Annotated in this window: 57 protein-coding genes, 1 tRNA gene and 1 pseudogene (1 of these 59 only partly in view); 32 read left to right on the top strand and 27 right to left on the bottom strand. The window is 68.0% G+C overall.

Translation table 11 applies throughout. The features are described from left to right. Positions 1–589: the 5' end (the start) of a wax ester/triacylglycerol synthase domain-containing protein gene (locus H0B43_RS08345; protein WP_185728347.1), read on the bottom strand. It extends 866 nt beyond the left edge of the window; only the first 589 of its 1,455 coding nucleotides appear in the window; its start codon is at positions 587–589; the stop codon falls past the left edge of the window. Between the two features lie 169 nt (positions 590–758). Between H0B43_RS08345 and H0B43_RS08340 the strand changes: the two genes are divergently transcribed. Continuing rightward, positions 759–1,253, top strand: a complete 495-nt coding sequence (locus H0B43_RS08340; RefSeq protein WP_185728348.1) for a DUF2505 domain-containing protein — start codon at positions 759–761, stop codon at positions 1,251–1,253. Positions 1,254–1,256: 3 nt separating this feature from the next. Here H0B43_RS08340 and soxR read toward each other — a convergent pair whose 3' ends face one another. Beyond that, on the bottom strand, positions 1,257–1,736 hold the full coding sequence (gene soxR, locus H0B43_RS08335; protein ID WP_312033868.1) for a redox-sensitive transcriptional activator SoxR: 480 nt from the start codon (positions 1,734–1,736) through the stop codon (positions 1,257–1,259). Between the two features lie 42 nt (positions 1,737–1,778). Continuing rightward, the gene (locus H0B43_RS08330; RefSeq protein WP_185728349.1) at positions 1,779–2,309 is read right to left on the bottom strand and encodes an FABP family protein; all 531 of its coding nucleotides are present in this window, start codon (positions 2,307–2,309) and stop codon (positions 1,779–1,781) included. 107 nt (positions 2,310–2,416) lie between these two features. Between H0B43_RS08330 and arcA the strand changes: the two genes are divergently transcribed. Beyond that, positions 2,417–3,634 (top strand): arginine deiminase, encoded by a 1,218-nt coding sequence (arcA, locus tag H0B43_RS08325; protein ID WP_185728350.1) that lies wholly within the window; start codon positions 2,417–2,419, stop codon positions 3,632–3,634. Between the two features lie 66 nt (positions 3,635–3,700). On the opposite strand, the gene arsC is transcribed toward arcA, so the two are convergent. Then, positions 3,701–4,057, bottom strand: coding sequence for an arsenate reductase (glutaredoxin) (gene arsC / locus H0B43_RS08320; protein ID WP_185728351.1), 357 nt, complete (start codon positions 4,055–4,057; stop codon positions 3,701–3,703). 88 nt (positions 4,058–4,145) lie between these two features. Between arsC and H0B43_RS08315 the strand changes: the two genes are divergently transcribed. From H0B43_RS08315 to H0B43_RS08300, 4 genes are all read left to right on the top strand, one after another. Then, a complete protein-coding gene (locus H0B43_RS08315; RefSeq protein ID WP_185728352.1) occupies positions 4,146–4,829 on the top strand; it encodes an NAD(P)H-binding protein in 684 nt (227 codons plus the stop codon). Positions 4,830–4,887: 58 nt separating this feature from the next. Next, positions 4,888–5,262 carry a GntR family transcriptional regulator gene (locus H0B43_RS08310; RefSeq protein ID WP_185728353.1) on the top strand — a complete coding sequence of 125 codons (375 nt, stop codon included), beginning with the start codon at positions 4,888–4,890 and terminating at the stop codon, positions 5,260–5,262. A gap of 64 nt (positions 5,263–5,326) precedes the next feature. Next, complete coding sequence (locus H0B43_RS08305) at positions 5,327–5,758, top strand: DoxX family protein (RefSeq protein WP_185728354.1); 432 nt, start codon at positions 5,327–5,329, stop codon at positions 5,756–5,758. 84 nt (positions 5,759–5,842) lie between these two features. Continuing rightward, positions 5,843–7,480, top strand: coding sequence for a BCCT family transporter (locus H0B43_RS08300; RefSeq protein ID WP_185728355.1), 1,638 nt, complete (start codon positions 5,843–5,845; stop codon positions 7,478–7,480). Positions 7,481–7,546: 66 nt separating this feature from the next. Here H0B43_RS08300 and H0B43_RS08295 read toward each other — a convergent pair whose 3' ends face one another. Further along, entirely contained in the window at positions 7,547–9,100 is a 1,554-nt protein-coding gene (locus H0B43_RS08295) for a dolichyl-phosphate-mannose--protein mannosyltransferase (protein WP_185730061.1), read from the bottom strand. A 29-nt stretch (positions 9,101–9,129) separates the two neighbouring features. Between H0B43_RS08295 and rsmI the strand changes: the two genes are divergently transcribed. Then, positions 9,130–9,960 carry a 16S rRNA (cytidine(1402)-2'-O)-methyltransferase gene (gene rsmI, locus H0B43_RS08290; RefSeq protein WP_185728356.1) on the top strand — a complete coding sequence of 277 codons (831 nt, stop codon included), beginning with the start codon at positions 9,130–9,132 and terminating at the stop codon, positions 9,958–9,960. A 15-nt stretch (positions 9,961–9,975) separates the two neighbouring features. Here the strand turns inward: rsmI and H0B43_RS08285 are convergent, their stop codons facing one another. From H0B43_RS08285 to H0B43_RS08275, 3 genes are all read right to left on the bottom strand, one after another. Next, complete coding sequence (locus H0B43_RS08285; RefSeq protein WP_185728357.1) at positions 9,976–11,151, bottom strand: DUF2786 domain-containing protein; 1,176 nt, start codon at positions 11,149–11,151, stop codon at positions 9,976–9,978. A 108-nt stretch (positions 11,152–11,259) separates the two neighbouring features. Beyond that, positions 11,260–12,819 carry a methionine--tRNA ligase gene (metG, locus tag H0B43_RS08280; protein WP_185728358.1) on the bottom strand — a complete coding sequence of 520 codons (1,560 nt, stop codon included), beginning with the start codon at positions 12,817–12,819 and terminating at the stop codon, positions 11,260–11,262. A 40-nt stretch (positions 12,820–12,859) separates the two neighbouring features. Further along, positions 12,860–13,726: an SDR family oxidoreductase gene (locus H0B43_RS08275; protein WP_397517482.1), complete on the bottom strand. Its 867-nt coding sequence runs from the start codon at positions 13,724–13,726 to the stop codon at positions 12,860–12,862. 75 nt (positions 13,727–13,801) lie between these two features. Here H0B43_RS08275 and H0B43_RS08270 point away from each other — a divergent pair, with 75 nt between their 5' ends. Continuing rightward, entirely contained in the window at positions 13,802–14,644 is an 843-nt protein-coding gene (locus H0B43_RS08270) for a TatD family hydrolase (protein ID WP_185728360.1), read from the top strand. A gap of 138 nt (positions 14,645–14,782) precedes the next feature. Next, on the top strand, positions 14,783–15,223 hold the full coding sequence (locus tag H0B43_RS08265; RefSeq protein ID WP_185728361.1) for a DoxX family protein: 441 nt from the start codon (positions 14,783–14,785) through the stop codon (positions 15,221–15,223). 50 nt (positions 15,224–15,273) lie between these two features. Here the strand turns inward: H0B43_RS08265 and H0B43_RS08260 are convergent, their stop codons facing one another. Then, positions 15,274–16,044, bottom strand: a complete 771-nt coding sequence (locus H0B43_RS08260; protein WP_185728362.1) for an amino acid ABC transporter ATP-binding protein — start codon at positions 16,042–16,044, stop codon at positions 15,274–15,276. Beyond that, positions 16,041–17,510 carry an amino acid ABC transporter substrate-binding protein/permease gene (locus tag H0B43_RS08255; protein WP_397517483.1) on the bottom strand — a complete coding sequence of 490 codons (1,470 nt, stop codon included), beginning with the start codon at positions 17,508–17,510 and terminating at the stop codon, positions 16,041–16,043. The genes H0B43_RS08260 and H0B43_RS08255 overlap by 4 nt, the downstream gene beginning before the upstream one ends. 241 nt (positions 17,511–17,751) lie before the next feature. On the opposite strand from H0B43_RS08255, the gene H0B43_RS42455 reads away from it, so the two are divergent. From H0B43_RS42455 to H0B43_RS08235, 4 genes are all read left to right on the top strand, one after another. Then, positions 17,752–18,867 (top strand): resuscitation-promoting factor, encoded by a 1,116-nt coding sequence (locus H0B43_RS42455; RefSeq protein WP_185728364.1) that lies wholly within the window; start codon positions 17,752–17,754, stop codon positions 18,865–18,867. Between the two features lie 22 nt (positions 18,868–18,889). Continuing rightward, entirely contained in the window at positions 18,890–20,017 is a 1,128-nt protein-coding gene (locus H0B43_RS08245; protein ID WP_185728365.1) for a resuscitation-promoting factor, read from the top strand. Between the two features lie 10 nt (positions 20,018–20,027). Continuing rightward, positions 20,028–20,918, top strand: a complete 891-nt coding sequence (gene rsmA, locus H0B43_RS08240) for a 16S rRNA (adenine(1518)-N(6)/adenine(1519)-N(6))-dimethyltransferase RsmA (protein ID WP_185728366.1) — start codon at positions 20,028–20,030, stop codon at positions 20,916–20,918. A 200-nt stretch (positions 20,919–21,118) separates the two neighbouring features. Then, positions 21,119–21,322, top strand: coding sequence for a cold-shock protein (locus tag H0B43_RS08235; RefSeq protein ID WP_005255446.1), 204 nt, complete (start codon positions 21,119–21,121; stop codon positions 21,320–21,322). Positions 21,323–21,712: 390 nt separating this feature from the next. On the opposite strand, the gene H0B43_RS08230 is transcribed toward H0B43_RS08235, so the two are convergent. After that, positions 21,713–22,681: a YafY family protein gene (locus H0B43_RS08230; protein ID WP_185728367.1), complete on the bottom strand. Its 969-nt coding sequence runs from the start codon at positions 22,679–22,681 to the stop codon at positions 21,713–21,715. A 226-nt stretch (positions 22,682–22,907) separates the two neighbouring features. Here H0B43_RS08230 and H0B43_RS08225 point away from each other — a divergent pair, with 226 nt between their 5' ends. The 9 genes from H0B43_RS08225 (at position 22,908) to H0B43_RS08185 (ending at position 30,983) form a co-directional block, all read left to right on the top strand. Beyond that, positions 22,908–23,750 carry a YdcF family protein gene (locus H0B43_RS08225; protein WP_185730062.1) on the top strand — a complete coding sequence of 281 codons (843 nt, stop codon included), beginning with the start codon at positions 22,908–22,910 and terminating at the stop codon, positions 23,748–23,750. Positions 23,751–23,837: 87 nt separating this feature from the next. Then, on the top strand, positions 23,838–24,140 hold the full coding sequence (locus H0B43_RS08220; RefSeq protein ID WP_185728368.1) for an urease subunit gamma: 303 nt from the start codon (positions 23,838–23,840) through the stop codon (positions 24,138–24,140). Between the two features lie 8 nt (positions 24,141–24,148). After that, positions 24,149–24,463, top strand: a complete 315-nt coding sequence (locus H0B43_RS08215) for an urease subunit beta (RefSeq protein ID WP_185728369.1) — start codon at positions 24,149–24,151, stop codon at positions 24,461–24,463. Further along, entirely contained in the window at positions 24,460–26,181 is a 1,722-nt protein-coding gene (locus tag H0B43_RS08210) for an urease subunit alpha (RefSeq protein ID WP_185728370.1), read from the top strand. The genes H0B43_RS08215 and H0B43_RS08210 overlap by 4 nt, the downstream gene beginning before the upstream one ends. Continuing rightward, a complete protein-coding gene (locus tag H0B43_RS08205) occupies positions 26,181–26,813 on the top strand; it encodes an urease accessory protein UreF (RefSeq protein ID WP_185728371.1) in 633 nt (210 codons plus the stop codon). The genes H0B43_RS08210 and H0B43_RS08205 overlap by 1 nt, the downstream gene beginning before the upstream one ends. A gap of 34 nt (positions 26,814–26,847) precedes the next feature. Further along, positions 26,848–27,534: an urease accessory protein UreG gene (ureG, locus tag H0B43_RS08200; RefSeq protein WP_185728372.1), complete on the top strand. Its 687-nt coding sequence runs from the start codon at positions 26,848–26,850 to the stop codon at positions 27,532–27,534. Positions 27,535–27,536: 2 nt separating this feature from the next. Further along, a complete protein-coding gene (locus H0B43_RS08195; protein ID WP_185730063.1) occupies positions 27,537–28,190 on the top strand; it encodes an urease accessory protein UreD in 654 nt (217 codons plus the stop codon). Positions 28,191–28,263: 73 nt separating this feature from the next. Further along, a complete protein-coding gene (locus H0B43_RS08190; RefSeq protein WP_185728373.1) occupies positions 28,264–29,199 on the top strand; it encodes a 4-(cytidine 5'-diphospho)-2-C-methyl-D-erythritol kinase in 936 nt (311 codons plus the stop codon). Then, positions 29,199–30,983, top strand: a complete 1,785-nt coding sequence (locus H0B43_RS08185) for an ABC-F family ATP-binding cassette domain-containing protein (protein ID WP_185728374.1) — start codon at positions 29,199–29,201, stop codon at positions 30,981–30,983. The genes H0B43_RS08190 and H0B43_RS08185 overlap by 1 nt, the downstream gene beginning before the upstream one ends. Before the next feature lie 7 nt (positions 30,984–30,990). Here H0B43_RS08185 and H0B43_RS08180 read toward each other — a convergent pair. After that, a pseudogene (locus H0B43_RS08180) lies at positions 30,991–31,886 on the bottom strand (acetyl-CoA acetyltransferase); the annotation flags it as partial. Between the two features lie 407 nt (positions 31,887–32,293). Between H0B43_RS08180 and H0B43_RS08175 the strand changes: the two are divergent. Genes H0B43_RS08175 through H0B43_RS08165 form a run of 3 tightly spaced genes read left to right on the top strand, consistent with a single transcriptional unit; the run spans position 32,294 to position 33,936 of the window. Next, the gene (locus H0B43_RS08175) at positions 32,294–32,770 is read left to right on the top strand and encodes a nuclear transport factor 2 family protein (RefSeq protein WP_141466865.1); all 477 of its coding nucleotides are present in this window, start codon (positions 32,294–32,296) and stop codon (positions 32,768–32,770) included. Between the two features lie 47 nt (positions 32,771–32,817). Further along, entirely contained in the window at positions 32,818–33,231 is a 414-nt protein-coding gene (locus H0B43_RS08170) for a glyoxalase/bleomycin resistance/extradiol dioxygenase family protein (RefSeq protein ID WP_185728375.1), read from the top strand. Positions 33,232–33,258: 27 nt separating this feature from the next. Then, positions 33,259–33,936 carry a pyridoxal 5'-phosphate synthase gene (locus tag H0B43_RS08165; RefSeq protein WP_185728376.1) on the top strand — a complete coding sequence of 226 codons (678 nt, stop codon included), beginning with the start codon at positions 33,259–33,261 and terminating at the stop codon, positions 33,934–33,936. A 5-nt stretch (positions 33,937–33,941) separates the two neighbouring features. Here H0B43_RS08165 and H0B43_RS08160 read toward each other — a convergent pair whose 3' ends face one another. Both H0B43_RS08160 and H0B43_RS08155 read right to left on the bottom strand, forming a co-directional pair. Continuing rightward, positions 33,942–34,427 carry a hypothetical protein gene (locus H0B43_RS08160; protein WP_185728377.1) on the bottom strand — a complete coding sequence of 162 codons (486 nt, stop codon included), beginning with the start codon at positions 34,425–34,427 and terminating at the stop codon, positions 33,942–33,944. A gap of 350 nt (positions 34,428–34,777) precedes the next feature. After that, on the bottom strand, positions 34,778–36,481 hold the full coding sequence (locus H0B43_RS08155; protein WP_185728378.1) for a peptide chain release factor 3: 1,704 nt from the start codon (positions 36,479–36,481) through the stop codon (positions 34,778–34,780). 212 nt (positions 36,482–36,693) lie between these two features. Here H0B43_RS08155 and H0B43_RS08150 point away from each other — a divergent pair, with 212 nt between their 5' ends. Next, the gene (locus H0B43_RS08150; protein WP_185728379.1) at positions 36,694–38,325 is read left to right on the top strand and encodes a fatty acyl-AMP ligase; all 1,632 of its coding nucleotides are present in this window, start codon (positions 36,694–36,696) and stop codon (positions 38,323–38,325) included. A gap of 66 nt (positions 38,326–38,391) precedes the next feature. Here H0B43_RS08150 and pth read toward each other — a convergent pair whose 3' ends face one another. Both pth and H0B43_RS08140 read right to left on the bottom strand, forming a co-directional pair. Next, positions 38,392–38,964, bottom strand: a complete 573-nt coding sequence (gene pth, locus H0B43_RS08145; RefSeq protein WP_185728380.1) for an aminoacyl-tRNA hydrolase — start codon at positions 38,962–38,964, stop codon at positions 38,392–38,394. Positions 38,965–39,068: 104 nt separating this feature from the next. Further along, complete coding sequence (locus H0B43_RS08140; RefSeq protein WP_185728381.1) at positions 39,069–39,695, bottom strand: 50S ribosomal protein L25/general stress protein Ctc; 627 nt, start codon at positions 39,693–39,695, stop codon at positions 39,069–39,071. Between the two features lie 295 nt (positions 39,696–39,990). On the opposite strand from H0B43_RS08140, the gene H0B43_RS08135 reads away from it, so the two are divergent. Next, on the top strand, positions 39,991–41,193 hold the full coding sequence (locus H0B43_RS08135; protein ID WP_185728382.1) for a GAF domain-containing protein: 1,203 nt from the start codon (positions 39,991–39,993) through the stop codon (positions 41,191–41,193). A gap of 6 nt (positions 41,194–41,199) precedes the next feature. Here the strand turns inward: H0B43_RS08135 and H0B43_RS08130 are convergent, their stop codons facing one another. The 3 genes from H0B43_RS08130 to H0B43_RS08120 form a co-directional block, all read right to left on the bottom strand. Further along, positions 41,200–42,672: an FAD-dependent oxidoreductase gene (locus H0B43_RS08130; protein ID WP_185728383.1), complete on the bottom strand. Its 1,473-nt coding sequence runs from the start codon at positions 42,670–42,672 to the stop codon at positions 41,200–41,202. A 123-nt stretch (positions 42,673–42,795) separates the two neighbouring features. Further along, complete coding sequence (locus H0B43_RS08125; RefSeq protein WP_185728384.1) at positions 42,796–43,200, bottom strand: PPOX class F420-dependent oxidoreductase; 405 nt, start codon at positions 43,198–43,200, stop codon at positions 42,796–42,798. A 40-nt stretch (positions 43,201–43,240) separates the two neighbouring features. Beyond that, a complete protein-coding gene (locus tag H0B43_RS08120; protein WP_185728385.1) occupies positions 43,241–44,416 on the bottom strand; it encodes an aminotransferase class V-fold PLP-dependent enzyme in 1,176 nt (391 codons plus the stop codon). 145 nt (positions 44,417–44,561) lie between these two features. Here H0B43_RS08120 and egtA point away from each other — a divergent pair, with 145 nt between their 5' ends. The 5 genes from egtA to H0B43_RS08095 all read left to right on the top strand — a co-directional run bounded on the left by egtA (position 44,562) and on the right by H0B43_RS08095 (position 49,208). Further along, positions 44,562–45,776, top strand: a complete 1,215-nt coding sequence (egtA, locus tag H0B43_RS08115) for an ergothioneine biosynthesis glutamate--cysteine ligase EgtA (RefSeq protein WP_185728386.1) — start codon at positions 44,562–44,564, stop codon at positions 45,774–45,776. After that, a complete protein-coding gene (egtB, locus tag H0B43_RS08110) occupies positions 45,776–47,080 on the top strand; it encodes an ergothioneine biosynthesis protein EgtB (RefSeq protein WP_185728387.1) in 1,305 nt (434 codons plus the stop codon). Before egtA ends, egtB begins: the two co-directional genes overlap by 1 nt. 1 nt (position 47,081) lies before the next feature. Beyond that, positions 47,082–47,825, top strand: coding sequence for an ergothioneine biosynthesis protein EgtC (egtC, locus tag H0B43_RS08105; RefSeq protein ID WP_185728388.1), 744 nt, complete (start codon positions 47,082–47,084; stop codon positions 47,823–47,825). Continuing rightward, positions 47,825–48,799 (top strand): L-histidine N(alpha)-methyltransferase, encoded by a 975-nt coding sequence (gene egtD, locus H0B43_RS08100; protein ID WP_185728389.1) that lies wholly within the window; start codon positions 47,825–47,827, stop codon positions 48,797–48,799. Before egtC ends, egtD begins: the two co-directional genes overlap by 1 nt. 73 nt (positions 48,800–48,872) lie before the next feature. After that, positions 48,873–49,208 carry a hypothetical protein gene (locus tag H0B43_RS08095; RefSeq protein ID WP_185728390.1) on the top strand — a complete coding sequence of 112 codons (336 nt, stop codon included), beginning with the start codon at positions 48,873–48,875 and terminating at the stop codon, positions 49,206–49,208. 45 nt (positions 49,209–49,253) lie between these two features. Here the strand turns inward: H0B43_RS08095 and H0B43_RS08090 are convergent, their stop codons facing one another. The 8 genes from H0B43_RS08090 to H0B43_RS08055 form a co-directional block, all read right to left on the bottom strand. Continuing rightward, the gene (locus H0B43_RS08090) at positions 49,254–49,847 is read right to left on the bottom strand and encodes a TetR/AcrR family transcriptional regulator (protein WP_185728391.1); all 594 of its coding nucleotides are present in this window, start codon (positions 49,845–49,847) and stop codon (positions 49,254–49,256) included. Next, positions 49,844–51,064: a cytochrome P450 gene (locus H0B43_RS08085; protein ID WP_185728392.1), complete on the bottom strand. Its 1,221-nt coding sequence runs from the start codon at positions 51,062–51,064 to the stop codon at positions 49,844–49,846. The genes H0B43_RS08090 and H0B43_RS08085 overlap by 4 nt, the downstream gene beginning before the upstream one ends. A gap of 52 nt (positions 51,065–51,116) precedes the next feature. Then, complete coding sequence (locus H0B43_RS08080; RefSeq protein WP_185728393.1) at positions 51,117–51,503, bottom strand: hypothetical protein; 387 nt, start codon at positions 51,501–51,503, stop codon at positions 51,117–51,119. 43 nt (positions 51,504–51,546) lie between these two features. Continuing rightward, positions 51,547–52,110, bottom strand: a complete 564-nt coding sequence (locus tag H0B43_RS08075; protein WP_213015101.1) for a hypothetical protein — start codon at positions 52,108–52,110, stop codon at positions 51,547–51,549. A gap of 265 nt (positions 52,111–52,375) precedes the next feature. Then, positions 52,376–53,011 carry a DUF2461 domain-containing protein gene (locus H0B43_RS08070; RefSeq protein WP_185728395.1) on the bottom strand — a complete coding sequence of 212 codons (636 nt, stop codon included), beginning with the start codon at positions 53,009–53,011 and terminating at the stop codon, positions 52,376–52,378. A 67-nt stretch (positions 53,012–53,078) separates the two neighbouring features. Next, positions 53,079–54,059 (bottom strand): ribose-phosphate diphosphokinase, encoded by a 981-nt coding sequence (locus tag H0B43_RS08065; RefSeq protein WP_005568652.1) that lies wholly within the window; start codon positions 54,057–54,059, stop codon positions 53,079–53,081. After that, positions 54,056–55,558 (bottom strand): bifunctional UDP-N-acetylglucosamine diphosphorylase/glucosamine-1-phosphate N-acetyltransferase GlmU, encoded by a 1,503-nt coding sequence (gene glmU / locus H0B43_RS08060; RefSeq protein ID WP_185728396.1) that lies wholly within the window; start codon positions 55,556–55,558, stop codon positions 54,056–54,058. Before glmU ends, H0B43_RS08065 begins: the two co-directional genes overlap by 4 nt. A gap of 75 nt (positions 55,559–55,633) precedes the next feature. After that, positions 55,634–55,704 (bottom strand) — tRNA-Gln (locus H0B43_RS08055). Positions 55,705–55,906: the final 202 nt, after the last annotated feature.

Here is a 55,906-nt window from a genome sequence, read left to right as displayed (position 1 = left end):
TCTGTTCCGGCAGCGGCGCGGGCCGATCCGGTTTGTCCGGTGACGGTTCGGGGCGCCTGCTGTGCAGCAGCGTCATCAACTGGATGCCGCCGAGACCGTCCGTGATGCTGTGGTGCGTCTTCACCACGTATACCGCGCGGCCGTCCTCGAGCCCCTCGATGAGCATCGCGCTCCACGGCGGCCGGGCGCGGTCGAACGGCTCGGTGGCCATGTGCCTGCACATCCGCAGCGCGTGGTCGAACGTCGCCGGCTCCGGCAGTCGCACCCGCGACAGGTGATAGTCGAGATCGAACTCGGGGTCGACCGACCACATCGGATTGCCGAGCCGCAAAGTCGGTTCCACCACCCGCATCCGGATGCGCGGCACCATGTGCGACGCCCATTCGTGGGCGCGCACCAGCCGCTCCCAGTCCGGTGGTTTGTCGAGGACGTCGACCGCGACGATCGGCGAGCGCAGCTTCGGCTGCACCTCCTCCATCCGCCACATCCCCGTCTCGAAATCGGACATCGTGCGGTCCGCTCCCCAGGCGACGTCGGAGAAGTCCACGTCGACGGCACTCGGTGGAATCAGAGGTTCGCCGTCGGCCATGCCCACCCTCATTCGGTTGCTCGAGTTGCCCTCAGCTGCTGCTTTTCCAGTGTGGACCCGCCCCGCAGATCCCGTCCGTGGTTCCGGCGGATTCGCGCTCCGCCCCCGTGCGTGGCCGGCGAGTCCCTGGACTCCTCCGCCACTCACGGAGTTGTCGTAGGCTGCCGTCATGGCGAAAAGCTTCGACTACTCCGAAGAGGTCGCGTACCCGATCGACCGGGTGCACGCGGCAGTGACGGATCCGGCGTTCTGGCAGCACCGGTTCGAAGAGGCGCCGGACAAACTCACCCTCGACGACAGCCGCGGCCCCGGCACGCTCACGGCGACGATGCGCGACACCATCGGCGCGTCCTCCCTCCCCGGGCTGGTGCGCAAGGTCGTCACGGGCGAACTGAAGGTCGAGCGTGCCGACGCATGGGGTGCCCTCGACGGCGACCGTGCCGACGGCAGGATCACCGGCAGCTCCACCGGCATCCCGGTGCAGATCGAGGGCACGTCGGTGCTCCGTGCCTCCGGCGACGTCACCGTGCTGGGACTCGCCGGATCGGTGCAGGTCAAGATTCCGCTGGTCGGGGGACAGATCGAATCCCTGATCAGGAAGCTCGTCGGCGACATGGTCGGGCAGGACCGCGACGCGATCGAGAAGTGGCTCGGCGACAGCTGACGCTCACGAGCCCGGCGCCGGGCTGTCGAGTGCGACGTCCAACGTGCGGGCACCCGGCCCCGCCGTCCCGAGCCGGTCGTGGGAGTTGACGATCGCGCAACTGCCCAGCGACAGACACCCGCAGCCGATGCAGCCGGTCAGGTTGTCGCGGAGCCGGATCAACTGCTCGATCCGCTGATCCAGATCCGCGTGCCACCGCGTCGAGAGCTTCTCCCAGTCCTTGCGGTTCGGGGTACGGCCCTCAGGCAGGGTCGCGAGAGCGTCCCGGATCTCGGCGAGCGGAATCCCGACGCGCTGGGCGATGCGGATGAACGCCACCCGCCGCAGGGTGTCCCTCCGGTAGCGCCGCTGGTTGCCGGACGTCCGCCTGCTGGTGATCAGCCCCTCGCGCTCGTAGAAGTGCAACGCCGACACCGCCACGCCGCTGCGCTCCGACAGCTGCCCGGGCGTCAGTTCCTTCGCTCTCCACTCGGGCATCTCCACGACAGGCAACCTTTCACCGGGTTACCTCAACAATACTCGAGGTCAGTCGCGGCGGAGATGTCCGTGGAGGTGGTGGGTGAGCGGCGTCAGGTCGTGCGCCATCCACAGGTCGTAGGTGAGGTCGCCGCCGCGCACCGAAAACTGTCGCCGGATGCTGTGCACCGGTTTGGCGTCCGGCGACGCACCCAGCGACGCCATCGACAGCTCGATGATTCCCTCCCGGATCTGACCGCGGTGGATCTCCGCGAAACCCGTGGGCTGGGCGACGAGCAGTTCCGCCTCGTCCTCGGCCACGAGCCGCAGATAGCCGGACTCCGTGTGCAGCGGCCGGCCGCTGCCGAGCTCCCACGTCCGAGACCGGTACGCCAGGAACGGTTTACCGGTCGGGTCGAATTCGATTTCCTCCGTGTACGCGAAATCGTCGATCGTCGGGTAGGCGCCCTCGCCCTCGCCGCGCCAGTGACCGGCGAACGGGGCCAGGGCGTCCGGTACGAAGGGGAGTAGCGGTGCGTCCGCAGAAGAACTCGCCGTCGCGTCCGAGTGCGCCGGCGAGAGAGTCGAGTTCTCGTCCATGAGATACCTCCGCCGTTTCACCCTACCCGCCCCGGGAGCCGAGGGACACGTTCGGCGGGGGAGTGTTTGAGCGTGCCTGCCGGGCCCGGCGGCATTACCGTCTAGACATGAACGCGTCCGGTTCTGCGCCGTTGGGGGCAAACTCCGAAGTCGGGCAGCTTCGTGCGGTCCTCCTGCACCGGCCCGGGGACGAACTGAAGCGACTGACGCCCCGCAACAACGACCAACTGCTCTTCGACGGACTGCCGTGGGTCGATCGCGCGCAGGAGGAGCACGACGCGTTCGCGGACCTGCTGCGTAGCCGCGGCGTCGAGGTCCTGCTGCTGTCCGACCTGCTCTCCGAGACACTCGGTGCCAGCGGCGCCGCCCGCATCCACGGTATCGGCGCGGCCGTGGACCCGCGCAAACTCGGGCACACCCTGGCGCAGGAACTGGCCGCCCACCTCCGCAGCGTCCCCGCGCCCGAACTGTCCACCATCCTTACCGCGGGCATGACCTTCGACGAACTCCCCGTCGCCGCCAACACGGCGTCGCTGGTCCGCCGGATGCACCACGGCGGCGACTTCGTCATCGACCCGCTGCCCAACCTGCTGTTCACCCGGGACTCGTCGTTCTGGATCGGCCCCCGTGTCGCCATCACGTCGCTGGCGCTGCCCGCCCGAGTCCGCGAAACGTCCCTCACCGACATCATCTACGCCCACCACCCGCGTTTCCGCGGGGCCCGGCGCGCCTACGAATCCCACACGGCCCCCGTCGAGGGCGGTGACGTCCTGCTCCTCGCACCCGGCGTCGTCGCCGTCGGAGTGGGCGAGCGCACCACCCCCGCCGGCGCCGAGGCGTTGGCGCGCAGCGTCTTCGAGGACGAACTCGCGCACACGGTGCTGGTGGTGCCCATCGCGCAGGCCCGGGCGTCCATGCACCTCGACACCGTGTGCACGATGGTCGATCACGACGCCGTCGTGATGTACCCGGTCATCCAGGACACGCTGTCGGCGTTCACGATTCACCGCGAGGACAAGGGCGTGTCGATCCGCGGAGCCGATCCGTTCCTCGACGCCGCCGCCGAGGCCATGGGCATCGGCAAACTGCGCGTCATCGACACCGGACTCGACAACGTCACCGCAGAGCGCGAACAGTGGGACGACGGAAACAACACACTCGCGCTCGCACCCGGCGTCGTCGTGGCGTACGAACGGAACGTGGAGACCAACGCCCGGCTCGAGGCGTCGGGCATCGAAGTGTTGCGCATCGCGGGTTCCGAACTCGGCTCCGGCCGCGGCGGTCCCCGCTGCATGTCCTGTCCGGTGGCGCGGGACCCGCTGTAGGCGCTTCGCGCCCGTGCGCCTTTCTGGTCGTGGGAGCAACCAGAAGGGCGCACGAGCCCGGAGGGCCTAGAGGATGTCGCTGACCTTCGTCGCCGGGCGGGCGAGGACGGTGCCCTTGTCCGTCACGACGATCGGCCGCTCGATGAGGATGGGATTGTCCACCATGGCTTCCAGCAGTTCGTCCTCGGACGCCTGCGCGAGCCCCAGTTCCTTGTAGACGGCCTCCTTCTTCCGGATCGCCTCGCTCGGCTTCAGCCCGGCGTCGTCGAGAAGTTTGCGCAATCCGTCCCGCGAGGGCGGAGTCTCGAGGTACTTCACGACGGTCGGTTCGATGCCCGCGTCCCGGATCAGTCCGAGGACGGTGCGGGACGTGCTGCAGCGCTGGTTGTGGTAGATGGTCGCGGTGTTCGCCATATCGGCCATTCTGCCCCGTGGGAACAAAGCCGCCCGCACGGAGCGCTATACCAGAGGTAGTAAGTCGTGAACAGTCGACGAATAAGGGAGATCGATCATGGCCGAGCACATTGACGCGACTCCGCGCCGCATCGTGATCGCGGGTGGACACGGGAAGGTCGCCCGTCACCTCATCAAGATCCTCACCGCGCGTGGAGACCGTGCGGTCGCGTTGATCCGTAACCCCGACCACGAGCACGCGGTGGCGGCGCTCGGCGCCGAACCGGTGGTGATCGATCTGGAGACGGCGAGCGCGGACGACGTGGCGAAGACGCTCGTGGGTGCGGACGCCGCGGTGTTCGCCGCCGGCGCCGGTCCGGGCAGCGGCGTCGCCCGCAAGGACACGGTCGACCGCGGCGCAGCGGTCCTCCTCGCCGACGCCGCTGAGAAGGCGGGTACGCGCCGATTCGTACAGATCAGCTCGTTCGGTGCGGGTGAGCCGATTCCCGAGGGCACCGACGAGGTGTTCGCCGCCTACCTCGTCGCGAAGACGGCCGCTGAGGAAGACCTGCGCGCCCGCACCGACCTCGACTGGACGATCATCCGTCCGGGCAGTCTGATCGACGACGACCCGACGGGCCACGTCACCCTCGCCGCGCCTCCTCTCGAACACGGCACCGTCCCGCGCGCCGACGTCGCCGCGGTCGTCGCGGCGCTCCTGGATCACCCGAACACGGTGAAGAAGACGCTCATGCTCACGTCCGGTCCCACGCCGATCGACGAGGCCGTCGCCGCGGTGTAACCATTGCGGCGCCGCAACCGCGCAACTACGGTCTGATACAACGCCTGGAACAACGGAGGTGGCGCCGGCCGTGTACATCGACATCGATCCGGATTCGTCGACCGCCCCGTTCGACCAGTTGCGTTTGCAGATCATCGAGCAGGTCCGCAGCGGGCAGTTGATCGCGGGAACGAAGATCCCCACGGTCCGGGCGCTCGCCGTCGAGGTCGGTCTCGCTCCGAACACGGTCGCGAAGGCATACCGGGAACTCGGCGAGCAGGGTGTCATCGAAACCCGGGGCAAGCAGGGCACGTTCATCGCGAGCGGCGGTGACCCCATTCGCGCCGGGGCCGAGAAGGCCGCCACCGGCTACGTGCAGGAACTGCGGAAGCTGGGGGTGTCCGACGAGCAAATCCTCGGCTTCGTGCAATCCGCTCTCCGCGGCGCCGACTGAGGGCGGCGCCGAAGTCAGAAGGTGTGACCCCATCAAGTGTGACCCAGAAAGGTAGCCGCTCGGTATGGCTTCTGCACTCTTCCGCGACCTCGCACTGCTGATCGCACGAATCGGGCTCGGCGTGGTCTTCGTCGCGCACGGCTGGCAGAAGTTCTTCGACTACGGGGTGAAGGCCACCCAGGCGTCGTTCGCCGACATGGGTGTTCCGCTGCCGGACATTTCGGCTGTTGCGGCCGCCACTATCGAACTTGCGGGTGGATTTGCTCTCATCGTGGGCGTGGCCACACCGATCGCGGGAATCCTGCTGTTCCTCGACATGCTGGGCGCGCTGATTCTGGTGCATGCGGACAAGGGCGTCTTCGTCACGAACGGCGGGTACGAACTCGTCGTCGCGCTCGGCGTCGGGTCGCTACTCCTCGCTGTGATCGGCGCCGGACGGCTCAGCATCGACGGGCTTCTAGGAAGAGGCTCGGGATGGGGGAAACCCCCAGCTTAACGACGCCGCGCGCCGGGTCTCGATTCGGTGTGCGGTGGTGGGCTAGCTTGCTTTTACCACCGAAAATGACCAACGTAGTTGTTCATGGCAACGAATACTGATCTGCCTGATCAAGATTCCGGGAGCGCTGACCCGGCGGTCGGCGGAGGGCTCAAACGGGTCGGTGTGCGCACCGATTACGTCGTGTTCTCCGTCGCCGCCGCAGCGGTCTCGGCAATCGTCGTCTGGGGGCTTCTGGCCCCCGACAATCTCGACACCACGACCGGTAAGGCGCTCGATTGGCTGGTCACCGACATGGGCTGGTTGTTCGTCCTGTCGGCGTCCGGGTTCGTCCTCTTTTCACTGTGGCTCGCGTTCAGCAAGTTCGGTCACATTCCGCTCGGCAAGGACGGCGAGAAGCCCGAATTCCGCACGGTGAGTTGGATCGCGATGATGTTCAGCGCCGGAATGGGCATCGGACTGATGTTCTTCGGGGTCGCCGAACCGCTCGCGCATTACGTGACACCTCCGCCGGGTTCGAGCGGTGGCATCGGAACTGCCATGGCCACCACCATGTTCCACTGGAGCCTGCACCCCTGGGCGATGTACGCGGTGGTCGGACTGTCGATCGCGTACGGCTCGTACCGCAAGGGCCGCAAGCAGCTGTTCAGCTCCGCGTTCATCCCGCTGCTCGGCCGCCGCGCGGAGGGGCCGATCGGCAAGTTCATCGACGTGCTCGCGATCTTCGCGACACTCTTCGGCACCGCCGCATCGCTGGGCCTCGGCGCTCTGCAGATCGGTTCCGGCTTCCAGGTCGTCGGATGGATGTCACAGGTCAGTACGTTCCTGCTGGTCGCCATCGTCGCCCTGCTGACGCTGGCCTTCGTCGCGTCCGCCGTGTCGGGCGTCGCAAAAGGTATCCAGTGGCTGTCGAACACCAACATGGTGCTCGCCGTCGTCCTGGCTCTGTTCGTGTTCGTGGTGGGCCCGACGGTCCTGATCCTCAACCTGCTGCCGACGACGATCGGCGCGTACGCCGCGCAACTCGCGCAGATGTCGGCCCGGACCGGAGCGTCGTCCGATCCGGCGACCGGTGAATGGCTGTCGTCGTGGACCATCTTCTACTGGGCGTGGTGGATCTCCTGGACCCCCTTCGTCGGCATGTTCCTGGCACGCATCAGCCGCGGCCGGACGGTCCGCCAGTTCGTGATCGGCGTGATCGTGGTGCCGAGCGCGGTGAGTCTCGTGTGGTTCGCGATCTTCGGTGGCGCGGGAATCGCCCAGCAGCGCGACGGAATCGACCTCGCCGGGCAGGACACCCAGGAGGGGCAGCTGTTCGGGATGCTCGACCACCTGCCGCTCACCGGAATCTCCACCGTCCTGGTGATGATCCTCGTCGGGATCTTCTTCGTCTCCGGCGCCGACGCGGCGTCGATGGTGATGGGCACCCTGTCGCAGCGTGGGTCGCTGGAACCGCAGCGCTGGGTCGTCGTGTTCTGGGGTGTGCTGACCGGTGGCGTGGCCGCGCTCATCCTGTGGACCGGTGGTGACACCGCACTCGACGGACTGCAGACGATGACGATCATCGCCGCGGCACCGTTCGTCCTCGTGATGATCGGGTTGTGCTTCTCGCTCTACAAGGACCTGTCCCGCGACCAGCTCATCGTCGACGGCCGGGAAATGCGGAAGGAGATGCGGAGAGTGGCGGCGAAGCGTCGTCGCGACCGGATCTCGTCCCGTTAGAGGAACAGTCCGCGAGCCGCTCGGGTCCCACGGGACCCGGGCGGCTCGACTCGTGCGGCGGGATCGTCACCGCCAGCTGGGAAGCCACAGTTGGTGCTGCCACGTCTCCGGGGTGATGGGGACGGCCGTGAGGATCGGCCACAGCCAGATGAAGTTGGCCACCACCAGACCCACGTACAGGCAGACGGCGAGCAGACCGGTGGTTCGGCGCTCGAACGACGCCTTCGCGCTGCCCAGGACGTCGCCGAGGACCAGCGCGAAACCCATCACCATGAATGGCGCCAGCGCCACCGCATAGAAGTAGTACATCTGACGGTCCAGGGTGGTCAGCCACGGCAGGAACGCCGCACCGTACGCGGTGAGGACGGCGGCGTAGCGCCAGTCCTTCCGCACCACCGACTGCCACAGCGCCCACCCCAGCATCGGCAGCGCCAGCCACCACATGGCCGGTGTGCCGATGAGCATGACTGCCTTGACGCAACTCGACGCCCCACAACCGGTGACGTGATCACCCTCGGCGAAGTAGTACAGCATAGGGCGCAGGCCCATCGGCCACGTCCACGGCTTCGACTCCCACGGGTGATGGTTGCCCGCCGAATTGGTGAGACCCGAGTGGAAATCGAGGACGTTGCCGCTGTAGTACCACAGCGACCGCAGCGCCCCCGGCACGAACGACCAGGTGCCGTCCGTTCCGATCTCGTTGCCGACGGCATGCCGGTCCACGCCGGTCTCGCTGGCGAACCATGCCCAATAGCTGGCGAGGTACACGAACAGCGGCACGACGACGAGCGCGTAGAGCGCGGGTCCGACGTCGCGAACCCCGGCGCCCAGCCACGGGCGACGCACCCCGTAGGCGCGCCGCGCCGACACGTCGAATGCGACGCTGAGAAGCCCGAAGAACACGATGAAGTAGACGCCCGACCATTTGGTTCCGCACGCCAGACCCAGCATGATCCCGGCACCGAACCGCCACCAGCGCACCCCGAGCCGCGGACCCCAGTCGCTGTCGCCGATCCGACCCTCGTCGTACACACGGGCCATCCGCTCGCGGACCTGGTCGCGATCCACGATCAGGCAACCGAGGGCGGCCACGGCGAACAACGCCAGGAAGATGTCGAGCATGCCCAGCCTGGACGAGACGAACGTGACTCCGTCCGCCACCAGCAAGATGCCCGCGAGACCGCCGATCAGCGTCGACCGGGTGAGCCGGCGAACGATCCGGATCACCAGCAGGATCATGATCGTCCCGGCCACGGCGGACGCGAACCGCCAGCCCCAGCCGTTGTACCCGAAGATCGCTTCGCCCATCGCGATCAACTGCTTGCCGACCGGAGGATGCACCACCAGCCCGTAGCCGGGATTGTCCTCGAGCCAGCCGCCGGTGAGGACCTGCCAGCCCTGCGGAGCGTAATGCTTCTCGTCGAACACCGGGGTGCCCGCGTCGGTCGGGTAACCGAGCATCGTGAACCGGGTGATCGCCGCGATCGCCGTGACGAACAACGTCACTACCCAGCCGCGGGCGCGGTCGACGGGACCGAAGTCGGGAGGCGGCACGAGCGGTGCCGGACCGATCACGGACGGCTGTCGTGCGGAGGGCGTCGGTCGCTCGTCCGTCAGCATCGTCACGCCGCAATCGTAGGCTGTGGGTCATGACTGGTCGCCTAGTGCTCGCCGCAACACCGATGGGGGACGTGGGTGACGCCTCGCCGCGGCTGCGTACGGCGCTGGAAACAGCGGACGTCGTCGCAGCCGAGGACACCCGCCGCACCAAGGCCCTCGCCTCCGCGCTCGACGTGACGATTACCGGGAAGGTCGTCAGCTTCTACGACCAGGTCGAGACGGCCCGGCTGCCCGCGCTCGTCGCCGACGTCGCGTCCGGCAAGACCGTTCTCCTCGTCACCGACGCCGGTATGCCGTCCGTGAGCGACCCCGGGTACCGGCTGGTGTCCGCGTGCGTGGCCGAGGATCTGGCGGTGACCTGCCTTCCCGGACCGTCGGCGGTGACGACGGCACTCGCCCTGTCCGGGCTGCCCGTCGAGCGGTTCTGCTTCGACGGCTTCCCGCCCCGGAAACAGGGGCAGCGCAAGACGTGGCTGCAGGCGTTGGTAGCCGAGCAGCGCGCCTGCGTGTTCTTCGAGGCGCCGCACCGGCTCGCCGACTGCCTGGCGGACGCGGCCGAAGTGCTCGGCGGCACCCGGCGCGCCGCCGTCTGCCGGGAACTGACCAAGACGTACGAGGAGGTCCGCCGCGGCACCCTCGCCGAACTCGCCGAGTGGGCCGCCGAAGGTGTCCGCGGCGAGATCACGGTGGTCGTGGAGGGTGCCACTCTCGTCGCGTCCGACCCCGCCGATCTGGTCGACGAGGTGGAGCGACTCGTCGCGGACGGCACCCGGCTCAAGGATGCGTGCGCGCTCGTCGCCACCACCGGCGTCTCGAAGCGGGAACTCTACGAAACGGTGCTGGCGTCCCGGAAGGACTAGGCGCCCTCGCGAGCGCTACCGCCGGAGGGCACGATCCCCGGGAGCCAGCGAGGCGTCGTCGGCGGCCGCCTGCCCCGCGTACCAGCCGTTCGCGTCGACGGACCGGCCACGCGCCTTCTTGGTGCGCGGAAACAGGCGGTCGAATTCGGCGTCGACGGCCTCGGACTTGGTGGCCAGAATCGGAAGGAGGTCCGAGACGGGAATCGACGCCTCGTCGGCGGCCTCGGCGGTGGCCCTGCTGTCGGCGTCGCGCAGCCGCTGACCGATACGACTGGCGAAGCCGGCGAGGAAACCCTTTCGGAACGACGTGGTCCGTGAACCGCCGCGACTGTCGGCGTCGGCGAATTGCATTGCGCGCGTGGCCTGCACCAGCAGCGACGTGAACAGCATGTCGACCTGCTGGAGGTCGAGTGGGGTTCCGACCACGGTCGCGATGGCGAGGGAACTGAACCACACCGTGCGCACCCTGTTGGAATCGCCGATCTCGGTGAGCAGGTGCACCTTCTCCTTGACGTACGGATTCTCCAAATGGATCCGCCGACTGTGCACCGCCGTGTTGCCGGTGCCGCTCTGGGTGTGGAGGAGGGCGGCGTTGATCGCGTAGCGTGTCATCAACTCCTGCGCCTTCGCCGTGAATATCTCCGCCTCCTCCGCGAAATCGGTGGCCTCCGCCTTGGCGAGGAGACCGCGAATCCGGTTGAGTACCTTCGCGTCGGCCTCGGTCTCGCCCTGCATCGCGGTCACCGGGTCGGCGACACGCACGACCGGCCACGTCGATGGTGGGGGAGTGAGCACTGTCCAGCCGGGCAGATTCGTCCACGTCGACGACAGGTCGGTGAGCTGGTAGACGGAGTGGTATGGGTCCTCGAACAACAATCCGGCGGCCAGCGCCCGCACGTCCGGACCGTCGACCGGAACCCGCCCCGCGAGACGCGACGCGGCCGGGTACTGCTCGCCGACGGTGACGAGTTGCTCCACCCAGTCGCGCGGTGCCCGGTGCACGGCGCGCGTGCGTTCCGCCTCGTGCAACACCACCGCCGCCGCGAGCGCCGCGTCGGACGGTTCCTTCGATCTCCGGGCCAGGTGCACCACGTCGGCGGGCTGCCACCCACGCTCGTACGCGGCCGACAACTCACCCATCAGGGTGTGCACCGCTGCCGCGGCCTGAGGGCTCACTTCGTCGTCGAACACGCGCGCTCCGTTCCCGAATCCACCGTGAAAAGATCGAATGTACGTTCTATTCGGCGTCATGCTGGAGAGTGTGCATGCAGGGTCCGACAAGAAGGGACGCCGCCCGGATCAGTCCTCCACGTAACGCGGGAACACACCCGACGGCGCGGGTAGCGGTGTGCCGGCCACGATGCGCGTCGGGAGGTCGCGGAATTGCCGGGCGTCACCGCTTTGACCCAGCAGATCCAGGATCTTCGCCGCGGCGTCCGGCATCACCGGTTGCACGAGGATGCCGACGATCCGCACCACCTCGAGCGTCACGTACAGCACCGTCGCCATCCGCTCCGGGTCCGTCTTGCGCAGAACCCACGGCTCCTGCTTGGAGAAGTACCGGTTTGTCTCGCCGAGAACCGACCAGATCGCCTCCAGCGCGAGGTGCAGTGCCTGGACGTCGTATTCGGCGCGCACCCGCTCCAGCAGCGCGTCCGCCTGCGCGAGCATCTCCGTGTCGTCCTCGGTCAGCGCACCGGGGGTCGGGACCTGGGCGTCGCAGTTCTTCGCGACCATCGACAGGGACCGCTGCGCGAGGTTGCCGAGTTCGTTCGCCAGGTCGGCGTTGATCCGGGTGACGATGGCCTCGTGGCTGTAGCTGCCGTCCTGACCGTAGGAGATCTCGCGGAGCAGGAAGAAGCGGACGGCGTCGAGACCGTACTGCTCCACCATCGCGACCGGGTCGACGACGTTGCCGACCGACTTCGACATCTTCTCGCCCTTGTTGTAGAGGAAGCCGTGCACGAAGACGCGCTTCGGCAACTCGATTCCCGCCGACATCAGGAACGCAGGCCAGTACACCGTGTGGAACCGGGTGATGTCCTTGCCGATGATGTGCAGGTTCGCCGGCCAGAACTTGCCGAACTGCTCGGAGTCCGTTGCCGGGTATCCGGCGCCCGTCAGGTAATTGGTGAGCGCGTCGACCCACACGTACATGACGTGCTCGGGATGTCCGGGCACCGGAACGCCCCAGTCGAACGTCGTGCGGGAGATCGACAGGTCCTTGAGGCCGCCCTTGACGAAGCTGACGATCTCGTTGCGCCGCGTCGCGGGCGCGATGAAGTCGGGGTTCTCCTCGTACAGCCGCAGCAGCTTGTCCTGGTATTCGGACAGCTTGAAGAAATACGTGGACTCCTCGGTCCACTCGACCGGCGTGCCAGTCTCGGTGGACAGGCGCGAACCGTCCTCCTGCAGCGTGGTCTCGGCCTCGGTGTAGAACGCCTCGTCCCGGACCGAGTACCAGCCCGAGTACGTGTCGAGGTAGATGTCGCCGTTGTCGAGCATCTTCTGCCAGATCGCCTTGCTGGCTTCCTCGTGATCGGCGTCCGTGGTGCGGATGAACCGATCGAAGGAGATGTTCAGCGTCTTGTCCATGGCCTCGAACACGTCCGAGTTCCGCGCGGCGAGTTCGCGGACGTCGATGCCCTCCTTGACCGCGGTCTGCTGCATCTTCAGACCGTGCTCGTCGGTTCCGGTCATGAAGAAGACGTCGAACCCGTCGAGGCGCTTGAACCGTGCGAGGGCGTCGGAGGAGATGTACTCGTAGGCGTGGCCGATGTGCGGGACGCCGTTCGGGTACGCGATCGCCGTCGTCAGATAGAAAGGTGGCCGCGAGGCGGTGGAATCAGCAGCATTCATGGTGCGACCACTCTATCTGCGCCCCGCCGTTTCGCGACGCTCAGATTCCGTTCCGGCCGGAGCCGGCGCCGTCGTCGTCGGTGACGGCGCGCGACTCGTACGCCGAGCGGGCCGACTTGTCCGTCGACCGCACCTGGTCGGGAACCATTCGCCGGATCGCGAAGTCGCGGGCGAACTGCGGAAAAACGGTGACCAGTCGGGCGAGCGGCCCGACGTACCGGGGGATGGTGACCTCGAACCGGGGACGCCGGATCACCGCGACCACCGATTTCGCGACGTCGGCCGGGGTCAGTAGCTTTGCCGCGCCCGTCGCGGTCCCGGCCGCGAGTGCGGTGTCGACGACACCCGGCATGATCACCGAGATGTGCACCCCCGACCCACGCAGTTCCTCCCGGACGCCGGTCAGATAGCCGAGCACGCCGTGTTTCGTCGCGGCGTACGTCGACTCGCCGGGCGGCGCGACCTTCGACGCGGCCGACGCCACCGTCACGATCTGACCGCGACCGCGCTCACGCATCGCCGGCGCCGCCAGTCTCACGCCGCGGATGACACCGTGCAGGTTCACCGCGAGCTGCCGCTCCGTCGCGGATTCCGGTTCCTCGTCGAACCGCCCTACCCACATGACGCCCGCGTTGTTGACGAGCACGTCGATCGGTCCCCAGTGGTCCTCGACGGCGGCGAGGAACGAGGCGAACGACTCGGTGTCGGTGACATCCAGTTCGAGGCCCTCGACCGACCCGCCTGCCCGGCCGAGTTCGTCCGCGGTCGCGCGGGCCGCGGCGCCGTCGACGTCGCCGATCGTGACCCGCGCCCCGCCGGCAGCCAGCTGTCGGGCTATCTCCCGCCCGATACCCCTCGCGCCGCCGGTCACCGCGATCACGCGGCCGTTCATCGAGCTCGAAGTCATGGACACGGCTCCCTCCCCGTCCGGGAGAAAGTACCGCATGTGACATGCGTGGCGGCGGGCGTCGACAATGTCCGCATGAGCAAAGACCGTCCCGCCCCGGAAGCCCCCGAGCCGCTGTTCCCGCTCGTCGACTCGCACACCCATCTCGACGCGTGCGGAGCCTCGGACGCCGCTAGCGTCAGGGAGATCGTCGACCGGGCCGCCGCGGTCGGGGTGGAGCGGGTGGTCACGGTGGCCGACGATCTGGCGGCCGCCCAGTTCGCCGTCGACGCGGCGCACTGGGATCCCCGCGTCTATGCGGCGGTGGCCATCCACCCGACCCGGGCGAACGTGCTCGACGACGCGACGAGGGCGCACATCGAGCGGCTCGTCGCCGATCCGCGGGTCGTCGCGGTGGGGGAGACCGGGCTCGACTTCTACTGGCCCGGCAAACTCGACGGCTGTGCCACGATCCCCGAGCAGACCGAGGGATTCCGCTGGCACATCGACCTCGCGAAGCGGCTCGGCAAGACGCTGATGATTCACAACCGCGAGGCCGACCAGGCGTTGCTGCAGGTGCTGCGCGAGGAGGGGGCACCGGAGACGGTGATCTTCCACTGCTTCTCCTCGGACGCCGAGATGGCGCGCGAGTGCGTCGACGCCGGTTACGTCCTCAGCTTCTCCGGCACCGTCAGTTTCAGGAACGCGAAGGCTCTACGGGAGGCGGCGCCGCTGGTGCCGTCGGATCAGCTGATCGTCGAGACGGATGCGCCGTTCCTCACGCCGCACCCGTTCCGGGGCGCTCCCAACGAGCCGTACTGCCTGCCGTACACGGTCCGGGCGCTCGCCGAGATCCGCGGCGAGGACCCGGAAGAACTGGCGAAGGCGTCCACCGCGACCGCCGAGCGCGTGTACGGCCTCCGGCCCGTGAGTGGTTAGCGAGTGCATGGACTCGTCAACCGTGCACGGGGTCGCAGGCCTTAACTTGAAGTTTCAACTTAAGCGTCTTAGGATCGTTTCCGGTTCAACCACTGGTCGTCCCGGTCGCGCGGGGACACCTCGATGAAAGGCGCATCCATGAGTAACCCCGCAGTTCGAAATCTGGGAATTCTCGTTGCCCGCGTGGGCATCGGCATCATCTTCCTCGCCCACGGCTGGCAGAAGGCCTTCACCAACGGCCTCGACGGGCAGACCGCCGGTTTCGAGGCCATGGGCGTACCGCTCCCCGGCCTCTCGGCGTTCCTCGCGACGTGGATCGAGCTGATCGGTGGCATCGCGCTGATCGTCGGCGCCGCGGTGCCGGTCTTCGGAATCCTGCTGTTCCTCGACATGCTCGGCGCATTCTTCCTCGTACACGTCGACAAGGGAATCTTCGCGAGCGAGGGCGGTTACGAACTGGTGCTGGCCCTGGGCGCCGCGTCGCTGCTGCTCGCCGTCGTCGGATCGGGCCGGTTCGGCGTGGACGGACTGCTCGGCGACAAGCTGCCGTGGGCCGCGAAGGAACCGGCCACCGTCTGACCCCAGGTGAGTGGCGAAGTGTGCCCCGGCACGCCTCGCCACTCACCTGCCTAGAGGACCTTGTTCAAAAAGTCCTGAGTGCGGGACTGCTGCGGATCGCCGAAGATCTGCTCGGGAGTTCCCTCCTCCACCACGAACCCGTCGGCCATGAAGATCACCCGGTCGGACACCTCGCGGGCGAAGCCCATCTCGTGCGTGACCACGACCATCGTCATGCCGCCCTTCGCGAGGTCGCGCAGTACCTGCAGCACCTCGCCCACCATCTCGGGGTCCAGGGCGCTGGTGGCCTCGTCGAACAGCATGATGTCCGGATTCATCGCCAGTGCCCGGGCGATCGCGACGCGCTGCTTCTGCCCACCCGACAGGTTCGCCGGCTTCGCGTCCGCCTTCTCGGCCAGCCCGACCTGTTCGAGCAGCCGGACGGCCGTCGCCCGCGCCTCCTCCTTGGAGGCCTGCTTCGTCTGCACGGGCGCGAGCATCACGTTCTCGATCGCCGTCATGTGCGGGAACAGATTGAAGTGCTGGAACACCATGCCGATGTGCTGACGCACCCGGTCGATGTCGATCTTCTTGTCGCTCACGTCGAATCCGTCGACCACGACGTTGCCGTCGGTGATGTCCTCGAGGCGGTTGAGGCAGCGCAGGAACGTGCTCTTGCCCGAGCCGGACGGCCCGATCACGCAGACCACTTCACCGCTCGCGATGTCGACGTCGATGCCCTTGAGGACCTCGTTGTCGCCGAACGACTTCTTCAGACCCTTCACCCTGATCTTCGGGTCGGCGGGCTCGGCCTTGTTCTCCGTCACCGGTGTCTCGGTCACCTGTTGATCCTCTTTTCGAGCCGGTTCGACAGCTTCGTCAGCGCCATGATGATGATGAAATACATCACGCCGATGATCAGCCACATGTTGAAGGACTGGAAGTTGCGGGCGATGATGATCCGCCCGGTCTGCGTGAGTTCGGCGAGTCCGATCACGGACAGGATCGACGTGTCCTTCAACGTGATCACGAACTGGTTGATGTACGACGGAATCATCGTCCGCACGGCCTGCGGCATCACGACCTTCTGCATCGACTTCAGGTAGCTGATACCGAGGCTCCGCGACGCTTCCATCTGGCCCTTGTCGACGGACAGGATGCCGCCGCGCACGATTTCGGCCATGTAGGCGCCGGCGTTGAGGCTCAGTGTGATGATGCCCGCCGTGAACGCCGACATCTGGAAGTCCAGTGCCGCGGGGATGCCGAAGTAGATGAAGAAGGCCTGCACCAGCAGCGGGGTGCCGCGGAACACGTCGACGTACGTGGTGCCGATTCCGCGCAGGACGATGTTGGTCGACACCCGGAACAGGCCGAAGATCGCGCCGAGCACTAGTGCGATGGCGATCGAGATCACGGTGAGGACGATGGTGAGCCACAGACCCTCGAGCAACAGCGGGTAGGTGCTCTTGATCAGGCCCAGGATCGAGTTGTCGTCGTCGGACGCGTCGGAGTTGAGGTACGTGTCGAGGATCTCGTCGTATTTGCCGCTCGCCTTCACATTCGCGAGTCCGGCGTTGAACTCCTGCAGGAGCTGCGCGTTCTGGCCCTTCGCGACGGCGAACCCGTAGCTGGCGCCGGGGACCTTGTCGGTGACGGTCTTGAAGCCGTTGCCCTGCTTGATGCCGTAGGCGAGCACCGGGTAGTCCTCGAACACGGCAGCCGAGTTACCGGTGCGGACCTCGTCGAACATGCTCGACGAGTCGGCGAAGTACTTGGTGGTGAACCCGTACTGGTCCTTGATGGACTCCGCGTACGTGGCGCCCTCGGTGCCGTTCTTGACCGCGACGGACTTGCCGCGCAGGTCCTCGTACGAGGTCACCGAGTCGTTGCTCTCGAGCACGCCCATCTGCACGCCCGACTCGAAGTAGGGATCGGAGAAGTCGAACGTCGCCTTGCGGGCGTCGGTGATCGACATGCCGGCGATCATGCCGTTTGCCTGCCCGCCCGTGACCGCCTGCAGTGCGGCGTCGAACCCGACTGGGTTGACCTGGTACGTGAAGCCCTGGTCCTCGGCGATGGCGGCGAGGAGGTCCATGTCGATACCGACGAGCTTGCCGCTCTCGTCCTGGAATTCGAACGGGGCGAACGTGATGTCGGTGGCGATGTTGTAGTTGTTGCCCGGAGCGGGCTGTTGCGCGCCCGCGAGGCCGGGCGCGACGAGTGTGACGAGCAGCGTCAGCGCGGCGATCACCGCGGGCACTCTCGGACGTCTGACGAGTCTCAGAAGTCGATCGGATCTGCTGCGCACGAAACCCCAGCTTTCTCAGTCAGTAGTGCCCGGTCGCTTCCGGGCTTCTTGGTGCATGTCGCAAGATACTGCGTTCCGGGCGTGGTCCGGACCAGAAGCGATTCATCCCGGTGAAGTGAAAACTGTCCCCGATCTCAACCTTTTCGTGATCTGAGACGCGGGTCATAGCGGCAAAGTTGCCAGTCCATCGCCGATTCGTTACCGTACCGTGATCAAACGTTCGCCAGCCTTGGGATTTCACGTGTCGCCTTTCGCCAGACTCAACAACGCCAAATCGCCCCTTCTCTACGTGGTCGTCGCAGCACTGCTCGCGACGCTCGTCGTGGGCGGTGCGCTTGCAGTGGCGCGGCACAAGACCGTCACGCTCGACGTCGACGGCGAGACCATCTCGCTCGGCACGATGGCCTCCGACGTCACCGGCGCACTCGACGACGCCGGATACACCGTCGGCGAGCGGGACGCGGTCGCTCCGTCCGCCGACGCGTCGATCTCCGACGGCGACACGGTGGTGCTGCGCCGTGCCCGCGAGGTGAACCTCACTGTCGACGGCCAGCCCAAGACCGTGTGGACCACCGCGCTCACCGTCGACGACGCACTGAAGCAGTTCGAACTGGCCGACGACGTCCACGTCTCGGCATCCCGCTCGGACCGCCTGCCGCTCGAGGGCAGCGCGCTCGAGGTCGTCAACGCCAAGCTCGTCAAGGTCGCCGACGGTGGCGCTCCACTCACCGACGTCCGCCTGGCCGCCCCCACCGTGGGTGAGCTCCTCGCAGCGAACGGCGCTCCGCTCGAGCAGGCCGACACGGTCGTGCCCGCGGCGGACACCCCGGTGGTCGAGGGCTCGGAGATCCACGTGACCCGCGATCGCACCGAGACGCGCACCGAGACACTCCCCATCGCGCCGCCCGAGAACCGCGTCGACGATCCCGCGCTGGACAAGGGCAAGACCGTCGTCGAGAACCCCGGAGTTCCCGGTGAGCGCACCGTCACCGCCTCCGTGAAGACGATCAACGGCGTCGAGGCCGGACGGCAGGAGCTCAGCTCGCAGGTGCTTCGCGAGCCCGCGCCGGCACTCGTCAAGGTCGGTGTGAAGGAACTCGCCATCTCCAACGCCTCCACCTGGGATTCGATCGCGCACTGCGAGGCCACCGGCAACTGGGCCATCAACACCGGCAACGGTTTCTTCGGCGGGCTGCAGTTCACCCAGAGCACCTGGGAGGCGTTCGGCGGCACCCAGTACGCCTCTCGCGCCGACCTCGCATCCCGCGAACAGCAGATCTCCGTCGCCGAGAAGGTCCAGGCGGCGCAGGGCTGGGGTGCCTGGCCCGCCTGCACCAGCAAGCTCGGACTCCGCTGACGGTCTGAACTAAAGGAACACGATGTCACCCTTCGCGAAGATCAACTCGGCCCGCTCGCCGCTGCTGTACACAGTGGTGGCCCTGCTTCTCGCCACCTTGATCGCCGGCGGAGTGATGGCAGTGGTCCGGCACAAGACCGTCACACTCGACGTGGACGGCGAGCAGATCTCGCTGAGCACCATGACCACGAGTGTCGACGCCGCCCTGTCCGACGCCGGATACTCGATCAGCGACCGCGACGTGGTGGCGCCCGAGCGTGATGCGACCCTGTCCGATGGCGACACGGTGGTGCTGCGCCGGGCGCGCGAGGTGTCGCTGACCGTGGACGGCCAGCCGAAGACGGTGTGGACCACCGCGCTCACCGTCGAGGACGCGCTGAAGCAGTTCGACCTCGGCGACGACGTCCACGTGTCCGCATCCCGCTCGCAGCGACTTCCGCTCGACGGGGCTGCACTCGACGTGCTCAATCCGCTCGTGGTCAAGCTCACCGACGGCGCCCTGCCGGTCACCGACGTGCGCATGGCCGCGCCGACGGTCGGGGAGTTCCTCGCCGCGCACGGCGCACCTCTCGAGCAGGCCGACACCGTCGTTCCGTCCGCGGACACTCCGCTGGCCGAGGGCATGGATGTCACGGTCACCCGCGACCGAACCGAAACGAAGGTCGAAACGCTGCCGCTGGCTCCCGAGGAGCAGCGCATCGAGGACCCGACGATGAACATGAGCCGCACCGTGGTCGAGAACCCGGGGCTGCCGGGCGTCCAGGACGTGACGTTCGCGGTCAACACCGTCAACGGCAAGGAGATCGGACGTAATCAGGTGGCCGCAACGGTCACGACGCCGGCCCAGCCGAAGGTGGTCCGGGTCGGCGCGAAGCCCGGCACCGAGGTTCCGCCGGTCGAGAACGGCACGGTGTGGGACGCCCTCGCGCAGTGCGAGGCCACGGGCAACTGGGCCATCAACACGGGCAACGGCTTCTTCGGCGGCGTGCAGTTCGACCAGAACACCTGGGAGCGCCAGGGCGGCCTGAAATACGCACCCCGCGCCGACCTCGCCACCCGCGAAGAGCAGATCGCCGTCGCGTCGAAGACGCAGAAGACGCAGGGGTGGGGAGCGTGGCCGACGTGCTCGGGCAGGCTCGGCGTGCGTTAAAGTTCGCCTGGTGTCCGACGCCGAATTACCCCCCGCCGCTCGAGGTCAGGCCGCACTGCTCGGCCCCGCCGAGGTGCGAGCGCTCGCCGAGGAATTCGGCGTGCGCCCCACCAAGCAGTTGGGGCAGAACTTCGTGCACGACGCCAACACGGTTCGTCGCATCGTCGCGACCGCCGGGGTGGGGCGCGACGACACGGTCCTCGAGGTCGGCCCCGGACTCGGATCACTGACGCTGGCGTTGCTCGACGTCGTCGACAGGGTTGTCGCCGTCGAGATCGACCCCAATCTGGCGGCGCGTCTTCCCCGCACGGTCGCGGATCGAGCGCCGGAACTCGCGGACCGGCTCACGGTGGTCGGCGCGGACGCGATGCGGGTCACACCGTCGGAGATTCCCGGCGAACCCACGGCGCTCGTCGCGAATCTGCCCTACAACGTGGCGGTACCCGTGCTGCTGCACCTGTTCTCCGAACTGCCCAGTCTCCGAACGGCTCTGGTGATGGTGCAGGCCGAGGTCGCCGACCGCTTGGCGGCGTCCCCGGGCAGCAAGATCTACGGCGTGCCCAGTGTGAAAGCCAACTTCTTCGGCTCGGTCCGTCGCGCGGGCGCCGTCGGACGTGCCGTGTTCTGGCCCGTCCCGAAGGTCGAGTCGGGTCTCGTGCGCATCGACCGGTACGCGAAACCGCCGTGGCCGGTCGACGACGAACACCGCCGCCGCGTCTTCGCCGTCATCGATGCAGCTTTCGCTCAGCGCCGCAAGACATTACGCGCCGCCCTCGGTGGGTGGGCGGGCTCGCCGGCCAACGCGGAGCGGCGGCTGCTCGAGGCCGGTATCGCACCGTCGAGTCGCGGCGAGACCCTCGACGCCGCCGCGTTCGTTCGGCTCGCCTCCACCCACCCGTGAGTACCCGGGGGAGACAACCGACCAGATGTGTGGTTCACTATTGGAGGTCGTAAGTTTTGTGTTTGTGTTTCCCACGCTCGCAAATCGATGGTTGCGAGCGTTTGGACGTCCTCCACAGGAATTGTCGTAAGCGGTCGTGTCAATGACCCTGGTAACCGAGCCGGTTGCCTGAAGAAGTTACTGTGTTAGAGGAGATTTACATGGCAGAGGGCATCGTGAAGTGGTTCAACTCCGAGAAGGGGTTCGGCTTCATCGCCCCCGAGGACGGCAGCGCTGACGTGTTCGTCCATTACTCGGAGATCCAGAGCGGCGGCTTCCGCACGCTCGAGGAGAATCAGCGTGTTTCGTTCGAGATCGGCCAGGGCAACAAGGGCCCGCAGGCCACCGGCGTCACCCTGATCTGAGAACGGCCATGACTTCCCGGTTCGCCGGGACATGACGTTCGAGCAAGGCCCCACTCGTCACGGAGTGGGGCCTTGTCTCGTTTGCGATCGGTCTTATCCGAGGGTAGCCGTGCCGAGTGCCCGGCCGGGGCCGGGTCGAGAGTGCACACGAAGGCCAGCGAGAACGCCATGATCACCACCGTCGCGCCACCGAGCGCCAGGTGGCCCCCGACGAGCACCTTCCCGACCGTTCCCACCCGGGCGGGCGCGCGCGCCCGCCCCTTCTCGACAATCGTGTGCTGCTCCCCGAGTACCCCGGCCCTTCCTTGTCCGCCACCTGGTTGGACGCCGCGCAGGACCGTTCCGTTCCACGGATTTTCGGTCCACGGTGACAGCTGAACGCCGTCCCGGTCAGGCGTTACCGTAGCGGTCGGCGAACAGGCGGTGACGTTCACCCACGCGCCGGCACTCTTCGCGCAGCTCAGGCGGGTCGAGGACGGTGAAGTCGACGCCGAATGCGCTGAGCCAGTTGGCGATCGACGGTACGGAGTCGCCGCCGAGCGCGACCGCGCACCGCCCGTCGGGCATCTCCTCGAGGGTGCCCCAGTCCTCGTGCACCAGGCCCGCCATCTCGTCGATCGACGCGTGCAGCAGCACTCGCGCCCGGATCCGGGTGACGGCCCGGTTGATTCCTCGGGCGACGAATTCCGCGGCGCCGCCGGGCGGCAGTTCGCGGGGCGCGAATCGTGGTCCCGTCGGGATCTTCGGTGTCAGGCGGTCCATGCGGAAGGATCGCCAGTCCGCGCGCGTGAGGTCCCAGGCGACGAGGTACCAGCGCAGGCCGGCCCGGACGAGCCGGTACGGCTCCACCTCACGACGGCTCTCGGTGCCGTCGTAGGCGCGGTAGTCGAATCGGAGCCGTTCGTGGTTGTGGCACACGGAGGCGACGGCGGACAGCACCTGCGCGTCGACGGCGCTCTTCGCGGGCTCGCGGTGGACCACGTCGACCTGCAGCGTCTCGAGTCGGTGCCGGAGTCGTGACGGCATCACCTGGCGGAGTTTGGTGAGCGCTCGCATCGACGCCTCGCCGATGCCGACGACGGAACCGGTCGCGCCGGACTGCAGACCGAGTGCGACGGCCAGCACCTCTTCGTCGTCGAGGAGCAGCGGCGGCATCTCCGCGCCGGCGCCGAGCTGGTATCCACCGCCCACCCCGACCGTCGCGTCGACGGGATACCCGAGGTCGCGGAGTTTCTCCACGTCTCGGCGGACGGTGCGTGGGGTGATTCCGAGTCGGTCGGCGAGTTCCGCCCCGGACCAGTCCTTTCGGGTCTGGAGCAGGGAGAGCAGCCGGAGGAGTCGTGCCGAGGTTTCCCGCATCGCCTTAGGATGCCACCGATAACGGACATCTTTTGTCCTCGATCGGCAGCAGATAACGGTAAGTAACAATATTCCCACCAGCCTCACAAGTGTCACTACACTGGCGCCGACGATCCACGGACATCGCACGTACTTCAGTGAAGAATCCGACGGAAAGGTCCTTCGAGTGACGCACTCCCGTGTCAAGCCCCTCTCCACAGCAGTTCGGGCGCTGCTCGCCACCGTCATGACCGCCGCCTTCTGCCTGACCCTCGCGGTGTCGACCACCGCGTCGGCGTCCGCGTCGGCGGCCGACCTCTTCAACAGCGCCCAGGGCAGATTCGCCGCCGGCGACACCCACGGCGCGCTCGCGGACATCGGGGGCGCCGTCGCCGGGGAACCGGGCGACACCAACGCGCTGGCCCTGCAAGCCATCTACGCCGATGCGGCAGACGACCTGATCACCCGGGAGGCCGCGCTCGCTCGGCTCGGCGGAATGGACGGTGGCATGCGCGCCGGCGTCGACGGCATGCTGAACGCGATCCGGATCGCGTCGTTCACCCCGCCGAATCCACTGCCGGCCATCCAGGGGCCGTCCACCGCGATCATCGTCCTCGGCTTCGGGCTGCTCCCCGACGGCACGATGCGGCCGGAGTTGGTCAACCGACTGCAGGCCGCGCTCGTCCAGTCGTGGGTGTCGCCGCTCTCACCGATCATCGTTACGGGCGGCAATCCGCAGAACGGCATCACCGAGGCCGCCGCGATGCAGGGATGGTTGCAGGCTCACGGTGTCCCGGCAGACCGCATCCACCCCGAGCACCGCGCCGGATCGACCGTGGGCAACGCCCTCAACTCGGTCCCGCTCGCTCGGTCGCTCGGCGCGGGCGGCGCGATTCTCGTGACGTCGGCCAATCACACGCGCAGGGCAACGGTCGATTTCACCGTCGCCGGACTGCCGGTGGTCGGGGCGATGAGTGCGGTCACCAGTGCCGGTCAGCTGATCGCCGAAGTGATGCCATTGACCAAGGATCAGCAGCTCGGCATGTATCGCGACGCGATCAGGGTGTTCGGCATTCCCGCCGGCTACTGACGCACTCCTACCCGGCCCCGCCGGGCGTAGGCGGTGCCGGACTGCAGTTCGTGGCAGTATTGCGACGCACCGACCGCAGGAGGACACATGCGACTGTCGCCCCACGAGCAGGAGCGTCTGCTCCTGAGTTATGCCGCGGACCTCGCGCGCAGGCGCCGGCAGCGTGGGCTGGTGTTGAACCATCCGGAGGCGGTGGCCCTCATCACGGATCACATCCTCGAGGGTGCCCGCGACGGCCGGTCGGTGGCAGAACTGATGGTGTCCGGTCGTGAGGTGCTCACCCGGTCGGACGTGATGGACGGCGTTCCGGAGATGCTGCACGACGTGCAGGTGGAGGCCACGTTCCCGGACGGTACCAAGCTCGTCACCGTCCACGATCCGATTGCGTAGGGGTGGCCGTGATTCCCGGTGAAGTGCTGTGCGCCGAGGGCGTGATCGAGCTCAACGAAGGTTCTCCGCGCATCGAACTGGCGGTGGTCAACACCGGTGACCGCCCGGTCCAGGTCGGGAGCCACGTTCATTTTCCGCAGGCCAACCACGCCCTGCAGTTCGACCGGTCCGCCGCCCACGGGCTGCGGCTGGACATCCCCGCGGGCACCGCGGTGCGCTTCGAACCGGGTATCGCGCAGACGATTTCGCTCGTACCTCTGCGCGGTACCCGTGAAGTGCACGGGCTGAGCCTCACTCCGCCCGGGAAGCTGGACGCATCATGACCCATCTCAGCCGTGCCCGGTACGCCGAGTTGTTCGGTCCGACGACGGGCGACCGGATCCGGCTCGCCGACACCGACCTGCTGATCGAGATCACCGAGGACCGTAGCGGCGGGCCGGGACTGGCCGGCGACGAAGCGGTGTTCGGTGGTGGAAAAGTGTTGCGCGAGTCAATGGGCCAGGGTCGGGCGACCCGTGCCGAGGGCGCGCCCGACACGGTGATCACCGGGGTCGTGGTGGTCGACCACTGGGGAATTATCAAGGCGGACATCGGTATTCGGGGAGGTCGCATCGTCGCGCTCGGCAAGGCGGGCAACCCCGACACGATGTCGGGTGTCCACCCGGATCTGGTGGTGGGGCCGTCCACCGAGATCATCGCCGGGAACGGCAAGATCGTCACCGCCGGTGGCATCGACTGCCACGTGCACTTCATCTGCCCGCAGATCATGGACGAGGCGCTGGGCGGCGGCATCACGACGATGATCGGCGGCGGCACCGGCCCGGCCGAAGGCAGCAAGGCCACCACCGTCACGCCCGGTTCGTGGCACACCGCCCGGATGCTCGAGGCGCTCGACGGCTGGCCGATGAACATCGCCCTGCTCGGCAAGGGCAACACGGTCAGCTCGGAGTCGATGTGGGAGCAGTTGCGCGGCGGCGTCTCCGGGTTCAAGCTGCACGAGGACTGGGGCTCCACGCCGGCCGCGATCGACGCGTGCCTCACCGTCGCGGACGCCGCGGGTGTGCAGGTGGCACTCCACTCGGACACCCTGAACGAGGCCGGTTTCGTCGAGGACACACTCGCGGCGATCGCCGGGCGCGCGATCCACGCCTATCACACGGAAGGGGCGGGCGGCGGTCACGCTCCGGACATCATCACGGTGGCCGCGCACGCGAACGTCCTGCCGAGTTCGACCAATCCGACCCGGCCGCACACCGTCAACACGCTCGACGAGCATCTCGACATGCTGATGGTGTGCCATCACCTGAGCCCGGCGATCCCGGAGGATCTGGCGTTCGCGGAGAGCCGTATCCGGCCGTCCACCATCGCGGCGGAGGATCTCCTCCACGACCTCGGTGCCATCTCCATGATCGGCAGCGACTCGCAGGCGATGGGACGCATCGGCGAGGTCGTGTTGCGTACTTGGCAGACCGCGCACGTGATGAAACGTCGGCGGGGTTTCCTGCCCGGTGACAACGGCGCCGACAACCGGCGCGTCCAGCGCTACGTGGCGAAGTACACGATCTGCCCCGCTGTCGCACACGGGCTCGAGGACGAGATCGGATCGGTAGAGGTCGGCAAACTCGCCGACCTGGTGCTGTGGGATCCGGCGTTCTTCGGGGTGCGGCCGCACGCCGTGATCAAGGGCGGAATGATCGCGTGGGCCGCGATGGGAGATGCCAACGCGTCCATTCCCACTCCGCAGCCCGTGCTGCCGCGCCCTATGTTCGGGGCGACGCCCAAGGCGGCGGCCGCCACGTCCGTGCACTTCGTCGCGCCGCATGCCCTCGAGGACGGATTGGCGGACCGGCTCGATCTGAGCCGGCGACTGGTGCCGGTCGCGAACGTGCGTTCGCGTGGCAAGTCCGATATGCCCCGCAACGACGCGCAGCCGAGGATCGAGGTCGACCCCGACACGTTCACGGTCCGCATCGACGGCGAGGTGTGGGAAGAGCAGCCGGCGGCGGAACTGCCGATGGCCCAGCGATATTTCCTGTTCTGATGCGCCTCGCTCATCTGATGTCCCTGGCCGACTCGCGGCTGCCCACCGGCGGCCACGTGCATTCGGGCGGGATCGAGGAGGCCGTCGCGAGCGGCGTCGTCCGCGACGTCGCCACCATGGAGGCGTTCCTGCGGCGACGGATCCGGACCGCGGGGCTCGTCGCCGGATCGATCGGCGCGGCGGTGTGCGACAGGCGCCTCACCCCCGAACACGCGGACGCGGAAATGGATGCGCGAACCCCGTCCCCGGCGGCGCGGTCGTCGTCGCGGGCGCAGGGGAGAGGTCTGCTGCGTCTGGCCCGCACCACGTGGCCCGAGCACGACTGGTCCCCGCTCGGAACACGCCCGCACCTGCCCGTCGTTTCGGGGACGGTCGGAACCGTCACCGCGATCGCGCCCCGTGAGGCCGCGCTGGTCGTGGTCTACACCACGATGACCGGCTCCGCGATCGCCGCGCAGCGACTGCTCGCCCTCGATCCCGCGCAGGTCGCCGCATGCACGTTCGCACTGTCCGATCTGTGCGACGACATCGCCGACCGGTGCGTGACCGGACTGTCGAGCGTGTCCGACCCCTTCATGGACGTCGTCGCGGAGCGCCACGTCCTGCGGGACCGCCCCCTGTTCATGTCGTGACACCAGCTGTATCCCGGTAAAGGAGAGGTCAACCATGCCACCGCATTTCATCGACGGTGAACCCCACGACCATCAGCACGACCGTCCCCGGCGGGTCCGGGTGGCGGGCGAACCGGTCCGGATCGGGATCGGTGGGCCCGTCGGATCGGGTAAGACCGCGCTCGTCGCGGCGCTCTGCAGGCAGCTGCGCGAGGAGTTGTCGCTGGCCGTGCTCACCAACGACATCTACACCACCGAGGACGCGGACTTCCTGCGCCGCCATGCCGTGCTGCCGGACGAGCGGATCGCCGCCGTGCAGACCGGTGGTTGCCCCCATACGGCGATCCGCGACGACATCACCGCGAACCTCGACGCCATCGACGACCTGGTCGCAGCCAATCCGCCGCTCGATCTGATCCTGGTGGAGTCGGGCGGCGACAATCTCACAGCGACGTTCTCCTCGGGTTTGATCGACGTGCAGATCTTCGTCGTCGACGTCGCAGGTGGTGACAAGGTGCCCCGCAAGGGTGGTCCCGGTGTGACGTTCTCGGATCTGCTCGTGATCAACAAGACCGACCTCGCCCCGATGGTCGGAGCCGATCTCGGGGTGATGCGCCGCGACGCCGAGAAGGTCCGCGAGGGCAGGCCCACGGTGCTGATCTCGTTGACGGAGGACCCGTCGTCCGGTCCGGCGCTGGAGTGGGTGCGCGAGCAGGTGCGCACGCTCACCGCCGTGCAGTGACGGTGCGCACCGAACTGACGATCGTCGCGTCGCCCGATCGCAGTCCGCGGATCGCCGCGGTCGGGGGACTGGCCGCCCGGATCACCGGACGCGACACGGTCCACGTGATCGGCACCGCTGCGACCCCGCTCGGCGGCGACCACTGGGACATCACCGTCCGGGTGCTGCCGGGGGCCCGGCTGACGCTGCGCAGCGTTGCGGCCTCCCTCGCCTTGCCGGGCCGGGGTTGCGCGCTGTCCACGGCGCGCTGGTCGGTGGAGGTCGCGGACGACGCCGCGCTCGACTGCGCACTGGAACCCACGGTGATCTCGGGCGGCGCGGAGCATCGTGTGGAGACGACCGTGTCACTCGCGGAATCGTCCACGCTGCTGCTGCGTGAGAGGGTGCAGATCGGCCGGTCGGGGGAGGAGACCGGACGCTGGGTGGGCATCACGAACGCCGATCTCGGCGCTGTGCCCCTGCTCCGGCACCAGTTGGAACTCGGGATCGGCACGGTCTCGCACGACGTGCTGGACGGCCCGGCGGCAGTGACGAGTGCGCTGCGGTATCCGGACTCGCGGCCCGCGGACGTCGCGGGCGACATCCGGTCGGCGCGCACCCGTCTTCCCCTCGCACGGGGTGGCAGCCTCACCACGCGGCTGGGCCCACACCTGTGACGCAGGTGAGCGGCAAAGTGCGTGATGGTGCGCATTTCCGCACCCGTGCCGGGAGCGCCTAAGCTCTACCCTTGTGCTTTCCGTCGTTCCCCGCCCCGTTGTCGTCAGGGCCCCGTCCAAGGTCAATCTGCATCTGGCCGTCGGGGACCTGCGTGGCGACGGCTATCACGAGCTGAACACGGTGTTCCAGGCGCTCTCGCTCAGCGACACCGTGTCGGTGGTTCCTGCGGAGACGCTGTCGGTGACGGTCCGCGGCGAAGACGCCCGCGTGGTACCGACCGACAGCGGCAACCTGGTGTGGAAGGCCGCGGAGATGCTCGCCGCCGAATCGGGACGCCGGCCGGACGTCGAGATCGCCATCGAGAAGGGGATCCCGGTGGCCGGGGGGATGGCCGGCGGCAGCGCCGACGCGGCGGCGACGCTGGTGGGGCTGAACGCGTTGTGGGCGCTGGACCTGTCGCGGGAGCAACTCGACGGATTCGCCGCGAAGCTGGGCAGCGACGTCCCCTTCTCCCTCCACGGCGGGACCGCGTTCGGGACGGGGCGCGGCGAGCGACTCCTGCCCGTGCTGTCCCGCAGCACGTTCCACTGGGTGCTCGCGCTCGCAAAGGGCGGACTGAGCACACCGACGGTGTTCCGGGAGCTGGACCGTCTGCGGGCCGAGGGAAATCCGCCGCGACTCGGCGGTGCCGAGGAACTGATGCACGCCCTCACGACGGGCGACGCCGCGACGCTCGCCCCGCTGCTGGGCAACGACCTGCAATCTGCCGCCCTGTCCCTGAACCCGGGTCTGCGGCGGACGCTGCGCGCCGGGGTCTCGGCGGGCGCACTGGCCGGGATCGTCTCCGGGTCCGGCCCGACCTGTGCTTTCTTGTGCGCTGACGCGGATGCCGCGGTCCAAGTCAGCGCAGAACTCGCTGGTGCGGGGGTGTGTCGCACGGTGCGGGTCGCCAGCGGACCCGTGCCGGGCGCACGAATAATCAACGACGCGGCGGAGGGATCGCACTGATGGCGAATCTGATCAATCTCGAGCAGGTATCGAAGTCCTTCGGCATCAAGCCGCTGCTCGATTCGGTATCTCTCGGAGTGCAGGAAGGCGAACGCATCGGCGTCGTCGGCCTCAACGGCGGTGGCAAGACCACCATGCTCGAGGTGCTCGCCGGAGTGGAGGCGCCCGACTCCGGACGGGTCAGCCGGGTCGGCGGACTGCGGATGGCGGTCGTGACCCAGCGCGGCGTCCTGCCTGCCGGCTCGAGCGTCGGCGACGTGGTGCTCGGACCGCTGGGTGTGGCCGACCACGAATGGGCCGGCGACGCCCGCATCCGGTCGATCCTGGCCGGGATCGGCATCGACAACCTGGGTCTCGAGGCCAAGGTGGACGGGCTGTCGGGCGGCGAGCGGCGCCGCGTGGCGCTGGCCGCGGCGCTCGTCCAGGACCTCGATCTGCTGGTACTCGACGAGCCGACCAACCACCTCGACGTCGAGGGTGTGCAGTGGCTGGCGGAGCACCTCGTCGGCCGCCGCAGCGCGCTGGTGGTCGTGACGCACGATCGCTGGTTCCTCGACACCGTCGCCAACCGCACGTGGGAAGTGTTGGGCGGCAGGGTCGAAAGCTACGAGGGCGGGTACAACGACTGGGTGTTCGCCCGGGCGGAGCGTTCCCGGCAGGCCGACGCGTCCGAGGAACGTCGTCGCAACCTCGCTCGCAAGGAGCTGGCCTGGTTGCGTCGCGGCGCGCCCGCCCGCACGTCCAAGCCGAAGTACCGGATCGAGGCCGCCGAGGCGCTGATCGCGGATGTGCCCCCGCCCCGAGACAACGTGGCGCTGGCGTCGTTCGCGCAGCGACGGCTCGGCAAGGTCGTCATCGAACTCGAGGACGCGCGGCTGGAAACCCCCGACGGCCGGGTGCTCGTCGACGACCTCACGTGGCGGTTGGCTCCGGGGGAGCGGGTCGGCCTGGTCGGCGTCAACGGCTCCGGCAAGACGACGCTTCTGCGCACGCTCGCCGGGGAGATCGCCCCGGCGTCGGGCAAGCGGGTCCAGGGTCAGACCGTGCACATCGGCTGGCTGCGCCAGGAACTCGACGACCTGCCGACGAACATGCGGGTGCTCGAGGCCGTCAAGGACGTCGCCGAGCGGATCACGTTGGGCGACAAGGAGGTGTCGGCCGGGCAGCTCGCCGAACGGCTGGGATTCACGCCGGCCCGGCAGCGGACGCCGGTGGGCGACCTGTCCGGTGGTGAGCGGCGCCGGCTGCAGCTGACGCGGGTGCTGATGTCGGAGCCGAACGTGCTGCTGCTCGACGAGCCGACCAACGACCTCGACATCGACACGTTGCAGCAGCTCGAGGACATTCTCGACGGCTGGGCGGGCACCATGGTGGTCATCAGTCACGACCGGTACCTCATCGAGCGCATCTGTGATTCGACGTGGGCGCTGTTCGGCGACGGCAAACTGACCAACCTGCCCGGGGGCATCGAGGACTATCTGCGCCGCCGGGCGGCGATGGTCGACACCGGCGCGCCGTCGGTCGCGTCGACGGCCTCCGGTGCGTCCGCACCCAAGCAGGTGCGCGACGGCGCCGCCGAGCGCGTCGCCCGCAAGGAACTGTCGCGTCTCGAGCGGGCCGTGGCGAAGCTCGACGATCGCGAACGGAAGCTGCACGAGAAGCTGGCCGAGGCGGCCACCGATCCGGACAAGCTGCAAAAGCTCGACGCCGAGCTCAAAGAGGTCGTCGCGGAGAAGGAAGCCACCGAGGAGCAGTGGATGGAGCTGGCCGCCGAACTGGACTAGCACCTCACTCGGTCAGAGCATTCGACGTTCCGAAACCGTTGCGGCTCAGTACATCCACCGGATCGGTGGCTCCTGACCCGCCCCATACGGACACGATGCGGTGGTCCGGGACGCCGTGTTCCCGGGCGACGGCCAGCGAGCACACCAGCACGGCGGCGGCCTGATCGACGAACGGCATGGCATTGAGCGTCAACGGGTACGGCTCACACACCATGCGGTTGCCCGGGCCGACCGTGGCGATCTCCTCGCGGAGTAAACCTCGGACATCCACGACGCCGGATTCTTCGCGGCCAGTTCGGAGAAGGCCGAGTACATCCGCGCCGACTCCGCCAGCGCCTCGTCGGGGCTCAGGCCGGACTCGTGGGCGAAGCGGTTCTCGAACAGCGGATACACGCGGGTGGGCACGATGAGCCCCGCGCGCTGCATCGCGGGACTTCCGAGATCCGCCGGATCGAGGGCGGGCGGGCCGCCCGGGGCGGGCGACCAGCCCAGCGACGCGGGATCGGTACCCGACTTCCGCAGCGACGTCATGGTCGCCTGCGTCTCGCCGCCGACGAGCAGCGCTGCCGACGACCGTCCCGCCGCGATGTCGTCGCCGATGCGGTCGAGGAGCGCGGCGGACCAGTGCCCGCCGATCGGGGACGTGCTCGATCGCGGAGCCGGCAGCGCCAGGCGGGTTGCGAGCAGTCCGGGGAGGTCATCGTAGGTCCAGCTCACGGTCTTCACCGCACGGATGGTGTCGATCCGGGCGCCGAGTGCAGCCGAACCGCTGTCGGCGACGGCGGCGCGCGCGGCGTCCGTGATCAGGTCGAGGGGTTCACGCGGACCGGCGGGGTCGCCCGCCCTGCCGGAACGGAGGTCGCCGACACCGACGATCACCGGTGTGCGGGTCGGATCGGTCATGGGTACCCCTCTCGCGTGACCACGTGAGCGTCACGACAGTGCGGGACGAATTACCTGTGAACCCGGGGTGCAGCAATTCCGCCTGGAGTGCCCGACCGAAGGCGGGGCCGAGGTGGTGAAAATTACGAAATAGCAAGCAAGGCAGTGGTATTCGCGTGGGTCTGGGAGGTGTGGCTCGCACCGCTCGCGCCGGGAGTGGGAGCTCGCAGGCGAGGCTTGCCTAATGTGGGGCCGTGAGTGTGCTGGAGCGCAGGCCACGCAGTCATTTCGTAACCTTTTCGTGTCCCGGATCACGGCCTGAATATGCATGATCCGGGCAAAACGGGGAAATCCAGGGCGAACGGGCAGATTTTCCGACTAATCTGCACTCCAGGGCTTGCATGTTCGCTGCACAGGAGGCGGGGCTCATGGATCTCGAAGCAATTAAACAGATCGAGCAGCTCAAGCACCGTTATTCACGTGCTCTCGACACGAAGTCGTGGGTGGAGTTTGCCGATACGATGGTCCCGGACGTCACCGCGACGTACAGCGAATACCTCACGTTCGACTCCCGTGACTCATTCGTGTCCTTCCTCGAGAACACTCTCGGGACCCACGTCATCACGGAGCATCAGTGCGGCCAGCCCGAGATCACCGTCACCGGTGACACCGCGGTCGGCGTGTGGTTTCTCGCCGACACCACACTGATTCCCGAAGACGGGATGCTGTTACGGGGCTCTGCCTACTACCACGATCGTTATCTCCTGTGCCCCGACGGGAACTGGCGGATCACGCACACCGGATACGAACGCACCTGGGAATCGGTGGCGGCGCTCTCCGATTTCCCGAGTTTCCGGCTCACTTCCAACAAGTGGGCGATGTTGCAACCTCCCGCGTCCGCCTGAGAGAGCACACTGGGATCCGACGCATCACGGACCACTGGGAGGTGACGATGTCTCCGGACGTCCCCGTTCCCGGCGCGCTGCCGTATCTGACGGTGCGGCGGGGCGTCGAGGCCATCGCGTGGTATTCCAAGGTGTTCGGCGCCGAGGTGGTGGGGGAGCCGATCGTCATGGACGACGGCAGGGTGGGCCATGCCGAACTGCGGTTGCCGACCGGAATGATCTACCTGGCGGAGGAGTTTCCCGAGATGGGCCTGACCGCGCCGGAATCCGGGGCGACGTCCGTGAGCCTGATGTTGTCGGTCGACGATCCCGATGCGGTTCTGGTCGGTGCCCGCGACGCCGGCGGCACGGTGGAACGGTGGATCTCGGAGGGGCACGGACACCGCAACGCGACCCTCATCGACCCGTTCGGCCATCGCTGGCTGTTGGTGGGGCCATCGGATCCGGCCGCGCCCGCCTGACGGTCAGGCCGCGGCTACTCTCGGCACATGCCGACAACACCCGACCGTTCGTCGTATCCGGACACCCGCGCGTGGATTCGCGCCCTGCCCGCACTCGGCGGAGTCGCCACTCCGCCCGTCGGCACGCTTCCGGAGTCACCCGGCGCGCTGTTTCTCGACTGGATGACGCAGGCCGCGGCGGCCGGGGTTCCGGAACCGCACGCCGCGGCACTGTCGACTGTCGATGCCGAGGGCATTCCGGACGCCCGTTTCCTGCTCCTCAAGGACGTCACCGAGCAGGGCTTCTGGTTCTCGGGCGACACCCGTTCGCCGAAGGGTCGCGATCTGGAAGCGAATGCCGTTGCGGCGCTGACCTTCTACTGGAAGGAGCTGGGGCGGCAGGTGCGGGTCCGCGGAACTGTCGTCGAGGGCGATCCGGCGCTCTCCGCCCGTGACTTCCGCGAACGGTCGATCACCGCGCGGGCCGTGGCTGCCGCGAGCCGCCAGAGCGAGGTACTGGACGATCCCGCCGAGTACGACCGGGCCGTTGCGGCGGCGGTGGCCCGCATCGAGGCCGACCCCGACTTCGTGTCGGACACGTGGCGGGCATGGTGCCTCGTTCCCGGCACCGTCGAGTTCTGGCAGGCGGACGCCGGGCGCAGGCATGTGCGCCAGCTCTACCGCCGCGTGTCCGAACGGTGGATCCGTGAGGTGCTGTGGCCGTAGCCGGGTCAGCGGGCGGTCGCGGAGGGCGAGCGCAGGTCGACGACGATCGACTGGCCGTTGAGCTTCGCGTGGATCTCCGGGCGCTCGAACCCGGCCGCGACGAGGTACTCGCCGAGCAGTGCCAGCAGTTCGTCGGCGTCCACGGTGGGATCGGCGGAGTGACTGCTCGACGACGCGAGGTGCTCCTCCAGCAGCTCGGTGTGTGCAAGACGGCCCGCGACTCGCACGGCTGCCACTCCCATCGCGTTGCGTCGCATGACGGTGCGTCCACGAGATTCCAGCGACGCCGTCGCCTGAGGCGTGTCGACCGGCTCCTCGGTGCTGTGCGAACCCGAGCTGCGCGTCGGCAGCGGGAAGGTGAACGTCTCGGCGGAGCTGGTGGTGGACTTGCCGTTGCCGCCGGTCAGCCCGCCCGCGCCCGGTTCGGCGAACGGGGACTCCGCCGCCGAGCCGTTGCTGCCCGATCCGTTCGCGGAAATGCCGTTTTCCATCCTGTCGCTTCCTGCTCGTAGCCGAACGGGTACCGCGCAAAGCCCGTCAGTGTGCTCGATTCGCAGTGAAAGTTACCAGCAGCGTGGAACCGTCGCGTCAGCGAACGCCTTCCGCCCGTAATTTCCGTGCCCACGCCGATGCGTGTTACGTCACCATCGACGTGGTCGAGGAACTCGCGCCGACGCGTACGTGTACGGCCGGGCCGACATCCACGGGCGTAAGCAGCCCATCGTCGTTCGCGCCGACTGTCGCACCCCATGCGGCAGAGCGCATGCACCTGTTCTCCACGGTCCCCGGTGAACGACTCGTCGACTAGGGGCAGGTCACCGGCCGGGCGGCGACCCGCGCATCAGTCGGCGGCGGCGACGAGGGGTTCGAGCGTGAGGTCGGGCAGTTCCTTCTGGATGTACTGCAGGCGCCACTTGTCGCTGACGAGGGCCAGCATCACGCCGTCCGAACGGGTAAACACCTCGACACCGCGCTGACGATTCAGTTCGTCGGCCGACGCGGCGTCCGTGCGCCGCGCCAACGCGTAGCCCAGCGGTTCCATCCGGGCCTCGACATTGAATTCGGCCTTCATCCGCGCGGCGACCACCTCGAACTGCATCGGACCGACCGCGGCCATCACAGGCGAGGCGTCGCCGCGGAGGTCGTTGCGGAGGATCTGCACGACACCCTCGGAGTCGAGTTGATCCACGGCCCGCCGGAACTGCTTGTACTTGCCGGCGCTCTCGGCGCGCAGGATCGAGAAGTGTTCGGGCGCGAACGACGGGATCGGCGGGAACTCCACCTTCTTCTCGAAGAACAGGGTGTGGCCGGGGGCGAGGGCGGTGGCGTTCACGAGTCCCACCACGTCGCCGGGGTACGCCGATTCGACGGTCGAACGTTCGCGTCCGAACACGGTCTGCGCGTACTTCGTCGTGAACGGCTTACCGGTCTGGGCGTGGGTGACGACCATGCCACGCTCGAACACTCCCGACACGATGCGCATGAACGCGAGCCGGTCGCGGTGGGCGGTGTCCATACCTGCCTGGACCTTGAAGACCACCGCACTGAACGGGTCGGTGACCTCGCGCGGGGTGCCGTCCAGGTCGTCCCGGGCGCGTGGCGGCGGTGCCAGCTCGACCAGCGTGTCGAGGATCTGGCGTACACCGAAGTTGAGCATCGCCGACGCGAAGATGACCGGCGACGTCTGGCCGCCGAGGAACAACTCCTGGTCGTGGTCCTGACCGGTGGCCGACAGCAGTTCACTCTCCTCGGCGGCGGTCTCCCACTCGGAGCCCTCCTTCGCGAGGGCGGCGTCGGCGTCCATGACCTCTTCGGGGGCGATCTTCGCGCCGCCCGCCGTGCGGGTGAACCGGATGTACTCGCGGGGGGCACCGTCCTCGCCGCGGCGCAACAGTCCCCTGAAGTCGCCGGCGATGCCCACTGGCCAGTACAGGGGAGTGGGGGTGAGGCCGATGCGTTCCTGGATCTCGTCGAGAAGCTCGAGCGGCGTCTGACCGGGACGGTCCCACTTGTTGATGACGGTGATCACCGGGATTCCGCGGTGGCGGCACACCTGGAACAGCTTCAGCGTCTGCGGTTCGAGACCCTTGGCGGCGTCGATCAGCATGACGGCGGCGTCCACCGCGGTCAGAACGCGATATGTGTCCTCCGAGAAGTCGGAGTGGCCGGGAGTGTCGACCAGGTTGATCACGTTGTCGACGGGCTCGTCGGCCGACGCCTCGGTGGATCGGTAGTTGAACTGCAGAGCCGTGGAGCTGACCGAGATGCCGCGGGCCTTCTCCATCTCCATCCAGTCCGACACCGTCGACTTGCGGCCGGCTTTGCCGTGCACCGCGCCCGCCTCGGAGATGACCTTCGCGTGGAGTGCGAGAGCCTCCGTCAGCGTCGACTTACCGGCGTCGGGATGCGAGATCACGGCGAACGTGCGGCGACGCGACGCCTCGGCGCGGACACCCTTCTCGGATTTCCCCTCCGGCGAGGCGGCCGTGGCGACGGACGCCGTCTCGGCTGGAATGGTGTCGGCCGAGTCGGACGGGGTAGTCAACGAAGAACCTCTCGGGGGACGGGATGTGTGCAGGAAGGCCGTATGGCCGCATACCAGGTTACTCGGGTGCCGAGGACGAACTCGCAGCACAGTCACATCCAGGGCGAAGTAACGATCGGGCGCCGGTCGAGGATTAATCAGGGTGAGTCGTCGGGGCGCTCCGGAGTTCACCGTTTCTGCGTTCGGACACCCGTATGTGCAGGAGGAAGACTGTGAGCAAGTTCACCGACGAGATGTACGCGACCGCGGCGAGCAGCACCCGCGGCCTCAACACGGGTGAGCCCGACGCGCCGCTGCGACAGCCGTGGGGCGAGATCCACAAGTCCGCGCGGCGCATGGCGGGTGCACTGGCCGAGGCGGGTATCGGCCACGGTGACGCCATCGGCATCCTCGCCGGTCAGCCCGTCGACATCGCGCCTTCCTGCCAGGCCACCTGGATGCGCGGCGCCTCCGTCACGATGCTGCACCAGCCGACGCCGCGCACCGACCTGATGGTGTGGGCCAAGGACACCGAGACCGTCATCACGATGATCGACGCGAAGGCAGTGATCCTCGGTGCCCCGTTCGACGCCGCCAAGCCGCTGCTGGAGGAGCGCGGCATCACGGTGCTGACCGTCGCGGAACTGAACGAGGGCACGGAGATCGACCCGGTCGAGACGTTCGAGAGCGACATCGCGCTGCAGCAGCTCACGTCCGGATCCACCGGTTCGCCCAAGGCCGTGCAGATCACGCACGAGAACTTTTACACCAACGCGTACGCCATGATCGACCGCATCAAGTTCTCCATCGAGGACGACGTGATGATCAGCTGGCTTCCGCTGTTCCACGACATGGGGATGGTCGGCTTCCTGAGCGTGCCGATGCAGGTCGGCGCGGAGGTCGTGAGCATCACCCCGATGGACTTCCTTCGCACGCCGCTGCTGTGGGCGGAACTGATGGGGAAGTACAAGGGCACCGTCACGGCCGCTCCCAACTTCGCGTACTCGCTGCTCGCCCGCCGGCTCAAGCAGGCGGAGGACGGCGCCGTCGACCTCAGCACCGTCCGGTACATGTGGAACGGCGCCGAGCCCGTCGACCCCGACACGATGAACGCACTCGCCGAGGCGGGTGCCCGGTTCGGGCTGAATCCGTCCGCACTCGCCCCCGTCTACGGGATGGCCGAGACCACCCTCGCCGTCTCCATCCCGGATCCGGACCAGGGCCAGGTGCTCGATCGCGTCGACCCGGACCTGCTCGAGGCCATGCAGCGCGCCGTCCCGTCGAGCAAGCCGAACGCACGCGCCCTCGCCACACTCGGCAAGATGGTGCCGAACCTCGAGGGCCGTGTCGTCGACAGCGACGGTGAGCTGCTCCCGACCCGCGGCGTCGGCATCATCGAGGTCCGCGGCAAGGCGGTGACCCCCGGCTACATCACGCTGGACGGGCACAAGCCGGCGCAGGACGCGGACGGCTGGCTCAACACCGGCGACGTCGGCTATTTCACCGAAGAAGGTCTCGTCGTCGTCTGCGGTCGTGTCAAGGACGTCATCATCATGGGCGGCCGCAACATCTACCCGACGGACATCGAGCGGGCCGCGGGCACCGTTGCCGGCGTGCGTCCCGGCAACGCGGTGGCGGTGCGCCTCGACGCGGGGCAGAAACGGGAAAGCTTCGCCGTCGCGGTCGAGACCAACGACTACCAGGACCCCGAAACGGTCAAGCGCATCGAGCACGAGGTCGTGCACGCCGTGTTCTCCGAGGTCGGTGTGCGCCCCCGCACCGTTGCCGTCCTCGGACCGGGCAGCATCCCCAAGACGTCGTCGGGCAAACTCCGCCGCACCACGTCCGCGAACCTCGTAGGGTAGGCGCTCCGCGCTCGTGCGCCTTTTTGGTAGCTGGGACAACCAGATCGGCGCACAGGCGCGGAGCGCCTAGTGCAGGCGGTTCTGCGCGGCCTCGAGCCCGACGCGCAGGACCAGTTCGACGGCGTCGGCCGCCTCCTCGCAGACGAGGTCGAGTTCCTTGCGTTCCACGGAGGAGAACGGCTTGAGCACGTACGACGCCGGATCCATCCGGCCCGGGGGACGGCCGATCCCGACGCGGGTGCGCAGATAGTCCTTGGTGCCGAGCGACTGCGAGATCGATCGCAGTCCGTTGTGCCCGCCCTCACCGCCGCCCTGCTTGAGGCGGACGGTCCCGAAGTCGAGGTCGAGTTCGTCGTGGATCACCACGATGTTGCCGGGGTCGACGGAGAAGAACCGGGCGAGCCCGGCCACGGCGCCACCGGACAGATTCATGAACGATCGCGGCTTGGCGAGGATCGTCGGCCGGCCTTCGAGGCGTCCCTGGACGATCTCGGCGCCGCTCTTCTTGTGTGCGCCGAACTTGCCACCCATGCGAGCGGACAGCACGCCGGCCACCATGAAGCCGACGTTGTGCCTGGTCTTCTCGTATTGCGGTCCGGGATTGCCCAGACCCACCACCAGGGCGGTGTCTTCACTCACCGACAGGTCCTTCCGTGCGACAGGGTCGTGTCAGACGACAGCGGCGCGTCACCCCGGGCATTCCGGGACGACGCGCCGCCGACATCAGTGCGGTTGCGAGAGGATCAGCCCTCGGTGCCCGCTTCGGCCGGAGCCTCGGCGGTCCCGCCTGCGGCTTCGCCGGTCTCCTCTTCGAGGTCGGCAGCGGTCGGGGCCGCGACGACGTTGACGATGAGCAGTTCTTCGTCGGCCTGCAGGGTCGAGCCCTTGGGCAGCTCGAGCTGGTTGGCGAGGATCTGGGTGCCGACCTCGAGGCCCTCGACCGAGACCTCGATCTGCTCGGGGATGTGCAGCGCGTCCGCCTCGAGGGAGATGGTGGCGGCGTCCTGCGCGACCAGGGTGCCGGACGCGGCCTCACCGGTTACCACGACGGGAACGTCGACGGTGACCTTCTCGCCCTTCTTGATGACGAGGAGGTCGGCGTGCTCGATGTAGTTGCGGATCGGGTGAACCACGACCGACTTGGTGAGCGCGACCTGCTCCTTGCCTTCGATGTCGAGGGTCAGGATCGCGTTGGTGCCGTGCGCGCGCAGGATGGCCGCGAAGTCGCGGGAGGGCACGTTCAGGTGGCGGGGGTCCTCACCGTGGCCGTACAGGACCGCGGGGACCTGGCCGTCGCGGCGCGCGCGGCGGGCGGCGCCCTTGCCGAACTCTGTGCGCACGGCGGCTACGAGGCGATTTTCGTCAGACATGGTGAAACGGCTCCTACAACTCACGGTGGTAACTGGCGGGCGGTTCGAGTCGGCGAGGGACGAACGCGCGACGGCCAGGAGCGAAACGCTCGAGCAGAGCCGTAGCCGCGTCGATCACGGTGAGCCAGCCAATTGGAACTTCTGGTTCACCCTCGCCGAGACAACTTATGGAACTCTACCGGATGGCCCGCTGACCTGCTAATCGGGTGTCCTCGGACGGCTGGTCCGACCCGGATGCGCGGCCGCGGCACCGGACAGTGGTGTGGCTCACAACTCCGAGGGTAGCCTCGCCCATGTGAGCGCTGAACGTCCTACCGCCGACCGGCTGACCGCAGTGGCCACCGGAGTGGACCTGCCGCGTCATGCGCGGCTCCTCAGTCAGGTGCACGATGCCGTGCTGTCCGGGCAGCGGCCGCCGACGTTGCCGCGGGACGTGGTCGCGCGGTCGTGGTCCCGCCTGCAGGCGGGCGGTGTGAGCCCGGACCACTGCGCGGACGTGGAACCGGCCGATTACTCCGAGATCGAGGCCCGCCGGACTCGGACGGCCCTGCGCGCGGTGCTCCCGGAACTGCGCAGCACGTTGACGCAGGTCGCCGAAGACGCGAATTTCATCGTGGTCGTCGCCGACGCCGACGGTGTCCTGCTGTGGCGGGAAGGGTCCCGCGGGGTCCGGAAAGCGGCCGACGCCCTGGGTTTCACGGAGGGCGCACGCTGGGCGGAACAGGCCGTCGGCACCAACGCGATCGGCACCGCGCTCATCGAAGATGCTGCGGTGCAATTATTTTCGGCCGAGCATTATGCGCCTTCGCACCACGGCTGGTCGTGTACCGGGTCGCCGGTGCACGACCCGCGGACGGGTGAGATCCTGGGCGTCGTCGACATCAGCGGGTCGGCGATGTCGGTCCATCCGACCACGGTCGCGCTCGTCCGCACCGCGGTGCGCCTGGCCGAGGCGACGCTGTGGCGTGAGCACACCGTGCAACTGGACAAACTGCGCGGCCGGGCGGCGCCGCTCCTCGCATCGGCGGGCGGTCCCGCGCTGGTCGTCGACAAGCACGGCTGGGTCGCGGAGGCGAGCGGAATTGCGGCGCCCGAACGGGTCGCGCCGCCCAGTCTCGACAAGCCATTGCTCGTCCCGGGGCTCGGGTTGTGTGTCCCCGAACCGCTCGGCGACGGCTGGCTGGTGCGTCGCAAGGTCGAGGGCGCGGCCATCGAACTGGAACTCGACCTCGGCGACACCCCGCACGTGACGGTCCGGGGCGACGTCAACTGGACGCGGGCGCTCTCGCCGCGGCACGCCCAGATCCTGCGGGTGCTGTCGGTGGCGGGGCCGGCGGGCGTCGACGCCGGCGCACTCAGTGAATCATTGTTCGGGGACCGGGATCATGTGGTGGCGGTCCGCGCCGAGATCTCGCGTCTGCGCAAGAGTCTCGGCGCGGTCCTCAGCACGCAGCCCTACCGGTTCGCGCCCGATGTCACGGTCCGGCTCGTCGGGTAGATTCCGTCAACCCTGTTGTGCCGCACTGATTCCCGCGCGCCGGCCGTAGAAGCTTCCGTCGCCCAGCGAGGTACCGCTGGCGTAGCCGCCCGCGCAGACGCCGGACGTGCAACGGCCCGCCGCGAACAGGCCGGGGATCGGTTCGCCGGAGACGTGCAGCACCTCGGAATCGATGCTGGTGCGCAGGCCGCCCAGCGTGAAGCCGAGCGTGAAGCCGCGCAGATCGAGGGCGGCGACCGGCGAGCCGATCGGCTTCACCCACTCGGACTTCTTGTGCAGCAACGGGTCCGCGCCCTCCGCCGCGTGCTTGTTGTACACCTCGACGGTCGATTGGAGTGCCCCCGCGGGCAGTCCCATGTCGGACTCGAGTTCCTCGACGGTCTCGGCCACCCACTTCGGCTGCACCCGCAGGAACGGGGTGGCGGTCGTCGCGGCCGACCCCTCCTCGTACGCGGCCTCGTCGATGACGAGGAACGCCTGGTTGTCCTGATGGAACAGGGTCATCTGGCCGATGCGGCCGGAATAGGTGTCCTCCGGGACGTAGCGCTGGCCCCGCCCGTTGACGAGGATGCCGCGCACGATCAGCTGAGGGTCGCAGACGAAGGCCACCTCGGTGGCGTCCATGTGCGCGAGGTCGGCGCCGAGCGCCTGCGCCATGAGGATCGACCGGCCGTCGTGCTCCTCGATGGCGGCACCGGGCCGTCCGATGAGTCGCGGCGCGTGGGCCTCGATCATCTTGTCGTTGTAGGCGAAGCTGCCGGTGGCGAGGACGACACCCCGCCGCGCTCGGACGGCGACCTCCTTGCCGTACTGCTTGGCGACGATTCCGACCACGCGTCCGGTGCCGTCGGTGATCAGAGTCTGGACCCGCATGTCGTATTCGGCTCGGACGCCCAGCTTTTCGGCGGTCTCGACGAGCGGTTTCATGAGCATGTAGCCGCCGCCCTTCTCGCCGGTCCTCTTGCCGTCCATCTGCGGGACGTGCCCGCGGGGCGCGGGAGTGGCGATCTCGTTGAACGGGGCCGCGTTCTCGCCGCCCGAATACATGAGGCCGTCGTCGAACGGCGGTTCCCAGCCGGGTTCGGCCCAGAAGCTCTCCTTGAACGGAACGCCGCAGTCGACCAGCCAGTTGTAGTGCTCGACGCTGCCCTCGCAGTAGTCGGTGATCTTCTCCTCGTCGGCGCCCGGACCGAGCGCCGCCATCATGAACGCCTTCATGTTCTCGGCGGAGTCCTCGAAGCCGCACGCCTTCTGCAGCGGAGTGCCGCCACCGAGGTAGATGAACCCGCCCGCGAGCGCGGCGGCGCCGCCCCACCCGCTGGTGCGCTCGAGGACCAGGACGTCGGCGCCGGCCCGCGCCGCCTCGATGGAGGCGGAGACGCCGGCGATGCCGTATCCCGCGACCACGACGTCGGCCTCGAAGTCCCACTCGGCGACGTCTGCTGCGGACCGGGGGCGGATCGGTGTGGCATCGGCCATGGGGAATGTCCTCTCGGGCGGTCACGGGTGCAGTGTGACGTGGGTAACTCCCAGACTGTAACCTGTTACAAAACGGGGCTCGGGGGATCTCCCGGTCAGTGGGACGGCGATTCCGGACGCTCGCTACGTCGGCAGGTCCGTGACCTCGGAGAGGGCGTAATGCAGTGTCTCCGTGCGTGCCAGCCGGTGCGCGAGATGTACTCCGATTCGCTGCACGACAGGGAATTTCTTGTCGATCAGGGCGCCGGCGGCATCTGCTTCCCGGCCCGACAGCAGTCGCGCCGTGGCCTGCGCCTGTGGACCGGTCGGCTTGCCCGACCACGTACACGGGCGGATACGTACTTCGGGGAAATTGCGGAGCCGTTTGTTCTTGGACGCCCGGCCCGGGGTGCGGAAGTACGCCCGGTCGCCGTCCACGACGAGGTTGACCGGGGTGTCCACCCACGAGCCGTCCCGCTTGCGCGTCTGTAGTTGCACGACCTTCTCCGCGGCGAAGCGCGGCAACGCCGGTGATCCCTGGTCCGTCATGACGCAGTCCTGGTTATCGGGTGAACTCCAGCGTACTGCGCTAGCGTGCAAGCGTCCGCACCTCGACGAGGAATCGGTCGAGGTCGTCGGGGGAGCAGAAGTAGTGCGGCGACGCCCGCACCACGGCGTCCAGTCCGCGGGCGCTCATGTCCAGCAGAGTCGATCCGCGCAGGCTGGCGGTGACCGTGACGTTCCGGGCGGCCAGTTGTTTCCGCACGTCACCGGGATCGAGGCCGTCGACGGTGAACGACACGATGCCGCAGCGGCGGGCACCGAGGTCGCGCACGGTGACGCCGGGGATCGCCGCGAGCCCCGACCGGAGGTGCTCGGCCCCGGTCAGGACGGCCGCCTCGACCTCGTCCACGCCGAGGTCGAGGAGATAGTCGGACGCGACACCGAGTCCGAGGCGGGCGGCGACGTCGCATTCCCAGAACTCGAACCGGCTCGCGTCGGTCGCGAGCCGGTACGAGTCGGCCGCGGTCCACTGCGCGCTGTGCAGATCGAGTGCTGCCGGTTCGAGGGTCGCGGCCAGCTCCGGCCGGACGTACAGGAAACCGGTGCCCCGCGGTGCGCGCAGCCATTTGCGGCCCGTCGCGGAGAGGGCGTCCACGCCCAGGTCGCCCACGTCGAGCGCGATCTGACCGACGGACTGGCAGGCGTCGAGCAGCACCAGGGCCCCGTGTGCGTGCGCGAGTTCCGTCACCTCGCGGACCGGGTTGACCAGGCCACCGTTGGTGGGCACGTGTACGAGGGACACGAGGCGGACCCGGTCGTCGAGGAGCGTCGCGAGCGCGGCGACGTCGATCTGACCCGCGGCGTCGCTGGGGATCACGTCGACCGTCGCCCCCACCGCCCGGGCGCGCTGCAGGACGGCGATGGCGTTGCTGGCGTACTCGACCTCCGAGATCAGCACCCGGTCGCCGGCCCGGAGCGGGACGGCGTGGAAGAAGTCGTTCCAGGCGGTGGTGGCGCTGTCGACCAGCGCGATGCTGTCGGCGCCCGCCCCGATCAGCCGGCCGAGGGACGACTTGACCGCGGCGAGGTCGTCGACCCGTTCCGCGGCCGCGATGTAACCGCCGACGTCGGCCTCCCTGCGCAGGTGTGCGAATACGGCGTCCAGGACGGGGGCCGGGGGAAGCGAGGAGCCCGCGCTGTCCAGGAAGACCTTGTCGAGGCAGCCCGGGGTGTCCCGTCGCGCCTGCTCGAGGTCGAGCATGTCCGATACCTCCCTTTCGCGGTGACTGGATTCGAACGTACCTGTGAAGGTTCCTCGAAAAGTATGCCGATGGGGCGTGCATCGACGGCCGAGGCGCTCTAATGTCGATAACGACGTTCAGGCGGCGCCCGAAGGGGAGGGTCGAATGGCTACTGCAGTTCAGTCCGTCGAGGCAACGTGTCTCACGTCGCGGCCGGCGGCGGAGGCGTACCTCGGTGGCGTGTGCTTCAAACTGGGCCCACCGCAGCTGATCGGCGCGGAATTGGAGTGGCTGACCGCGCAACTGCCGGAACACGTGCGCCCCGATCTCGCCGCTCTCGCCGAAGCTCTCGGCCCGCACACCCCCCGAACCATCGATCCTTCTTCCCCTGCCCAGCCCCTCCCCGGTGGCAGCGCCGTCACAGTCGAACCCGGCGGACAGATCGAACTGTCCAGCGCTCCTTACCACTCCGCGCGTGAGTTGTGTGATTATCTCGTCGCAGACCAGGAGGTTCTCGCGGGTCTGTTGTCCTCCCGCTCGATCCTCATGGCGTCCGAGGCCGCGGACACGCGCAGACCCGCCCAACGTCTCCTCCAGTCGCCCCGCTACTGCGCCATGGAATCCCGTTTCGCCGGGATCGGGCCTTTCGGGAAACTCATGATGTGCAACACCGCTGCAACGCAGGTCAGCGTGGACGCCGGGGCCGATCCGGCCGCAGTGGAGAGGCGCTGGAATCTGCTGCACGCCATCGGCCCCGCGTTGATCGCGGCCTTCGCGTGTTCGCCCCGGCTGTACGGGGTGCCCGACGGGCAGTGGGCGTCGCAGCGGATGCGCACGTGGCTCGAACTCGATTCGCCGCGCACCACCGGAACTCCGCACGCCGCAGACTATGCGGGCTGGGTGCTGGACGTGCCGCTGCTGTGTATACGCAACGAGGGAACGGACTGGACGGCGCCCGACGGAGTCACGTTCGCGGACTGGGCCGACGGGGCGCTGGACGGCGTGATCGAACGCCCGACCGCCGCGGACCTCGACTATCACCTCACCACCCTGTTCCCGCCCGTCCGCGCTGCCGGTCATCTGGAGGTGCGATACCTCGACGCGCAACCGGGCGATCAGTGGCGGGTTCCGGTGGCGGCGATCGACGCGCTGCTGTCGGGCCCGGGTGCCATGGCAGAGGCCCTCGCCGCGGCGCTGCCCACGTCCGAACGCTGGCGCGACGCGGCCGAGTTCGGGCTGGCAGACCTCGAACTGCGAGCTGCGGCAACAGCTCTGCTGTCGCTGGCGGCATCGTACTCGCCCGACCCCGAGTTCGTGAGACTGCTCGACACCGCCGCCGAACGATGTTGCCGGGGCCAGGCTCCGAGCGAGGACCGCTGATGGGTACCCGCGAGAAGATCGAGACCGTGCTGACCCGGGCGCGCGAGCGCACCGCCGGACTGACGGACTGCGTGGACGGGGAGGACCTCGTCGCACAGCACTCTCCGCTGATGAGCCCACTCGTCTGGGATCTCGCGCACATCGGCAATCAGGAAGAGTTGTGGCTCGTCCGCGACGTCGGTGGCCGCGAACCGGTTCGCCGCGACATCGACGAGTTGTACGACGCATTCAAGCATTCGAGAAATTCCAGGCCGTCGCTGCCGCTGCTCAACCCGGACGAGGCTCGGGAATACGTGCGTACGGTTCGGGACAAGGCGTGGGACGTCCTCGACGGCAGCACCTTCCGGGGCCGGCCGCTCGAGGAGAACGGATTCGCGTTCGGCATGATCGCTCAGCACGAGCAGCAGCACGCCGAAACCATGCTCGCCACCCACCAACTGCGTTCCGGCTCAGCCGTGCTGGCCGCGGAGAGCGCGCCGCGCATCGGTGGTGTGATCGCCGTGGACGAGGTGATCATCCCCGCGGGCGAGTTCACGATGGGAACCTCCGACGAACCGTGGGCGCTCGACAACGAACGGGACGCGCATCCCGTGCACCTTCCCGCGTTCGTCATCGATGCGGTCCCCGTCACCAACGGCCGCTACCTCGAGTTCGTCGACGACGGCGGCTATGCCCGGCCGGAACTGTGGAGTGAGCGAGGATGGGCCCACCGCGTCGAGGCGGGACTGGAGGCGCCCCAGTTCTGGGAGAACGACGGCTGCGGAACGTGGTGGCGCCGAAGGTTCGGAGTCACCGTTCCGATCCATCTCCAGGAACCGGTGGTGCACGTCTGCTTCTTCGAAGCCGAAGCGTTCGCGCGCTGGGACGGCAAGCGGCTACCGACGGAAGCCGAATGGGAGAAGGCGGCACGTTGGGATCCGTTCACCGGGCGGTCGCGCCGATTCCCCTGGGGTGACGGCGAACCCGACAGTTCACGAGCCAACCTCGGGCAGCGTCATCTCGGTCCCGCCGTGGTCGGGGCATATCCGTCGGGTGCATCCCCGCTCGGCGTCCACCAGCTGATCGGTGACGTATGGGAGTGGACGTCGTCGCCCTTCGAGCCCTATCCCGGTTTCGCGGCGTTCCCGTACCGCGAATACTCGGAGGTGTTCTACGGCGGCGACTACCGTGTGCTGCGCGGTGGTTCGTTCGGCACCGACCCGGTGGCGTGCCGGGCGACGTTCCGCAACTGGGACCACCCGATCCGCCGGCAGATCTTCTCCGGATTCCGCTGCGCCCGGGACCTTCCGGGAGACGACTGCTGAGATGTGCCGACACCTGGGCTATCTGGGACCGGAACACTCAGTGGGCGACCTCGTCAGCCGCGGCGAGAACTCGCTGCTGCGCCAGTCGTACGCGCCGCGCGACATGCGGGGCGGGGGAACGATCAACGCCGACGGATTCGGGGTGGGGTGGTGGGGACGGGACGGATTCTCCCGGTACCGCAGCGCTCAGCCGCTCTGGTCCGACCCCGTCGTGCGAGAGATGTTGCCGAACATCCGCTCCGGGGCCGTGGTGGCGGCCGCGCGGTCGGCAACCGTCGGTATGCCCGTACAGCACACGGCATGTGCGCCGTTCTCCGATGAGACCTGGGCTTTCAGCCACAACGGGGTGGTGCGCGGATGGCCCGAGTCCCTCGGCGCGCTGGTGGGCGACCTGGCGGTCGCCGATCTCCTGCAACTGGAGGCGCCGACCGACTCCGCCGCGCTGTGGCTGCTTCTGCGCCGCGCCCTCGGCGAGCTGGACCCGGAGAAGGCGATGAGCACACTCGTCCGTTCCGTCGATGCCGTAGCGCCGGGATCCCGTCTGAATCTGCTCTTGAGCAACGGCAGTGAACTCTGGGCCACCACCTGGCACCACTCGCTGTCGGCGCTCGTCGACGACGAGCGGGCCATCGTGATGTCCGAACCCTACGACGACGACCCTGCGTGGCAGTCGATTCCGGACCGTCACTTCGTCAGCGCTCGCCCCGGACACCTGATCGTCACCCCGCTCGAGATGGGAGCATAATGACCACCACACCGACACTCGACGTGTACCTGCAGCCCGAGCAGTTGAAGGCCGCTCTGCGCAAGGACGCCACCGTCGGGCTCACGTCGAACCCGAAGTGGCTGCCGCCCAAATACTTCTACGATGCCCGTGGGAGCGAGTTGTTCGAGCAGATCACGGCCCTGCCCGAATACTTTCCCACGCGCACGGAACGGGAACTGCTCCGGCGATATTCGGGGGAGATCGCCGAGGTCGCGGCTCCGGAGATCCTCGTGGAACTCGGGTCCGGGTCGTCGGAGAAGACGAGGCTCCTGCTCGAGGCGGGCACTCGGCACGGAAGCCTCCATACATATGTGCCGCAGGACGTGTCGGTGTCCGCGCTCGAGAGCGCGGCGGAGCAGATCGGTGTGGAGTTCCCGAATCTGACCGTGCGCGGCGTCGTCAGCGACTTCACCGAGTCGCTGCACCACCTGCCCCGCGGCGGTCGCCGCACGATCGCTTTCCTCGGCGGCACCCTCGGCAACATGGTGCCCGCCGAGCGTGCCGAGTTCCTCTCCGGGATCGCCGATGTCCTCGAGCCGGGGGAGCACCTCCTCCTCGGCGTGGGTCTGGTCACCGATCCCGCCGTCCTCGTACCGGCGTACGACGATGCGGCCGGGGTGACCGCGCAGTTCAACCTGAATGTGCTGCGGGTACTCAATTCGCAACTGGATGCGGACTTCCCGCTGGACGAGTTCCGGCACATCGCGCTGTGGGACGCCGGCAACGAGTGGATCGAGATGCGGCTCGAGGCCAGGCGCGCGATGTCGGTGCACGTGGGCGAATTGGATCTCGACGTCGAGTTCGCCGAAGGTGAGCAGTTGCGGACCGAGATCTCCGCAAAGTTCACCCTCGACGGCATTCGCGGGGAATTGGCGGAAGCAGGGTTCGGCGTCGACCGTACCTGGAGCGATCCCGAGGATCGCTTCGCGCTCGTGTGCGCCGCGCGGAGCTGACCCCACGTGTGTGGCACGGTGTGCCCGCGCACTCTTTCCCATTCACGTAGAGGAACGAATGGGAAAGGCGACCATGGCAGAGAGGTGCAGACGTCTCGGCCCGATCGTCGGCACCTGCGCCACAGAGGAGGCGATCTCCGCCGGCTCGGACGGCACCGCTGCCGCCGTCCCGGATTGGGTGTCGGTGACCACGACGGCGTTCCAGGTCCCGTTCACCGGGGTCATCGGTGACCCGTTCCCCCTCGCCACGGTGTCACTGGCCGCATCCGCCGGTGTGACTCCCGGGCCGGGCGCCATGCGGTTGTCAGCGACGAGCATGTGCCCGGTGTTCACTCTGGGAGTGAATTGCACGATCGGCGCATCCTCGACCACGATCGTGCCAGGTCTGGGCTACTTTTCCGTCCCCTGATGGTTCTGCCCGCCCCACCTCCCGACGAACGGGACGCTCGTTGCGTCAGATCGAACGAGCGTCCCGGTCGTCGGTCTCGCGTGCGGCCAGGGCGGGCGCAACGAACTGCTCGAGCATCGCGCGTTCGTCGGCGTCGTCGAGACCGGGGACGGTGAGCAGGGACACGATGATGCGGACGAGCCACCGCGCCCTGCGGGACGACTCCTCGCCGCTGAACCCCGCCTGCCCCAGGAAGGCGGTGCCGAGCGATTCGATGACGTCCGACGAATGAGCGATCTGCGCGGCCAGGCCGGAGTCGCCGAGCTGAAACCAGGCGGCCAGTGTCGGATCCGCGCGCACCAGACGGATCGCCGTCAGCACGGCATCGACGATCACGTCCTTCGGATCACCCGTCGCCGGCACCTGTTCCGCGACCAGCACGCCGATGCGCCGGGCCTCGCGGTGGACGAAGGCCAGCTGCAACGACTGCCTGCTGTCGAAGTAGCGGTACAACGTGGCGCGGGAACATCCGGCCGCGCGGGCGACCTCGGCCATCCCGACAGCGGCGATGCCGTTCTCGACGTACAGCCGCGCGGCGACGTCGAGGATCCGCTCCGCGGCGAGGCGGGGGCGTTCGTCGCGCATCCAGTCGGCGTTCATGCGCCGCACGCCCGGAACGGGACGCTCGTCGGGCGGCGCACGTAGTTCCCTTCGGCGTACCGGACGGCGTCGATGTCGACGGTGAAGTCGGGGCACCGGGTCAGGAGTTCTTCCAGGGCGACCCGGGCCTGCATACGCGCGGCGGCCGCACCGAGGCAGTGATGGGCTCCGTGACTGAACGTGAGGATCTGCTTCGGCCTGCGACGCACATCCAGCTCCTCCGCGTCCGGTCCGAACTGGCGGGGATCGCGGTTCGCGGAACCGTACAGCAGGAACACCTTCCGGCCCGCGGGAACGACGGTGCCCCCGATCTCGACATCCCGGGTCGCGGTGCGTGCGAGGCCCTGCACGGGCGACGTGAGTCGCAGCAGTTCCTCGACGGCGTCACCGATCAGCTCCGGGTGCTCGATCAGGTCCCGCCTCTGCTCCCGGTGGGTGGTGAGCAACTGGACCGCACCCCCGAGCATGCCGGTGGTGGTGTCGTTGCCGCCGGTGACCATGGTGAACGCGAAACCGAGGATCGAGAGGAGTCCGGGCACATCGCCGTCGGCTCCCATCCCGCTCGCAACGAGATGCGAGATGGTGTCGTCTTCGGGATCGGTGCGGCGCCGCTCGATCAGGATGCCGAAGTAGCGCATCAGATCGGTGACGGCGGCCGTCGCCTGCAGCGTGTCGCCCTGCGCGTTCGCCGCGACGATCGCCTCGGTCCAGCCGTCGAACTGCGCCCGGTCCTCCTCCGGGACACCGAGGTAGTGGGCGACGACCATGCTCGGCAGCGGCTTGAACAGTTCCTTCACCACGTCACCCTCGCCCGCGTCCAGCAGCTGCTCGATGCGCTCCACGACAAACGCCCGGACCGCGGGCTCGACCGCGGTGACCTGCCGCGGGGTGAACCCCTTCGAGACGAGCCGCCGGAACGCGGTGTGGTCGGGCGGGTCGAGCATCACCAGCGGCGGATTGTCCTGGAGTCCGATCTTCTCGAGCTCGCCGTACGTCGTGGTGAGTCCCGCGGCGGAGGAGAACGTCTCGGCGTCCCGGGCGGCCGCGTAGACGTCGGCGTACCGGGACAGCACCCAATAGTCGTGCTCGGGCTCGCCGTCCGGGACGACGTGATGGACGGGGTCGTGGTCGCGCAGGCCTGCGTACATCTGCCACGGGGCACGCCACGACTGTCCGGAGCACGGCACGAATGAGACGCTCGACACATGTGCGGTCATGTATCGATGGTGAGACACATCAGGCAAAGTGTCAATGATGCGTCGATGAGACCTAACCGAAGAGGGCGAACGCCACGACGGCGAGGATCAGCACGAGGACCGGTGTGAGAATGAGCAGCAGTCCCAGCAGCCCCGGATTCTTCACCGGCCGGTGACCGATGGCGCCCTTGCTGAAGCTGCTGAACGGCGACGCGTAGTACACGGGCGGCGCCGGGTGGTACCGGTTGTCGACGGTGATCTGCGCCTTGCCCTGCTCCACGATCCACGGCACGAAGATCTGGATGTGATGCACACCGGGCGGTGCCGGAATGACGTTGTGCCCCCATCGAAGCGGCACCGGATAACCGTTGATGCGGGCGTTGGGTGTCACCAGCATCGGGCCCATCGGCGGCTTCTTCGCGTCGATGACGAGCGCGGTGGGTGAGGAGGCGGGCTGCATGAAGGGCGAGGGTATCACCCGGCCGCAGCCCGAAGCGTGTGGCCTACTGGCCGGCCGCGATCCGGGCCTTCTCCAGGGCCGCGAGAGTGCGGAGCACCGTGGCCCGCTGCTTCTCGAGGTCGCTGATCCGGGCCCGCGCGGCGAGGCCGGCCGGTTCGCCGATGAGATTCATCTGAGCGTCGATGGCCGAGAGCTGATCGAGCAGACCCGTCACCCGGGTTTCCAGTGCGGCGACGTCGACGGCGTCGGTACGCACCGGCGCGACCGGCGGCGTGGCGGAGGTGCGGGACGTGCTCGGACGGCTCGAGGTGGTGGCGGTCGACGTTCCCGAATGCGCGGTGCTGCGCGGCTCCGACACCACGCTCGCCGCGCGGGGGCGCAGGGCCTTGCGGACCGCCGCCGGGTCGGGGAGTTCCGCGAGCTTCATCTCGTTGAGGTCGCGGCGGGCATCGCGGGCATTGACCCGGTGCTCACGCTCTTCGTCGTCGTCGGACTGCAACGTGCCACCGAGCGGACGCAGGCCGTACATGCCGAGAAAGCGGCGGGCCTCGTCGATGACCGATTCCTTCTCGCGGCAAGTGCCACAGCGAGGTTCGTTCCGGAACATTTCCACGGCGTTGTCGTCTCCGCACCACACGCACGCTCCCGGCGACCAACGCCGGACGTTTCGAATTGCAGCGATATCGATAGGGCCGGAGAGAGTCTGCGCGTCGATCACGACGAGCCACAGTAGGGGAATTCGGGCGTGCGGGTCACATCGCCGTAAGTACGACCTGCGGTTCTGCGGCCAAGCGTGACGAAGATCATGCCGAGGCGCCCCAAAGCGCTTCGCAAACGCTGTGTGCCACACATACTTTCCCGACCGGTAAGTTTCATTCCCCGGCGCCGATGACGATGGTCAGCCACTCGACGAGCGGTCGCATCGAACGCCACGCGGTGCGCACTTCGTCAGCGGCGCGGGGGGTTTCGATCCAGTCGGGGGACCGGTACGCCCGGCTGGCGGTGAGCGATTTGTGACGCATCAGGTCGAGTCGCGGGTGATCCTCGGCGACGCCGCGCGGCCGGGTCTTGAGAATGTCTCCGCCGATCTCGAAACCCGCCGACCGCACCTTCTTCACGAGCTTGACGAGTTCGCGGCCCCTGCGGTCGTCGTCGACGGCGTCGCGGAAGCGGCCGACCTGGAGCGGGGTGTGCGAGTAGAAGCCGCCCGCGACGAACAACCCGGCCGCGTCGATCTGCACGTAGTAACCGACGCCGGGGCGCGTCTCGACGAATCCGCCCTGGTGGGTCTTGTATGGCGTCTTGTCCTTCGAGAAGCGCACGTCGCGGTAGGGGCGAAACACCTTGCCCGCGCCGAACTCCGGTTCGAGCTCCGCGAGCAAAGCGGTCATGGGCGCGCGCACCGAGTCGTCGTACACGCTTTTGTGCGCGGTCCAGAAACTCTTGCTGTTGTCTGCCTCGAGGTCCTCGTAGAAGTCGAGGGCAGCGGTGGGTATCCCGGTGAACACACGGGCAAGGCTACGCCTGTGCGCCTTTCTGGTAGCTGGAGCAACCAGAAAGGCGCACGGGCGAAGCCTAGGCGTTGCCGTTGAACAGCGACGTGACCGAGCCGTTCTCGAAAACTTCCTTGATGGTGCGAGCGAGCAGCGGCGCGATGGACAGCACCGTGAGCGTCGGGAACTTCTTCGACTCGTCGATCGGGAGCGTGTTGGTGACGATGACTTCCTTGGCACCACACGCGGCGAGGCGCTCGGCCGCGGGATCGGACAGGACACCGTGTGTGGCGGCGATGATCACGTCGCCCGCGCCCGCCTCCTTCAGAATCTTCACGGCGCCGGCGATGGTTCCACCGGTGTCGATCATGTCGTCGATCAGGATGCAGGTGTGGCCGTCGACGTCACCCACGACGCGGTTGGACTTCACCTGGTTGGGCACCAGCGGATCGCGCGTCTTGTGGATGAACGCCAGCGGCGCGCCACCGAGGGTGTCGGCCCACTTCTCGGCGACCCGGACACGGCCGGAGTCGGGGGAGACGACGGCGATGTTCTCGGTGCCGTAATTGCCGCGGATGTACTCGGCGAGCTGCCCCTGGGCGTGCATGTGATCGACGGGGCCGTCGAAGAAGCCCTGGATCTGATCGGTGTGCAGGTCGACCGTGATGATGCGGTCGGCGCCCGCCGTCTTCAAGAGATCGGCGATCAGGCGAGCCGAGATGGGCTCACGTCCGCGGTGCTTCTTGTCCTGGCGGGCGTACGGGTAGAACGGCAGGATCGCGGTGATGCGCTTGGCCGATCCGCGCTTGAGCGCGTCGATCATGATCAGCTGTTCCATCACCCACGTGTTCAGCGGGGCCGGGTGGCTCTGCAGTACGAAGGCATCGGAGCCGCGGACCGATTCCTCGAAACGGACGAAGATCTCGCCGTTCGCGAAGTCACGGGCAGTCTGCGGGGTGACCCGCACGTCGAGTTCCTTCGCCACCTGCTCGGCCAGCTCCGGATGCGCGCGACCAGAAAACAGCATCAGGTTCTTCTGGTTGTCGATCCAATTCGCGGTCACTGCTCTATGCCATCCTTTAAATCTTGCTTCTCGGTTTCGTGCAGATCTGAACTGTGGTGCGGTTTCGCGGCGGACGCCGCCTCGGCGGCGGGTGTACCGGGCCGATTTCGCTGCACCCAGCCGTCAATATTGCGCTGCTTCCCACCGGAGACCGCGAGTGCCCCCGGTGGTACATCGAAACGCAGCACCGTGCCGGCGCCGGTGTAAGCACCGTCACCGACCTGTACCGGAGCGACGAACATGGTGTCCGACCCGGTCCGGACGTGCGACCCCACCACCGTACGGCTCTTGGCGACGCCGTCGTAATTGACGAACACGCTCGACGCACCGATGTTGCTGTGCTCGCCGATCGTGGCGTCACCCACGTACGTCAGGTGAGGAACTTTGGAGTGCGCCCCGATGTCGGCGTTCTTCGTCTCGACGAAAGCGCCGAGCTTACCGGACGCACCGAGGACGGTGCCGGGTCGCAAATAGGAGAACGGGCCGACGGTGGCGCCTGCGCCGATGGTCGATTCGGAGCCGTGGGTCCGCACCACGCTGGCACCGTCACCCACCGACACGTCGGAGAGGGTGGTGTCGGGACCGATCACGGCGTCTTCGCCCACGGTGGTCGTGCCGAGCAGTTGCACGCCCGGATGGATCGTGACGTCGCGACCGAGCGTCACCCCGACATCGATCCACGTGGTCGACGGATCGACGACGGTGACGCCGGCCCGCATCCAGTTCTCGACGGTGCGGCGGTTGAGTTCGGCCGCCAGCCGCGACAGCTGGACGCGATCGTTGGCACCCGCGACCTTCGCCGAGTCGGACAGGTGGGCGGCGAAGACGGGGGCGCCCGCCTCCCGCGCGATCTTGACGACGTCGGTCAGGTACAGCTCGCCCTGCGCGTTGTCCGCATTGAGCTGCCCGAGCGCGGAGCGGAGGAACTCGGCGTCGAACGCGTACACCCCCGCGTTGACCTCGGTGATGGCGGCCTGCTCCTCGGTGGCATCCGCTTCCTCGACGATTTCGGCGATCTCGCCGTCGTGGGGTAACCGAACGATACGTCCGTAACCCCTTGGCTCGGGTGCGGTGAAGGTCAGCACCGTAACCGCCGCCGGGGTGGGTTCGCTGCAATGCTCGTCGACGAGAGCGTGCAGGGTGTGGCCGTCGAGGAGCGGGACGTCGGCAGCGGTGACGAGCACGGTGCCGCGGAAATCCGCGGGAAGCGCCGACAGGCCGCATTCGACCGCGTGTCCGGTGCCGTTCTGCTCTTCCTGGACGGCGACGGCGATCGGGCGGCCCAGTTCGGACTCGAGGGCGCTGACGGCGACCCCGACGCGTTCCTTGTCGTGACCGACGACGGCGACGAGGTGCGCCGGATCGACCTCCGCGGCGGCGTGCAGCGAATGCGCGAGCATCGTGCGTCCCCCCAGGGTGTGCAACACCTTGGGGGTCTTCGACCGCATCCGAGTTCCTGCGCCGGCGGCGAGGACGACCACGGCGGTCTGCACTGGCATGAAGCTCCCTCTGGGTCATTCTGCTGTTGCTGTTCTCGACAGCTCCACCTGCAGGAATTCGCTCTGCAGGCTTCGCTCCGCCGCCAGGACTCGAACCTGAACTATCTGAACCAAAATCAGAGGTGCTGCCATTACACTACGGCGGATTGCCACACACACGGGGTGTCACGCCCGTTTGCGCGAGAGAATCCTCGCATGCCGACCCGCCGCCCGTCGAACCGCTTCCGAAATTCGTGTCGGCCGCCCCGATAGAGTGGGTGCTACCTGCAGTGTTTCTGCGCTGCCCGCGGCGCTCCGTCGTTGCGCGTGTCAGGAAAGGATGGTGCCCCGGTGCCCCGACCCACGGAC

Origin of the sequence: Rhodococcus sp. 4CII, from assembly GCF_014256275.1 — a bacterium.
Taxonomy (GTDB): domain Bacteria; phylum Actinomycetota; class Actinomycetes; order Mycobacteriales; family Mycobacteriaceae; genus Rhodococcus_F; species Rhodococcus_F wratislaviensis_A.
This window is presented reverse-complemented; position numbering and strand designations above follow the sequence as displayed.

Coding starts and splice junctions, on each gene's coding strand:
- H0B43_RS08340 (WP_185728348.1), top strand. CDS start 759: ATGGCGAAAAGCTTCGACTACTCCGAAGAGGTCGCGTACCCGATCGAC.
- H0B43_RS08300 (WP_185728355.1), top strand. CDS start 5,843: ATGGCAACGAATACTGATCTGCCTGATCAAGATTCCGGGAGCGCTGAC.
- H0B43_RS08235 (WP_005255446.1), top strand. CDS start 21,119: ATGGCAGAGGGCATCGTGAAGTGGTTCAACTCCGAGAAGGGGTTCGGC.
- H0B43_RS08085 (WP_185728392.1), bottom strand. CDS start 51,064: ATGACCGCACATGTGTCGAGCGTCTCATTCGTGCCGTGCTCCGGACAG.
- H0B43_RS08075 (WP_213015101.1), bottom strand. CDS start 52,110: ATGTTCCGGAACGAACCTCGCTGTGGCACTTGCCGCGAGAAGGAATCG.
- H0B43_RS08140 (WP_185728381.1), bottom strand. CDS start 39,695: ATGTCTGACGAAAATCGCCTCGTAGCCGCCGTGCGCACAGAGTTCGGC.
- H0B43_RS08160 (WP_185728377.1), bottom strand. CDS start 34,427: ATGGAAAACGGCATTTCCGCGAACGGATCGGGCAGCAACGGCTCGGCG.
- H0B43_RS08265 (WP_185728361.1), top strand. CDS start 14,783: ATGAGTAACCCCGCAGTTCGAAATCTGGGAATTCTCGTTGCCCGCGTG.
- H0B43_RS08225 (WP_185730062.1), top strand. CDS start 22,908: ATGACCGCCGCCTTCTGCCTGACCCTCGCGGTGTCGACCACCGCGTCG.
- H0B43_RS08165 (WP_185728376.1), top strand. CDS start 33,259: ATGCCGACAACACCCGACCGTTCGTCGTATCCGGACACCCGCGCGTGG.
- H0B43_RS08130 (WP_185728383.1), bottom strand. CDS start 42,672: ATGGCCGATGCCACACCGATCCGCCCCCGGTCCGCAGCAGACGTCGCC.
- H0B43_RS08270 (WP_185728360.1), top strand. CDS start 13,802: ATGAGCAAAGACCGTCCCGCCCCGGAAGCCCCCGAGCCGCTGTTCCCG.
- H0B43_RS08220 (WP_185728368.1), top strand. CDS start 23,838: ATGCGACTGTCGCCCCACGAGCAGGAGCGTCTGCTCCTGAGTTATGCC.
- H0B43_RS08175 (WP_141466865.1), top strand. CDS start 32,294: ATGGATCTCGAAGCAATTAAACAGATCGAGCAGCTCAAGCACCGTTAT.
- H0B43_RS08080 (WP_185728393.1), bottom strand. CDS start 51,503: ATGCAGCCCGCCTCCTCACCCACCGCGCTCGTCATCGACGCGAAGAAG.
- egtD (WP_185728389.1), top strand. CDS start 47,825: ATGACCACCACACCGACACTCGACGTGTACCTGCAGCCCGAGCAGTTG.
- H0B43_RS08230 (WP_185728367.1), bottom strand. CDS start 22,681: ATGCGGGAAACCTCGGCACGACTCCTCCGGCTGCTCTCCCTGCTCCAG.
- H0B43_RS08245 (WP_185728365.1), top strand. CDS start 18,890: ATGTCACCCTTCGCGAAGATCAACTCGGCCCGCTCGCCGCTGCTGTAC.
- H0B43_RS08090 (WP_185728391.1), bottom strand. CDS start 49,847: ATGAACGCCGACTGGATGCGCGACGAACGCCCCCGCCTCGCCGCGGAG.
- H0B43_RS08305 (WP_185728354.1), top strand. CDS start 5,327: ATGGCTTCTGCACTCTTCCGCGACCTCGCACTGCTGATCGCACGAATC.
- egtC (WP_185728388.1), top strand. CDS start 47,082: ATGTGCCGACACCTGGGCTATCTGGGACCGGAACACTCAGTGGGCGAC.
- H0B43_RS08185 (WP_185728374.1), top strand. CDS start 29,199: ATGGCGAATCTGATCAATCTCGAGCAGGTATCGAAGTCCTTCGGCATC.
- ureG (WP_185728372.1), top strand. CDS start 26,848: ATGCCACCGCATTTCATCGACGGTGAACCCCACGACCATCAGCACGAC.
- H0B43_RS08275 (WP_397517482.1), bottom strand. CDS start 13,726: ATGACTTCGAGCTCGATGAACGGCCGCGTGATCGCGGTGACCGGCGGC.
- arsC (WP_185728351.1), bottom strand. CDS start 4,057: ATGGCCGATATGGCGAACACCGCGACCATCTACCACAACCAGCGCTGC.
- H0B43_RS08295 (WP_185730061.1), bottom strand. CDS start 9,100: ATGCTGACGGACGAGCGACCGACGCCCTCCGCACGACAGCCGTCCGTG.
- H0B43_RS08315 (WP_185728352.1), top strand. CDS start 4,146: ATGGCCGAGCACATTGACGCGACTCCGCGCCGCATCGTGATCGCGGGT.
- H0B43_RS08330 (WP_185728349.1), bottom strand. CDS start 2,309: ATGGACGAGAACTCGACTCTCTCGCCGGCGCACTCGGACGCGACGGCG.
- H0B43_RS08125 (WP_185728384.1), bottom strand. CDS start 43,200: ATGACGGACCAGGGATCACCGGCGTTGCCGCGCTTCGCCGCGGAGAAG.
- H0B43_RS08120 (WP_185728385.1), bottom strand. CDS start 44,416: ATGCTCGACCTCGAGCAGGCGCGACGGGACACCCCGGGCTGCCTCGAC.
- H0B43_RS08210 (WP_185728370.1), top strand. CDS start 24,460: ATGACCCATCTCAGCCGTGCCCGGTACGCCGAGTTGTTCGGTCCGACG.
- H0B43_RS08170 (WP_185728375.1), top strand. CDS start 32,818: ATGTCTCCGGACGTCCCCGTTCCCGGCGCGCTGCCGTATCTGACGGTG.
- rsmI (WP_185728356.1), top strand. CDS start 9,130: ATGACTGGTCGCCTAGTGCTCGCCGCAACACCGATGGGGGACGTGGGT.
- H0B43_RS08205 (WP_185728371.1), top strand. CDS start 26,181: ATGCGCCTCGCTCATCTGATGTCCCTGGCCGACTCGCGGCTGCCCACC.
- egtB (WP_185728387.1), top strand. CDS start 45,776: ATGGGTACCCGCGAGAAGATCGAGACCGTGCTGACCCGGGCGCGCGAG.
- glmU (WP_185728396.1), bottom strand. CDS start 55,558: ATGCCAGTGCAGACCGCCGTGGTCGTCCTCGCCGCCGGCGCAGGAACT.
- arcA (WP_185728350.1), top strand. CDS start 2,417: ATGAACGCGTCCGGTTCTGCGCCGTTGGGGGCAAACTCCGAAGTCGGG.
- egtA (WP_185728386.1), top strand. CDS start 44,562: ATGGCTACTGCAGTTCAGTCCGTCGAGGCAACGTGTCTCACGTCGCGG.
- metG (WP_185728358.1), bottom strand. CDS start 12,819: ATGAATGCTGCTGATTCCACCGCCTCGCGGCCACCTTTCTATCTGACG.
- H0B43_RS08095 (WP_185728390.1), top strand. CDS start 48,873: ATGGCAGAGAGGTGCAGACGTCTCGGCCCGATCGTCGGCACCTGCGCC.